The 57,671-nt window shown below is 55.0% G+C and carries 52 protein-coding genes (2 of these 52 only partly in view); 41 read left to right on the forward strand and 11 right to left on the reverse strand.

Annotated features, from left to right (window positions below):
• The 9 genes from BM235_RS19960 to BM235_RS20000 all read left to right on the forward strand — a co-directional run.
• Nucleotides 1–221, forward strand: partial view of an acetyl-CoA C-acetyltransferase gene (locus BM235_RS19960; RefSeq protein WP_090115986.1) — the end only. Its footprint begins 970 nt before the window's first position; only the last 221 of its 1,191 coding nucleotides appear in the window; its start codon lies beyond the left edge, outside the window; its stop codon occupies nt 219–221.
• A gap of 24 nt (nt 222–245) precedes the next feature.
• Nucleotides 246–962: a CoA transferase subunit A gene (locus tag BM235_RS19965; RefSeq protein WP_090115987.1), complete on the forward strand. Its 717-nt coding sequence runs from the start codon at nt 246–248 to the stop codon at nt 960–962.
• Entirely contained in the window at nt 959–1,621 is a 663-nt protein-coding gene (locus BM235_RS19970; protein WP_090115988.1) for a CoA transferase subunit B, read from the forward strand. The genes BM235_RS19965 and BM235_RS19970 overlap by 4 nt, the downstream gene beginning before the upstream one ends.
• A 15-nt stretch (nt 1,622–1,636) precedes the next feature.
• Entirely contained in the window at nt 1,637–2,413 is a 777-nt protein-coding gene (locus BM235_RS19975) for a 3-hydroxybutyrate dehydrogenase (RefSeq protein WP_090115989.1), read from the forward strand.
• Between the two features lie 121 nt (nt 2,414–2,534).
• On the forward strand, nt 2,535–5,636 hold the full coding sequence (locus BM235_RS19980) for an efflux RND transporter permease subunit (protein WP_090115990.1): 3,102 nt from the start codon (nt 2,535–2,537) through the stop codon (nt 5,634–5,636).
• A gap of 233 nt (nt 5,637–5,869) precedes the next feature.
• Nucleotides 5,870–6,415: an RNA polymerase sigma factor gene (locus BM235_RS19985; RefSeq protein ID WP_090115991.1), complete on the forward strand. Its 546-nt coding sequence runs from the start codon at nt 5,870–5,872 to the stop codon at nt 6,413–6,415.
• Entirely contained in the window at nt 6,415–6,903 is a 489-nt protein-coding gene (locus BM235_RS19990; RefSeq protein ID WP_090115992.1) for an anti-sigma factor family protein, read from the forward strand. The genes BM235_RS19985 and BM235_RS19990 overlap by 1 nt, the downstream gene beginning before the upstream one ends.
• Nucleotides 6,904–6,914: 11 nt before the next feature.
• Nucleotides 6,915–7,736: a hypothetical protein gene (locus tag BM235_RS19995; protein ID WP_090115993.1), complete on the forward strand. Its 822-nt coding sequence runs from the start codon at nt 6,915–6,917 to the stop codon at nt 7,734–7,736.
• 103 nt (nt 7,737–7,839) lie between these two features.
• Nucleotides 7,840–8,565, forward strand: a complete 726-nt coding sequence (locus BM235_RS20000) for a YheC/YheD family protein (RefSeq protein ID WP_090115994.1) — start codon at nt 7,840–7,842, stop codon at nt 8,563–8,565.
• Nucleotides 8,566–8,571: 6 nt separating this feature from the next.
• Here the strand turns inward: BM235_RS20000 and BM235_RS20005 are convergent, their stop codons facing one another.
• Nucleotides 8,572–9,777 carry a chromate transporter gene (locus BM235_RS20005; protein WP_090115995.1) on the reverse strand — a complete coding sequence of 402 codons (1,206 nt, stop codon included), beginning with the start codon at nt 9,775–9,777 and terminating at the stop codon, nt 8,572–8,574.
• Between the two features lie 199 nt (nt 9,778–9,976).
• Between BM235_RS20005 and BM235_RS20010 the strand changes: the two genes are divergently transcribed.
• On the forward strand, nt 9,977–10,777 hold the full coding sequence (locus BM235_RS20010; RefSeq protein WP_090115996.1) for a hypothetical protein: 801 nt from the start codon (nt 9,977–9,979) through the stop codon (nt 10,775–10,777).
• Nucleotides 10,778–10,835: 58 nt separating this feature from the next.
• On the opposite strand, the gene BM235_RS20015 is transcribed toward BM235_RS20010, so the two are convergent.
• Nucleotides 10,836–12,956, reverse strand: a complete 2,121-nt coding sequence (locus BM235_RS20015) for a heavy metal translocating P-type ATPase (RefSeq protein ID WP_090115997.1) — start codon at nt 12,954–12,956, stop codon at nt 10,836–10,838.
• A gap of 172 nt (nt 12,957–13,128) precedes the next feature.
• On the opposite strand from BM235_RS20015, the gene BM235_RS20020 reads away from it, so the two are divergent.
• Together BM235_RS20020 and BM235_RS20025 are read left to right on the forward strand one after the other, a co-directional pair.
• Nucleotides 13,129–13,494, forward strand: a complete 366-nt coding sequence (locus BM235_RS20020) for an ArsR/SmtB family transcription factor (RefSeq protein WP_090115998.1) — start codon at nt 13,129–13,131, stop codon at nt 13,492–13,494.
• A 150-nt stretch (nt 13,495–13,644) separates the two neighbouring features.
• A complete protein-coding gene (locus BM235_RS20025) occupies nt 13,645–15,585 on the forward strand; it encodes a hypothetical protein (protein WP_090115999.1) in 1,941 nt (646 codons plus the stop codon).
• A gap of 12 nt (nt 15,586–15,597) precedes the next feature.
• On the opposite strand, the gene BM235_RS20030 is transcribed toward BM235_RS20025, so the two are convergent.
• Nucleotides 15,598–16,476 (reverse strand): helix-turn-helix domain-containing protein, encoded by an 879-nt coding sequence (locus BM235_RS20030; RefSeq protein ID WP_090116000.1) that lies wholly within the window; start codon nt 16,474–16,476, stop codon nt 15,598–15,600.
• Nucleotides 16,477–16,616: 140 nt separating this feature from the next.
• Here BM235_RS20030 and BM235_RS20035 point away from each other — a divergent pair, with 140 nt between their 5' ends.
• The 3 genes from BM235_RS20035 (at nt 16,617) to BM235_RS20045 (ending at nt 18,867) form a co-directional block, all read left to right on the forward strand.
• Complete coding sequence (locus BM235_RS20035; protein ID WP_090116001.1) at nt 16,617–17,540, forward strand: phytanoyl-CoA dioxygenase family protein; 924 nt, start codon at nt 16,617–16,619, stop codon at nt 17,538–17,540.
• Nucleotides 17,541–17,676: 136 nt separating this feature from the next.
• The gene (locus tag BM235_RS20040; protein WP_090116002.1) at nt 17,677–18,168 is read left to right on the forward strand and encodes a GNAT family N-acetyltransferase; all 492 of its coding nucleotides are present in this window, start codon (nt 17,677–17,679) and stop codon (nt 18,166–18,168) included.
• An 81-nt stretch (nt 18,169–18,249) separates the two neighbouring features.
• Nucleotides 18,250–18,867 (forward strand): hypothetical protein, encoded by a 618-nt coding sequence (locus BM235_RS20045; protein ID WP_090116003.1) that lies wholly within the window; start codon nt 18,250–18,252, stop codon nt 18,865–18,867.
• 79 nt (nt 18,868–18,946) lie between these two features.
• Here BM235_RS20045 and BM235_RS20050 read toward each other — a convergent pair whose 3' ends face one another.
• Nucleotides 18,947–19,933 carry an aldo/keto reductase gene (locus tag BM235_RS20050; RefSeq protein WP_090116004.1) on the reverse strand — a complete coding sequence of 329 codons (987 nt, stop codon included), beginning with the start codon at nt 19,931–19,933 and terminating at the stop codon, nt 18,947–18,949.
• 182 nt (nt 19,934–20,115) lie between these two features.
• On the opposite strand from BM235_RS20050, the gene BM235_RS20055 reads away from it, so the two are divergent.
• On the forward strand, nt 20,116–21,093 hold the full coding sequence (locus tag BM235_RS20055; RefSeq protein ID WP_090116005.1) for an AraC family transcriptional regulator: 978 nt from the start codon (nt 20,116–20,118) through the stop codon (nt 21,091–21,093).
• 367 nt (nt 21,094–21,460) lie between these two features.
• Here the strand turns inward: BM235_RS20055 and BM235_RS32870 are convergent, their stop codons facing one another.
• Nucleotides 21,461–22,075: a collagen-like protein gene (locus BM235_RS32870; protein WP_304441414.1), complete on the reverse strand. Its 615-nt coding sequence runs from the start codon at nt 22,073–22,075 to the stop codon at nt 21,461–21,463.
• A 286-nt stretch (nt 22,076–22,361) separates the two neighbouring features.
• Between BM235_RS32870 and BM235_RS20070 the strand changes: the two genes are divergently transcribed.
• The gene (locus BM235_RS20070; protein ID WP_090116007.1) at nt 22,362–23,402 is read left to right on the forward strand and encodes a YheC/YheD family endospore coat-associated protein; all 1,041 of its coding nucleotides are present in this window, start codon (nt 22,362–22,364) and stop codon (nt 23,400–23,402) included.
• Between the two features lie 126 nt (nt 23,403–23,528).
• A complete protein-coding gene (locus tag BM235_RS20075; RefSeq protein ID WP_090116008.1) occupies nt 23,529–23,972 on the forward strand; it encodes a cell wall hydrolase in 444 nt (147 codons plus the stop codon).
• Here BM235_RS20075 and BM235_RS20080 read toward each other — a convergent pair.
• Nucleotides 23,969–24,583, reverse strand: coding sequence for a cupin domain-containing protein (locus BM235_RS20080; protein WP_090116009.1), 615 nt, complete (start codon nt 24,581–24,583; stop codon nt 23,969–23,971). The two genes, BM235_RS20075 and BM235_RS20080, sit on opposite strands and share 4 nt — an antisense overlap.
• Nucleotides 24,584–24,728: 145 nt before the next feature.
• Between BM235_RS20080 and BM235_RS20085 the strand changes: the two genes are divergently transcribed.
• The 10 genes from BM235_RS20085 to BM235_RS20130 all read left to right on the forward strand — a co-directional run bounded on the left by BM235_RS20085 (nt 24,729) and on the right by BM235_RS20130 (nt 34,578).
• Nucleotides 24,729–25,418 carry a L,D-transpeptidase family protein gene (locus BM235_RS20085; protein ID WP_090116010.1) on the forward strand — a complete coding sequence of 230 codons (690 nt, stop codon included), beginning with the start codon at nt 24,729–24,731 and terminating at the stop codon, nt 25,416–25,418.
• A 238-nt stretch (nt 25,419–25,656) separates the two neighbouring features.
• Nucleotides 25,657–26,340 carry a biuret amidohydrolase gene (locus BM235_RS20090; RefSeq protein ID WP_090116011.1) on the forward strand — a complete coding sequence of 228 codons (684 nt, stop codon included), beginning with the start codon at nt 25,657–25,659 and terminating at the stop codon, nt 26,338–26,340.
• 212 nt (nt 26,341–26,552) lie between these two features.
• A complete protein-coding gene (locus tag BM235_RS20095) occupies nt 26,553–27,443 on the forward strand; it encodes an ABC transporter substrate-binding protein (protein ID WP_255374488.1) in 891 nt (296 codons plus the stop codon).
• A gap of 14 nt (nt 27,444–27,457) precedes the next feature.
• Nucleotides 27,458–28,309 (forward strand): ABC transporter ATP-binding protein, encoded by an 852-nt coding sequence (locus BM235_RS20100; protein ID WP_090116013.1) that lies wholly within the window; start codon nt 27,458–27,460, stop codon nt 28,307–28,309.
• Nucleotides 28,306–29,058: an ABC transporter permease gene (locus BM235_RS20105; protein WP_090116014.1), complete on the forward strand. Its 753-nt coding sequence runs from the start codon at nt 28,306–28,308 to the stop codon at nt 29,056–29,058. Before BM235_RS20100 ends, BM235_RS20105 begins: the two co-directional genes overlap by 4 nt.
• Nucleotides 29,055–30,128 carry a cyanuric acid amidohydrolase gene (locus BM235_RS20110; RefSeq protein WP_090116015.1) on the forward strand — a complete coding sequence of 358 codons (1,074 nt, stop codon included), beginning with the start codon at nt 29,055–29,057 and terminating at the stop codon, nt 30,126–30,128. Before BM235_RS20105 ends, BM235_RS20110 begins: the two co-directional genes overlap by 4 nt.
• A gap of 57 nt (nt 30,129–30,185) precedes the next feature.
• Nucleotides 30,186–31,949, forward strand: a complete 1,764-nt coding sequence (atzF, locus tag BM235_RS20115; RefSeq protein ID WP_090116016.1) for an allophanate hydrolase — start codon at nt 30,186–30,188, stop codon at nt 31,947–31,949.
• 38 nt (nt 31,950–31,987) lie between these two features.
• Nucleotides 31,988–32,425, forward strand: coding sequence for a cupin domain-containing protein (locus BM235_RS20120; RefSeq protein WP_090116017.1), 438 nt, complete (start codon nt 31,988–31,990; stop codon nt 32,423–32,425).
• Nucleotides 32,422–34,041 carry a PucR family transcriptional regulator gene (locus BM235_RS20125; protein WP_090116018.1) on the forward strand — a complete coding sequence of 540 codons (1,620 nt, stop codon included), beginning with the start codon at nt 32,422–32,424 and terminating at the stop codon, nt 34,039–34,041. The genes BM235_RS20120 and BM235_RS20125 overlap by 4 nt, the downstream gene beginning before the upstream one ends.
• A gap of 213 nt (nt 34,042–34,254) precedes the next feature.
• Nucleotides 34,255–34,578 (forward strand): hypothetical protein, encoded by a 324-nt coding sequence (locus tag BM235_RS20130; RefSeq protein ID WP_090116019.1) that lies wholly within the window; start codon nt 34,255–34,257, stop codon nt 34,576–34,578.
• A 44-nt stretch (nt 34,579–34,622) separates the two neighbouring features.
• On the opposite strand, the gene BM235_RS20135 is transcribed toward BM235_RS20130, so the two are convergent.
• Entirely contained in the window at nt 34,623–35,984 is a 1,362-nt protein-coding gene (locus BM235_RS20135; RefSeq protein ID WP_090116020.1) for an MATE family efflux transporter, read from the reverse strand.
• Between the two features lie 352 nt (nt 35,985–36,336).
• On the opposite strand from BM235_RS20135, the gene BM235_RS20140 reads away from it, so the two are divergent.
• The 6 genes from BM235_RS20140 (at nt 36,337) to BM235_RS20165 (ending at nt 43,949) form a co-directional block, all read left to right on the forward strand.
• Nucleotides 36,337–38,775 (forward strand): fibronectin type III domain-containing protein, encoded by a 2,439-nt coding sequence (locus BM235_RS20140; RefSeq protein ID WP_143106710.1) that lies wholly within the window; start codon nt 36,337–36,339, stop codon nt 38,773–38,775.
• Nucleotides 38,776–38,958: 183 nt separating this feature from the next.
• A complete protein-coding gene (locus BM235_RS20145; RefSeq protein WP_090116022.1) occupies nt 38,959–39,870 on the forward strand; it encodes an SDR family NAD(P)-dependent oxidoreductase in 912 nt (303 codons plus the stop codon).
• Between the two features lie 38 nt (nt 39,871–39,908).
• Nucleotides 39,909–40,502 carry a TetR/AcrR family transcriptional regulator gene (locus BM235_RS20150; protein ID WP_090116023.1) on the forward strand — a complete coding sequence of 198 codons (594 nt, stop codon included), beginning with the start codon at nt 39,909–39,911 and terminating at the stop codon, nt 40,500–40,502.
• Between the two features lie 121 nt (nt 40,503–40,623).
• Nucleotides 40,624–40,959, forward strand: a complete 336-nt coding sequence (locus tag BM235_RS20155) for a YmaF family protein (protein ID WP_090116024.1) — start codon at nt 40,624–40,626, stop codon at nt 40,957–40,959.
• 168 nt (nt 40,960–41,127) lie between these two features.
• The gene (locus tag BM235_RS20160) at nt 41,128–42,726 is read left to right on the forward strand and encodes a spore germination protein (protein ID WP_090116025.1); all 1,599 of its coding nucleotides are present in this window, start codon (nt 41,128–41,130) and stop codon (nt 42,724–42,726) included.
• Nucleotides 42,723–43,949, forward strand: a complete 1,227-nt coding sequence (locus BM235_RS20165; RefSeq protein ID WP_158543824.1) for a Ger(x)C family spore germination protein — start codon at nt 42,723–42,725, stop codon at nt 43,947–43,949. Before BM235_RS20160 ends, BM235_RS20165 begins: the two co-directional genes overlap by 4 nt.
• A gap of 6 nt (nt 43,950–43,955) precedes the next feature.
• Here BM235_RS20165 and BM235_RS20170 read toward each other — a convergent pair whose 3' ends face one another.
• From BM235_RS20170 to BM235_RS20185, 4 genes are all read right to left on the reverse strand, one after another.
• Nucleotides 43,956–45,041 (reverse strand): GerAB/ArcD/ProY family transporter, encoded by a 1,086-nt coding sequence (locus BM235_RS20170; protein WP_090116027.1) that lies wholly within the window; start codon nt 45,039–45,041, stop codon nt 43,956–43,958.
• A gap of 100 nt (nt 45,042–45,141) precedes the next feature.
• Nucleotides 45,142–46,239 carry a GerAB/ArcD/ProY family transporter gene (locus tag BM235_RS20175; RefSeq protein ID WP_090116028.1) on the reverse strand — a complete coding sequence of 366 codons (1,098 nt, stop codon included), beginning with the start codon at nt 46,237–46,239 and terminating at the stop codon, nt 45,142–45,144.
• 46 nt (nt 46,240–46,285) lie between these two features.
• Nucleotides 46,286–47,512, reverse strand: a complete 1,227-nt coding sequence (locus BM235_RS20180; protein ID WP_158543825.1) for a Ger(x)C family spore germination protein — start codon at nt 47,510–47,512, stop codon at nt 46,286–46,288.
• Complete coding sequence (locus BM235_RS20185; RefSeq protein ID WP_255374489.1) at nt 47,509–49,008, reverse strand: spore germination protein; 1,500 nt, start codon at nt 49,006–49,008, stop codon at nt 47,509–47,511. The genes BM235_RS20180 and BM235_RS20185 overlap by 4 nt, the downstream gene beginning before the upstream one ends.
• 197 nt (nt 49,009–49,205) lie before the next feature.
• On the opposite strand from BM235_RS20185, the gene BM235_RS20190 reads away from it, so the two are divergent.
• From BM235_RS20190 to BM235_RS20220, 7 genes are all read left to right on the forward strand, one after another.
• Nucleotides 49,206–50,711 (forward strand): arabinosylfuranosidase ArfA, encoded by a 1,506-nt coding sequence (locus BM235_RS20190; RefSeq protein ID WP_090116031.1) that lies wholly within the window; start codon nt 49,206–49,208, stop codon nt 50,709–50,711.
• A 64-nt stretch (nt 50,712–50,775) separates the two neighbouring features.
• Nucleotides 50,776–51,987 carry a hypothetical protein gene (locus tag BM235_RS20195; RefSeq protein ID WP_090116032.1) on the forward strand — a complete coding sequence of 404 codons (1,212 nt, stop codon included), beginning with the start codon at nt 50,776–50,778 and terminating at the stop codon, nt 51,985–51,987.
• A 95-nt stretch (nt 51,988–52,082) separates the two neighbouring features.
• On the forward strand, nt 52,083–53,726 hold the full coding sequence (locus BM235_RS20200; RefSeq protein WP_090116033.1) for a response regulator transcription factor: 1,644 nt from the start codon (nt 52,083–52,085) through the stop codon (nt 53,724–53,726).
• Nucleotides 53,698–55,530: a cache domain-containing sensor histidine kinase gene (locus BM235_RS20205; protein ID WP_090116034.1), complete on the forward strand. Its 1,833-nt coding sequence runs from the start codon at nt 53,698–53,700 to the stop codon at nt 55,528–55,530. The genes BM235_RS20200 and BM235_RS20205 overlap by 29 nt, the downstream gene beginning before the upstream one ends.
• Before the next feature lie 149 nt (nt 55,531–55,679).
• Nucleotides 55,680–56,582, forward strand: a complete 903-nt coding sequence (locus BM235_RS20210; protein ID WP_090116035.1) for an ABC transporter permease subunit — start codon at nt 55,680–55,682, stop codon at nt 56,580–56,582.
• Entirely contained in the window at nt 56,579–57,478 is a 900-nt protein-coding gene (locus tag BM235_RS20215; RefSeq protein WP_090116036.1) for a carbohydrate ABC transporter permease, read from the forward strand. Before BM235_RS20210 ends, BM235_RS20215 begins: the two co-directional genes overlap by 4 nt.
• Nucleotides 57,479–57,555: 77 nt before the next feature.
• On the forward strand, nt 57,556–57,671 hold the beginning of the coding sequence (locus tag BM235_RS20220) for a type 2 periplasmic-binding domain-containing protein (protein ID WP_143106711.1). The gene runs 1,699 nt beyond the window's last position; the window shows 116 of its 1,815 coding nt (coding positions 1–116); its start codon is at nt 57,556–57,558; its stop codon lies off the right edge, out of view.

Raw genomic sequence — 57,671 nt, forward strand, 5'->3', positions numbered from 1 at the left:
CGCAAGTCATTCCGTTCATCCGGCACTTCGGACTGGACGAAGGGAAGGTCAACGTCAACGGAGGCGCGATCGCGCTCGGCCACCCGATCGGGGCGAGCGGGGCGAGAGTGCTGGTCACCTTGCTGCACGAGATGAATCGCCGCCAGTCCGCCTTCGGCTTGGCCGCGCTCTGCATCGGCGGCGGGCAAGGAATTGCGGCGATCGTAGAACGCTGCGGCTAGATTGGACAGAGGAGGCGAGTTGCATTGAAAATCATTCATTCATCGTTCACGGAAGCGGTTGGGAGCATACAAGACGGCGCATCGATCCTGGTCGGCGGCTTCGGGCTCGTAGGCATCCCGGAAAACCTGATCGTCGCGCTGTCCGAGACCGGCGTAAAGGATCTGACAATTATCTCCAACAACTGCGGCGTCGACGACTGGGGGCTCGGATTGCTGCTTCGCAACAAACAGATCAAAAAGATCGTCGCTTCCTATGTCGGCGAAAACAAGGAATTCGAACGTCAGGCGCTGGCCGGAGAGATCGAAGTCGAGCTGCTGCCGCAAGGCACGCTGGCCGAGAAGATCAGGGCGGGGGGCGCCGGCATTCCCGCCTTTTATACGCCGGCGGGCGTAGGAACGCCGTTAGAGGAAGGGAAAGAGTCGCGCGCGTTCGGCGGTAAAACGTATTTGCTCGAAACTTCGCTGACGGCGGATTTTGCGCTGATCCGCGCTTGCGAAGCGGACGTATACGGAAACCTCGTCTATAATAAAACCGCCAGAAACTTCAATCCGATCATGGCGACCGCGGGCCGCATCACGATCGCCGAGACCGAAAGGCTTGTGGAAGCCGGCAGGCTCGAAGCGGATCGGATCCATACGCCCGGCATTTTCGTTCAATCGCTGGCGATCGGCGAGCAGCGCAAGCGCATCGAGAAGCTGACGGTCGCCAAGCAACCTGAAATCGGAGGAGGGATACGATGACAGCAGGAACGGCGCGCGAACGCATTGCAGTAAAGGCCGAGAAAGAAATCGCGGACGGGTATTATGTCAATTTAGGCATCGGCATGCCTACCTTGGTGGCCAATTATATTCCGCAAAATAAGCGGGTATGGCTGCAATCCGAGAACGGTTTGCTCGGCATCGGCCCTTATCCCGAACCTTCGCAAGTCGATCCCGACTTGATCAACGCAGGCAAAGAAACCGTTACGGCCGTAACGGGCGCCGCTTATTTCGATAGCGCGGCTTCCTTCGCGATGATCCGCGGCGGCCATATCGACCTGGCCATCTTGGGCGGCATGGAGGTGTCCGCCTCGGGCGACCTGGCCAACTGGACGATACCGGGCAAGATGATCAAAGGCATGGGCGGCGCGATGGATCTCGTCCACGGCGCGAAGCGGATCGTGGTCGTGATGGAGCATGTGAGCAAGGACGGCAAGCCGAAAATCGTCGAGGCCTGTTCGCTGCCGCTGACGGGCAAATCGGTCGTCCACCGAATCATCACCGACCGGGCCGTCATCGACGTCACGCCCGAAGGATTATTGCTGGCGGAGACCGCAAACGGATTCTCTCCCGAAGAGGTTGCGGCATCGACCGGGGCTCGGCTTCGGATATCGGAGCATTTGCTTACCCATACGTATTAATAGGAGGAAAGCGCGATGGCCGAAAAGCGAGTAGTGTTGATCACGGGCGCGGCCCAAGGCATCGGCTTCGAGATCGGACGGCGATTCGCGGCAGCGGGCGCGACCGTCGTGCTGACGGACGTGAACGAAGCGTCCGCGCTCGGGTCTGCAGAGGGGCTCAGGCAGTCTGGGCACGATGTCCATGGCATGCGCCTGGACGTAACCAGCGAAGACGAGATCGAGTTGGCGGTGCGAATCGCAGAAGACCGGTGGGGCGGCATCGACGTGCTGATCAATAATGCGGGCATGCAGTTCGTCTCCCCGGTCGAATTCTTCCCGACGGCAACGTTCGAGCGCATGATCCGAATCATGCTCACGGCGCCTTTTATGCTCATCAAGCATGTCGTCCCCGGCATGCGGGCAAGAAGCTTCGGCAGAATCGTCAATATCGCTTCGATTAACGGCGTAGTCGGGTTTGCCGGCAAATCCGCTTATAACAGCGCCAAGCACGGCGTCATCGGCTTAACCAAAGCGGTGGCGCTCGAGACGGCGACGGACGGTATCACCGTCAACGCGCTGTGCCCCGGTTATGTCGACACGGCGCTCGTTCGCAATCAGCTCGCAGACCTCGCTGCGCTGCATGGCGTTACGGAAGAGGAAGCGTTGGCTAAGGTGATCTTGCCGCTCGTCCCGCAGCGAAGGCTGATCGACGTGAACGAGATCGCGGAGCTCGCGCTGTATCTGACCGGCGAAGCGGCGAGGGGGATCACGGGGCAAGCGCTGGTGATCGACGGGGGATACACGGCGCAATAAACTTATCGCGACGAGCGATATCCGGTCGCGCCCAAATTAATTTTAATATATTTTCGCGACCCGCGAACAATTCGGTTCAATGTCAAGTCCTTTGAGATATCCAACCGAAAGGGGCTTTAACATGAACCGAGTCCTACAATCCGTCATGCAAAGATCGGTCATCATCCTCGTTATCGTATTGCTGATCATCTCCTGGGGCGGCGTGGCTGCCTTCCATATGCAGCGGGATTATATGCCGGGCATCAACAATACGACGCTTATGGTCTCCTTGCGGGCCTCTTCCTATCAAGCGGATCAAATCCAGTCCGATATCGCCTCCAAGATCGACGACGCGTTAAAGGGCGTCGACGGCTTATCGAATATCGAGACGACGTCTTACGACGGCGGCTTGTTGATGAACCTGTACTTTCCAATGGACTACAACATGAAGAAAGCCGAGTCGGATACCAAACTGGCGCTGTCCTCGGCGGCATTGCCGGACGATGTCAAGGCGCCGTCGGTTACCCGATTGACGACGAGCACGTTCCCGATCCTGAGCTACAGCCTGACGGCCGCGAACGCAAAAGTCGACGACAATGCGCTGCGTTCAAACGTCCAGGCCAATATCGTCAATTCTTTAAAATCCGTGCCGGGCGTAGCGGCCGTGAATGCAACCGGCGCCGCGAACGACGGTTATGTCATCTACGTGCGCATGAAGGATCTCGCCAAAAACGGGCTGACGATCGACGACTTCAACGATTCGGTATCGAAGGGACTGCCGAATTGGTCGCAAGGCAACATCGCCAACGTTCGGGCGTCGATCCCGATCAGGATCGACAGCTGGGACCTGAGCGACCAAGCGTTAGCCAATCTCGCCATTCACAATAAGAACGGGAACTCCGTTCCGCTATCGGCTGTCGCGGATATCTCTCATTCGCTCACCGACGTGAAGACCGTCTCCCGGACGAACGGACAAGCGAGCGTGCTGATCGACGTGATCAAGACGCCGTCCGCCAACATTATCGACGTTGCCAAGCAAGTGAAGGAGCGCGCAGCCAGCCTGCCTGTCCTGAAGAGCGGCGATGTGTCGCTCGCGCTGACGCTGGACCGCGCCCATGACTTGAACGATTCGCTCAAGGGACTGCTGCGGGAAGGGCTTCTGGGCTGCTTGTTCTCGATGCTGTGCGTGCTCTTCTTTTTCCGCAACGTCCGTTCGACGCTCGTCATCGCTGTCTCCTTGCCGATCTCTTTGCTCGCGACGACGGCGATCCTGAGGTCGATGGGCATCACGCTCAACATTTTGACCGTCTCCGGACTCATCGTGGCCATGGGACGCATCGTGGACGACGCCATCGTTATTTTGGACAACATGTACCGTAAAACGCAGGAGCACAAAGGAAGACCGGCGCTTCAAGCGCTGGCTTCGGCAGTCGTGGAGATGCTGCCCGCCATCTTCGCCTCGACGGCGACAACGGTCGCGGTATATATCCCGATCGCGTTCGTCGGCGGCATCGTGGGCGCGTCGTACTCGGGTTTCGCCTGGTCCGTCGTCATCGCGATCGCGGTCTCCTTTTTCGTCGCGATGATCGTCCTGCCCGCGCTGGCCTTCATGGGCGGGAAAGGAATCGAATCGAAATCCGTCACGCTTGAGCCTATGATGAAGCCGATCCTTCTGGCAGCGCTGAAGCGCAAAAAGACGGTGGTCGGCATCACGCTGGCGCTTCTGATCCTTGCAGCCGCTGGCGGTTCGCAGCTTCCTTTCAGCCTGCTGCCGAGCGCGACGACCGGACAGGTCGCCGTGAAAGTGGAATTGCCGAAGGGCAGCACCTTGCCGCAAGTCGATGCAGAGGTGCAAAAGGTGGAGGATGTCCTGAGCCACGATTCGAATATCGCTTCGTACGCCGCCAAATTAGGATCCACGGGCACGCCGGAAGCGGACGACGTATTCGATCAAGGCGGCGGCTTCGTCCAGCAGCCGAACGTCGCGAATCTATCTCTTGCGCTGCATGACCAGCGCCATCTGAACGCCTATATCCAATCGCTCCAACATTCGCTAGACCCGGTCGCAGGCAGCTCGGTCATTACCGTTTCCAACCAAAACATCGCAGGCGACGACGCACAAATGAAAATTACGTTGTCCGGGGGCGATCAGCAGACGCTTGATCAAGCCGCGCAAACGATTCGGGAAAAACTTGCCGCCATCGACGGTCTTAGCGTGGACGGCAAGGCCGATCTGTCCAACGGCGCAGCCAAGTACGCGATCGCATTGAACGACGCTCAAATCGAGAAATACGGCGTGAACCCGGACGGTATCGATCAGGTCATAGCGCGCTATACAAGCAAAGGCAAGGACTTTACCGTACCATCATCCAAAGGCGCTATCCCGGTCGACGTCTATCTCGATCCGGTAGCGACCGGCGCATCCAAAGGAACCGAGAGCACGACCGACGTGCTTAAGTCGCTCGCCGCGGAGACGTTCGCGGGCAAGGACGGATCGCAGGTCCGGCTGGATCAGCTGGCGACGATCAAGGTGGATACCGTTCCTTCTACGATTCAGTCGCTCGACGGCCAACCTTTCTCGGTCGTCACGACCGAGATCGTAGGCAGCCCAATGAGCAGGGTCGCTAAGGAAGTGAAAAGTACGCTTGCGCATACCGAATTGCCGCAGGGGGTAATCTACTCTATGAACGGCATTTCTACGCAGGTGAACCAGATGATCGAAGAGATGATCATCGCCGTATCGGTGTCGATCCTGCTAGTGCTCCTCATCGTCAGCTTCGTATTCAAAGGCCTTAAAGCGCCGCTGGCCGTACTCGTTAGTATCCCGCTTGCCCTTACCGGCGTCGTGCTGGCGTTATATCTGATTCACGGCGAATGGAATCTGCCCGCGCTCGTCGGCGTGCTCATGCTGACCGGCATCGTCGTGACCAACGGCATTGTGCTGATCGATAAGATCGAGCGCAACCGCAAAGAAGGGATGGCGCTCCGGGAGGCGGTCCTGCAAGGCAGCTTGTCGCGGATTCGTCCGATCTTGATGACGGCCGGCACGACTGTCTTGACCCTGATCCCGCTGGCCGTCTCTCAGAGCGGAGACGCCGTCGTCTCCCGGACGCTCGGCATCGTCGTGATCGGGGGGATGATCACCTCGACCTTGAACAGTCTTCTGGTCATTCCGATCTTGTACGAATGGATGCAAGGCAAAAGAACGAAAGCGAATCTCGAAGCCCATGCGGCAGCCCATTAAGCCCCAAACCGGCTCGCGCCCCGAATAAGGCGGGGCACGTCCATGTTGTTCATAGAAAGGCAGGGACAGGCATGCTCTATATCACGCTCGACGGAACGACGCGCTTGCCCTTGCGGCGGTTCGCTGTTTATGCTTGTATGGGAGCGAAATTCGGGGATCGGCGGAGAAGCCGCGAGACTTCCGCAAGAACCCCGTTAGCGAGCGTATTCGAGTTCGGGAGGCGTTGATCTCGTGTGGATGAGCAACTTCACCGTCTGATTCGGGACGCCAAGCGCGGCGATCCGGACGTGTTCGCCGCGCTCGTGCGACGCTTCAAGGATCAAGTCTATCGCTATGCTTACGGTATGCTAGGGGATACAATGGAGGCAGAAGACGTTTCGCAGGAAGCCTTTGTCAAATGCTATGCATCGCTATCCCGGTTAGAAAGCGAATTCGCCTTCGCCTCTTGGCTCAATCGTATCGTATTTAATCTTTGCGCGGATCGCCTCAAAAAGCGGAACCGGGAAAAAACGTCCGCGGCTTCGGCTTCGGCGTTAGCCGGCATGGAGCAGAAGGAAGCTCGGGAGCAGTACCTGTCCCAGCAGCTAAAATGGTCGATCGATGAGGCGATGGCGCAATTGTCGCCCGACCACCGGCAGATCATCTTGCTCCATGACGCGCAAGGTTACCGTTACGAAGAGATCGCGCAATTGCTGGATATTCCCGTCGGGACCGTGAAGTCCCGTCTGAACGCAGCGAGACTCTCGCTCCGCCAAGTGATGAAAAGAGGTGAGCCCTAATGAACGAGCATCCGACCGAATCGTTGTCGGCCTACGTGGATCAGGAGCTGGACGCGGGGGAGCGGAATCGGATCGACGCGCATTTGCTTCATTGCGCGTCTTGCGCAAGCTTGGTGGACGAACTCATCGACATGCGCGCCGAGATCGCAGGCTTTTACGGCCAACTGGCCGCCCCGCCCGATCTGGAATTCAAGGTACTGGCGACTTTGGACGGCCGGCGAGCGAAGTCGGCCGGTACGTCAACCGGATTGACCGCCGTATCGCTCGTCGCGCTGGCGGCTTTAATCGTTCTGATCTCCATGTACGGGGCGACATTTTTCAAATTGTTCTCGATCGCCCTTCAATTTTCGTTGACGGCCGCTTACGTTTTGTCGAACGTCGCTTCCTCGATACCGGCCGTATGGGGAGCCGTCCTGCCGCTCAGCGCAGCGATCTTCGTATTCTCCGGCCTATCGCTGCGGCGCATTCTTCGAAGCACCGCGCCATGAAGGAGAGAACCATGCTGAAGCTTATACGAACGCTTGCGATTCTCATGTTGTTGTGCCTCGCGTCGGTCCCCAAGACGACGGAAGCGGCCAGCTTGTACGAGCATCAGAATACGACGGTCTCCGCTACGCAATCGGTGGAGGATGTCGTCGTCATTGGCGGAGACGCTTCCATCGCCGGTACCGTTCGCAATACCGTCGTGGTCGTAGGCGGCGACTTGCGCGTTCGCGCATCCGCCCATATCAAGGGCGCCGTCGTCATCTTCGGAGGCAACTTGATCATAGAGGAAGGGGCGGATGTCACGAACGACGTCGTGAACATCTCGTTCGACAGCGCGACGATGAATAGCCTGGTACTCGGCTCGGGGCTGATGATCGGGTACGGCGCGGTTAAACTTGCGGCGAGCCTGCTCATGCTCATTCTGCCGGTGCTGATCGTTCTGATCGGAAAAAGCAAAGCCGTCGCCTTGATCGACCGGTACCGGCAGACGCCACGGGGGAAGTTGTTCGCCGCCGGTTTTTTCACGGGACTCATGCTCGCCGCCATCAGCGTTCTCCTGCTGCTGTCGATCGTCGGCATCCCCTTTATCCTGTTCGTCGCCCTGCTTGCCTTGGCGGCGTTATCGATCGGACTGACGATTGTCAGCCAAACGCTTGGGGAACAGATACGCGGGACGGCGGACAAACCGGAATGGATGCGGGCAGGGGCCGGCGCGTTAATTATCGTCTCCGCGATGAACGTTCCGTTCGTCGGAGCCTGCATCTTCCTGGCGCTGCTGCTGTACTCGCTCGGCATCGCGATGTCCTGGACGGTATCGAAGCTTCGTCGCCGCTAGACGCCCGAAGATCCTCGGCTTACCGGTATATCAGGCCAACACGGCTAACTGGCAGCCGAATAGGATAGAGAGGACATCAGCTTAAACGGAGGGGATGCTCGCGATGGTAAGACGCATAACCAGCAAGTGGGCGAAAACGATTGCGCTGAGGCGCAATCCGAAGGTAGCTCGATTTTTGCCGGCCACCTCGAAAATGACGGCCGAAAGCTTGAAGCGGCTGCTTCATCGCTACGGGATGGTTTATGTGAAACCCGATCGCGGCTCCTTCGGCAAAGGCGTGATGCGCGTTGAGAAGATCGGAGAAGGCTACCGCTACCAGTCAGGACGCAAAATCGTCCGATACCGCCGGTACGAAGCCTTGTACGGAGCTTTGCGCCGGTTAACGCGAGGAAAAACGTATTTGGTTCAAAGAGGGATACATCTGCTTCGATACCGTGGCAACCGCTTCGATCTTCGCGTCATGTCGCAGTATTCGCCGAGCAAGCGGTGGGAAACGACCGGGATCATCGGCAGAGCGGCCGCCAAGGGAAAAATCGTCACCAATTATCACAACGGCGGCACTTTATATACAGCGGAAACGCTGCTACGGCCGCACGTTGCGAATTTGAACGCCAAACTGGGGGCGCTGGCTCGGCTTGGCGTTCAGACGGGTCGCTCGCTCAGAAAATCATTCCCGGGCATATCGGAGATCGGGCTTGATATCGCGATGGACAAAACGCTGAAGCCGTGGATCCTCGAGGTGAATACAAAGCCCGACCCTTATATTTTCCGCAAACATCCGGATCGGTCGATCTTCAAAAAGATTCGTCGGTATCAGTCGGCTTATTAACGAACTTCAATGAATCAGAATCCCGCCGGCGGCGCCGATCACGACAACCATCCAAGACGGCGCCTTCCAGAAAACGAGCAGCACGAACAAGAGGGATGCCAGCGCGAAATCGCGCGGCCCCATAATCGCGGTCGTCCAAAGCGGGTTGTACAGCGCGGCCAGCAAAATGCCGACGACCGCCGCGTTAATACCGATCAGCGCCCCTTGAACCCTAGCGCTTTTTCGGAGCGAAGTCCAGAAAGGCAGCGTTCCGACGACGAGCAGGAAAGCCGGCAAAAAGATAGCCAAGGTAGCGATCATCGCTCCCCATGCGCCCCTCGCCATCGCGCCCAGGTACGAAGCGAACGTAAACAGCGGGCCCGGAACGGCTTGCGCGGCGCCATAGCCTGCCAGGAAGTCCTCTTTGCCGACCCAGCCGGAAGGAACGACTTCGTGCTCCAACAGAGGCAAGACGACGTGTCCGCCGCCGAACACAAGGGAGCCTGACCGATAAAAGCTGTCGAATAAGGCAAGCCCGCCAGAAGGGTAGAGCCGTTGAAGCAGCGGTAAAACGATCAAGAGACCGAAAAACAAAATCAAACAAAAATAAGCGACGCCGCGACGGATCGGTATGTCGAGTACCGGCGCTTCCGCGGCGGTTTTTTTTCTGTACATCCATAAACCTGCAAGCGCGGCAGCCGCAATGATCAGCACTTGGCTGATGACGGACTGCCATAATAATGCTGCCGATGCCGCGAGAACGGCAACGGTGGCCCTTTTTTTGTCCGGCGTCAATTTCTGGCCCATGCCGAGGACGGCATGCGCGACGATAGCCACCGCGACGATCTTGAGACCATGAATCCAGCCCGCATGGCTGATATCCATGCCTTTCAATAAGAGCGCGAAACCGATCAAGGCGATCACGGAAGGGAGCGTAAAGCCGCACCAAGCAACGAATCCTCCTAGCAAACCTGCGCGAATGACGCCGATACCGATGCCTACCTGGCTGCTGGCTGGTCCGGGCAAAAACTGACAGAGCGCGACCAGGTCCGCGTAGCTTCTCTCATCCAGCCAGCGGCGCTTGCGTACATATTCGTTGTGAAAATACCCGAGGTGGGCGACCGGCCCTCCAAACGAAGTAAGTCCCAGCTTCGTCGATACGACGAGAACTTCGCGCAGCGCCCGCCGTTTCGACTTCGAATCCCGCGGTGACGCGAATTCATTCGAGTTCACTTGCCGTCATTCCTCCTCCAGCATGATTTATGCCGCAACCTTTGCAACGCTTTTTGCATCAAAACCATTGTCCATGATGACAGCGGTTTCCGTCTATAGACGAAATAGGAAGTGGTGATAAAAAAACAATTGACTATTTATAGGGTGGTGGGGTATTCTATGCGAAGTAGAGATTCGAGGAAGGGGAGTGAATTTTTGAATGAAAAGGAACATCATGCTTTTGCCCGCAAGCATTGTCGTCCTCGGCATAATGGCGTCTTGCGGAAACCAAGGCGAACACGGCAACCATGCGGCGAGCGAAGGACCGGCAGACAACTATAAGGCGGCCTTTACGTTCGGCGCTCAAGCCGCAAAAGCATCCGAAAGTTCGAATTTGACGATTCGCATCGCGGACGCGAAAGGCAAAGCGGTAAATGAATTCGAATTCAATCATGAAAAAAAGATGCATCTGATCGCGGTAAGCAAAGACTTATCCTACTTTAGCCATATCCACCCCGAATACGAGGGAGACGGCGCATTTACGATCGGGACATCGTTCCCGTACGGGGGAGCCTATAAACTCTTCGCGGACTTCGTCCCGCAAGCAGGGTCGAATACGGTCCTCGGCGAGTGGGTGAACGTGGAAGGGGAATCCAAGACGCCGGAGGCGATCCGCGCCGATACGAGTCTCATGAAAACGGTCGACGGCAAGGAAGTCGAGCTCGCGTTAAGCAGCGCCAAAGCCAACGAAGAGGTCATGCTTACGTTCAACATCGTCGATGCGAAGTCCAAAGAAGGAATCGGAAATCTGGAGCCTTATCTCGGCGCGGTCGGTCATGTCGTTATTTTATCGGCAGACGCGGAGCAATACCTTCACGTTCATCCGATGGACGAAGCGGCGACCGGCCCCAAGGCTGAGTTCATGACCACCTTCCCGAAGCAAGGCGTTTATAAAATATGGGGTCAATTTCAGCATCAAGGAAAAGTCTTCACTGTACCGTTTGTCGTTAACATCAATTGATAAGGTGCTACAACCAAGAAGCCTCTGACACGCGGCAGCATGCCAGAGGCTTCGGCGATTAAGATCTCTTTTCGATTAAGACCGTCAAGCTGACCAAGGTGACGAAGATCGTAGCGCCCATGTCGGATAGGATCGCGATCCACAGCGTCAGCCAGCCCGGGATCGTGAGCAGCAAGGCGATCAGCTTAAAGCCAAGCGCCACGCCGATATTGAATCGAATAATCCGATTAACCCGGCGCGCGATCCGGATCGCGGCCGGCAGCTTGCCGAGATGATCCTGCATGAGGACGACATCTGCGGTCTCGATGGCGCTGTCCGTTCCTTTGCCCATGGCGATGCCGAGCTGCGCGGAGGCCAGGGCAGGGGCGTCGTTGATGCCGTCGCCGATCATGCCGACCGTTCCGCTCGCGGCCAGTTGTTTGACCTTCGCGACTTTGTCTTCGGGAAGAAGGCTGCCGTAGTATTCGCTGACGCCGACCGCTCCGGCGACCTTCTCGGCGGTCTTCGGGTGATCTCCGGTCAGCATCACCGTACGCCGGATGCCGCTCCGATGCAGCTCGCCGATCACGTCCGCGCTTTCCGCTCGAATCTCGTCGGCGATGCCGAACATCCCAAGCACTTCGCTCTCGTCGGCTAACAGTACGAGCGTCAAGCCTTCATCCTTCAGAAGCTGAATGGCAGAGCGAACTTCCTCCATAAAGTTGATATGCGCGATGCTCTTCTCATTGCCCAACCAATAGCTGCGCCCTTCGTACGTCGCCGTAATCCCTTGGCCGGATAGGGTATGGATTTTGTCGGCATCTCCGACAGCCGCTCCGAGCCGGCCTATCTCCTTCATGACCGCTTTGGCCAGCGGATGAACGGACGTTTTCTCGATCGCGCCTGCGACGAGGAAGAAACGATCTTTATCGTAAACGACCGTTTTCTCCACGTGCGGTTCGCCTTTGGTCAGCGTCCCCGTCTTGTCGAAGGCGAGCGTATCCAGTTTCCCCAGCTGCTCGAGGAATACGCCGCCCTTAACCAGGATTCCGTTCCGCGCATTGCGGGCAATGCCGGAGACGATCGCGATCGGGGAGGACAGAATCAGCGCGCAAGGGCAGCCGACGATCAGAACCGCCAGTCCTTGATAAAGCCACTTTTGCCAATCCCCTCCGAATAGAAGAGGCGGGATGAGCAGAACGAGGAGGGCGACCAGGATAATTAACGGCGTATAATACTTGGAGAACTTGTTGATAAACAATTCCGTAGGCGTTTTGGTTTCCTGCGCTTCCTGCACCAAATGAAGGATTTTGGCCAGCGAGGAGTCCTCGTACGCTTTGCCGATACGGATTTGCAGCACGCCTTCGTTGTTGATGCTGCCGCCGAATACAGGCTCGCCCGCCGCTTTCTCCACGGGAAGGGATTCGCCGGTAATCGCCGCTTCGTTCACGGAGCTTTTGCCGCCGGCGACCGTACCGTCGGAAGGTATCTTCTCGCCGGGCCTGACGATCACGGTATCGCCTATCTCCAGGCTGGCGATCGGGACAATCTTCTCCAGGCCGTCTTCCAGCTTCACGGCTTCTTTGGGCGCAACCTGCAGCAAGGTCTCCATCGACTTGCGCGCCTTCTCCATGCCCAGTCCCTCGAGCAGCTCGTTCAGGCCGAACAGGATCGCGACGAGCGTCGCTTCTTTCCAATCGCCGATTGACGCCGCCCCGACGAGGGCGATCGTCATCAAGGCGTCGATATTGAACTTGAACTTCGCCAAATTCTTTAGCCCGCGCCAGAATGTCGAATAACCGCTTAACAGCGATGCCGCGACGTAAAGCGGGATGGAGGCGGCGGGCGGCAACCAAGCTTGCGTCGCCATCGTGCCTAGATACAGAAGGGCGGACACGCTCAGCAGCCCGATGATTCTTTTTGTGCTTCCGGACCCATGCGCATGGTTGTGATCATGGTCATGATCGTGGTTAAGATCGTGGAAATGCGCGTGACCGTCGCGATCCTTTTTCAGCGTCGCTCCGTCCGAACGCAAGATCCGTCTGACCTTTTCCAGATCGACTTTTTCATCGACGGTCAATTTGCCGGCATTATAGCTTAACTTCGCCGATTGCCCGTGTTCGAGCAGCCTGATCTCCTGCTCGAGCTCGCTCGTGCAGTTCGGACAGGTCAATCCATCCACCCGAAGCTCCAATGTCATCGTCAACCAGCTCCAATCCCAAATGGAACAGATGAGTATATGTTCATATGATATGTCGGTGAGCGGGAGATGTCAATGCGCGTCAGAATGGACGGTTAACCGTAATCTTTTCTAATTAAATGGCGGTCTGTTATAATGAATCATCGCATAAGGAAGAAAAGAGGTGCCTGGGATGCAGCAGCCGATCGCGGAAGACTGCGAAGTGACCTGCGGCGGTTCGGAAGCCGACCTGGTCCGAATCAAAGCGGAGATGATCGCCGAGCCGCTCATTCAAGATATTGCGGAATGGTTCAAAGTGCTTAGCGATCCGACCCGGGTTAAAATCATAAGCGCGTTGATGAGACGCGAGCTATGCGTTCACGATTTGTCTGAGCTGCTGGAGATGGGACAGTCCGCCGTGTCGCATCAGCTGAGATATCTGAGAAATATGCGAATGGTCAAGCGACGTAAAGTCGGAAAAACCGTTTATTACGCCCTGGACGATTCCCATATCGAGGAGATCATCCAGGTGACGTTAGAGCATTTGAAGCATAAGTAACGATAGGGCAAAGTCTGGAGCCTTAAAATAAGCATATGTGAGCATTAGACGGTAGCTTCCAAATAATAGGCTACCGTTTTCGTTATACTTTTCGATTATTCAGGGTAATAGTCTCTTGCGGAAACCACTTTCCTCAGGAGGCGAACTAAGATGGCTACCCGACTGCCAGCGCAAAAAGCGCAAAAAGAAACCGCTACGCCCGCACCTCAGAAAAATCTCCATCTGGTTCAATCTATGCCGACCGTCCCCAAACCGTTTGAAATCCGGGACTGGAGGGAAAAGGCGAAAGCGTTCGACCGGTTCGTGTTCGACTTCGACCGCAAAGGCGAATATCTTCCCGTCATCTGGCGGGACCGAACGCATTACAATATGAACGAGGATACGTTCGGTCTCATGTCCTACGTGGGCAAATCGGATCAAGGCAGCAACGGTTCGCAAGAAGCGATCACGGTCATGGCAGCCGTGCTCGGAGCCACGCTGGTCGGCATCGATAAGAGCGATCAGGAAGGCAGCAACTACGTGAAGATGCTGCAGACCTTTTTCCGGAAAGAAGAAGGCGTATTCGTCTGGTACCCGTCCATTCCGAGCGGCGATTCGTTTTGGTATGAGATCCAGGCTAATATTTTGTACGCCGTCCTATCCTACTTCTATCCGAACGAACCGGAGATGGAGGCGCTCGTTCGATCGTCGGCGGACCGTTGGGTCGAAGCGGTGAAGATCATGACCGACGAAGACGAGCGGCTCAACTTCAACTACACCTCGTTCGACTTCAAAAACATGGAGCCCATCGACAACGGCAAATGGAAGGAGCCGGATGCGGCTTCAGGGGTAGCCATGCTGATGTTTCTCGCTTATCTGCGTTTCGGCGACCAAGTTTATCTGGATACGGCAGACGCTTGTTTGGACTTCCTCGACGACCAAGAGGATAATCCGTACTACGAGCTTCTCATGTACTATTCGCCTTATCTAGCCGCCCGCATGGAAGCCGAACACGGGACAAGCCACGACATCACCAAATACATCAATTGGATCTTTGACGGCGGCGTGGAGACTCGGCCGGACTGGGGCATGTGCATCGAACGCTGGGGAAATTACGATATGCACGGCTTGGTTGGCAATTTAAAGGATTTCGGCGGCTATATTTTCGTCATGAACGGTTTTTTCCTGTTCAGCACGCTGGCGCCCTTCCTGAGATACGATTCGCGGTATGCGCGCGCGATCGGCAAGTGGATGCTGAACGTCGCCAATCAGTCCCGTTTGTTCTATGCGGACGGCCTGCCGGCAGACAAGCAGTCCGGCGCGGACTGGGACGGCGATCCAGAGCACGCGCTGCCCTATGAAGGCATGCGCAAAGAATATGAGGACAAGACGCCATATGCCAGCGGCGACGCCACCGTCATCGGCTGGGGTCCGCTCGATTTTTCGATCTACAGCGGCAGCCATGTCGGGTTCATGGGCGCGCTGATCGAGAAGACGAACGTCGAGGGGATTCTGAAGATCGATTGCCTGAAAACGGACTATTATCATAAAAAGGCGTACCCGACCTTCTTGTACTACAATCCGTTCGGCTCGGAAAAACAGGTCGAGATCAATGAGCTCGGCCAGAATTCGGTCGACCTCTACGACACGGTGAGCGGCCGATTCCTGGCGAAGTCGGCGACCGGCACGGCAACGTTCGTCGTGCCGGCCGAGGACGCGGTCATTCTGGTCGTCGCTCCCGCGGGAGGACGGCAGGAACGCAAAAACGGACAACTGTGGATCGATGGCGTATATGTCGCGCCGGCTCCCAAGGCTGCCGTCAACATGCGGGGGATCCGGGACCGTCAGAAGGTGAACAACGTCCTCAAGATCGACGTGGATGCCGGCGTACCTGCCGGGGAATCGATCAAACGATTCACTTTCAGATTCGGTAGCAAGGTATTGTACGAAGGCGATACGGTACCCGAGCCGCTCTACCTCGATACGCTTCTTTTCCACAACGGCTTTTACCATCTGCGGGTAGAGCTTGAAGCCTCGGGAGGCAGCTCCGACTTTTGCGAGATCGGCGTCATCGTCGAGAATCCGAGCAATCCGCTCTCGCAGCCGAACTGAATGCGATCGGCATTAAACTTTATACGTCACAAGCGCCGAACAAAACTGGGACAAGCTCGTCCCGGTTTTTTTCTTGAACATTTTCCCGAATGTGTGCACGTCCGCGTATCCGACCTCGCCGGCAATCTCGCTGATCGACAGGTTCGTCTGCAGCGCCAGTTCTCGCGCTTTCTGAATGCGCACCCAGGTCAAATACTGCATCGGGGTTATGCCGAATTGCCGCTTGAACTGAACGATGATATAGTTGCGGCTTAGCCCGGCGATTCGCTCAAGGTCGCCATGCTGGACGTTTTCGGCGTAATGGTCGCGGATGTAATTTTGCAGCAGCAGCAGCTTGGCTTTCGTTCGATCCTCCGCAGCGGAGCTGGCTTGCGTCCGGTTCAGCCCCGCCGCCGCCTCTCCAAGCACCTCGAGCAGCAGTCCTTGCGCTTGCAACTGCGCGGAAAGTTCCGGCTGCCGATACAGGTGAACGAGCCGATTCAGCTTTTTCTCGAGCTCCGTGCCCGCATAATTGCCGAGCAGGTGCGTCTCACCGAACAGCTGACGAATCGGGAATTCATTCGCTCCAAAATGGAATACGAAGGAAAGACACACGTACGGCTCTCCCTCCAAGGTAAGGATGGAGTGAGGCTCGCCGGGGCGGTGGAATAACAGGTCGCCTTTGACGGTCGCATACAGATGCCCATTGACCGGGTAATCCGCCCGGCCTTCAACGACATATTGCAGGACATACTGTCCCATCGTTCGATTGTGAATGGCCCACCCCGACGGTGCGTGAAACAAATGCGCCAGCGTGATGTAGGGGGGATAATGGTAGTCCGGTTGGTCCGAATTCGCATCGCCCGGCGGCGGACCGCCAGTCGCAGGTTGGTCTCGTTTCTCATCGCTCATCGAATTAGCCCCTTTTTCTCTATCGTACAGGAAAGTGATTTTGGCAACAAGATTCAATGTCCCGACCAAATACATCGGACGTCCGATTCGATAAACTCTTACTCGAGGACACAACAATCTCGAATCGAGGAGACGATACGATGAGCAAGTCGCAGACGGATATGCTATACGCGGACGCACGCACGCAAAGCTGCATCACGGAGGAACAAGCCCGATTTTTCCTGGATAACGGCTTCCTGGTCATCAAAGGCGCGCTTCAGGGAGACGAGCTGAAGATCGTTCAAGCCGAGATGGAAAAACAGGTGGCCAAAGGCGCCGCAGGCGTCCAGGACGACCCGGATTACATGTACGGCAAGGGCGGCAAAACCGGTCGCAACGTCCTGCGCCGGGTTGAGTACGTCATCGACAAGAGCGATCCGATGAAGGCGCTCCTCGGTCATCCTTTTATTTTGCGCTCGGTCGAGAAGCTGCAGGGCAGTAATTTTATCCCGACCTGGGACTCGATGGTCCTCAAAATGCCGGATGAAGGCATCATCGTGCCGTGGCATCGCGATGCGGAGGTACCTGCAGGCTGCACGGATCCCCGTCCGATCTTTAACGTCGACTTTTACCTGGATCCGGCGGACCTCGCGACATGCCTATGGGTCATTCCCGGCAGCAACAAATGGTCCAAGGAAGCATGCAGAGCGCGAATCGACAAGGACGGACCCGACCGGTTCAGCACCGAAGATGCGATTCCGGTACCGTTGGAGGCGGGCGACGCCATTTTCCACGACATCACGGTGCTGCACGGTTCGCCTGCGGGCGACGGCAATCCGCTGCGCCGCACGGTCTATTACGAGTTCCGTCCCGGCGAGATCGAATGGGACTACGGACCGCATACGCGCGAGTATCTCGGACTGAAGCAGCAGATGCTGCTCGCCTGCTTGGATCGCCGCGCAGCCGCATCTTACGCGCAAGGCGAAGAGCCTTTTGTCTATCGTCCGGACGGGGTACTCGCACTCGGCGAGCGGACGGCGTCGGACACGTTCCGTTATCCTCATTTACAATATTGGCGCGATTAATCCAACGTTTGCTCGTCTTCGAGGCCGGTGCGCTGCACCGGCTTTTTTACGTCGATTGATGCGATAGGACAGATTCGATAAAATGGATCGAGATTCATCGACCGATCGAATGATTCAGGAAACGAGGACGATTGAAATGATTAAATTGCGAAACGTACGCGCCTCAGATTTAGAACAGCTCGTACGGATTGAAAATGAAGGATTTTCACAAGCGGAAGCGGCCTCGAAAGAAGCCTTTGCGGAGAGAATCCGGCTGATCCCCGATACTTTTATCGTGGCGGAACGAGAAGGACAAATACTCGGCTATATCAACGGCCCGATCATCGGTCAGCCGTACATAACGGACGATCTATTCAAAGAGATCAAGACGAACCCGAAGAACGGAGGCTATCAAAGCGTACTCGGTCTGGCCGTATCCAAGGAAGCCAGAGGTCAGGGAATCGCGAAGCTTTTACTGAAGAAGTGGGAGGAGCTGGCGCAAGTAAACGAAAGGGAAGGCATCACGCTTACGTGCAAAGAAGATTTGGTAGCCTTTTACGAGAAACAGGGGTTCGTGAATCGCGGCAGATCCGAATCGCAGCATGGCGGCGTCGTCTGGTACGACTTGGTTAAGTTAAGAATTCATTAATAAAATCAATGTCGAATTTTAAGAATGAATTCGTATTGTCGGAGTCGGCAATGAATTTCGATTCCGAAAGAAGGTAGCGGCATGAAGCATAACCGAAAGCTATTCATACCTGCAGCCATCGCGCTTCTAGCCGGTCTTGCTATGATTTTGTACGCCTATTTCGGGGTTGCCCATCAAGGAACCGCGCACGGCGGACCGGCACCCGTCAAACTTCCTGCCGGCGCGAGTCGCGGAGAGCGGGGAAGCGAAGGCATTTTCAGGACGCTGGGTACGATCGCCGTCTGGTGCTCGGCCGTCAGCTATGCGTGGCTGCGACTGAAAAAGAAACGCAAATCGCCATCGTCGTTGGTGAAAAAGCTCGTTCCGCTGTTCAATCGGCTGCACCAACCGGCCGCCTATGCGGCATTGTTACTCATTGCTGCTCACGGTATTTATTTTCTGACGCAGTCCGTTATCAAGGACGATACGTACACAGGATTAGCGGCATTTGTATTGTTGCTGTCTTTGGCGGTTTACGGCTATTTGATCCGGCGACTTAAGAGCAAATATACGCGCAAAATCCATTTTGGGCTGGCAACCGCATTTGGCGCAGCCGCGTTCATTCATGCCGGAGGCTCCGCCATCCTCGCGGGATTAAGCATCGTCGTATTCTGGGGGCTTATTGAATTCGTAGAACGGAAGGCTTCTTCTCAATTCTAAAGAAGGGCTTTATACAATAAAACGCTTTGTTCGGTCAAATGCCGAACAAAGCGTTTTATTCATTGGCCTGCGTCGCATCTTATAGATTGACGCTGCTCATCGAGGCTTCCGGATATCGCATGCCGAAGGTTGTTCCGCGCGGCGCTGCGTCGTCGATCCGCGCAAGATCCGTTTTCGTAAGCTCGACCTCAAGCGCGCCCACGTTCTCTTCCAGGTATTTAATCCGCTTCGTGCCGGGAATCGGCACGATGTCGTCGCCTTGCGCCAACAGCCAGGCCAGCGCCAGCTGGGACGGTTCGCAGCCTTTCTCCGCGGCCAGCTCGGCGACCCGATCGACGAGGTCCAGATTGCGCCTGAAGTTGTCGCCCTGGAAGCGAGGAGAGAAGCGGCGGTAATCGTCCTCTGCCAGATCCTCGAATTTGCGAATCTGCCCGGTTAGAAATCCGCGGCCAAGCGGGCTGTAAGGCACGAAGCCGATGCCGAGCTTCCGGCATGCGATCAGGATATCGTCTTCGACGTCGCGGCTCCATAGCGAATATTCCGTCTGGAGCGCAGCGATCGGATGGACGGCAGCCGCCCGGCGAAGGGTGGCCGGCGCCGCTTCGGACATGCCGAGATACCGAACCTTGCCTTCGCGCACCAGCTCGGCCATCGCGCCGATCGTCTCTTCGATCGGCGTATTCGGATCGACGCGATGCTGATAGTAGAGATCGATGTAGTCGACGCCGAGACGGCGCAAGCTCGCTTCGCAGGCGGCTCTGACGTATTCCGGACGACCATTGATGCCGAGGTGCTTGCCGTCCTCGCTTCGCATGTTGCCGAACTTCGTCGCTACTACGACTTTGTCGCGTCGTCCCTTGAGCGCTCTGCCAAGTAGCTCTTCATTTTTGCCCACGCCGTACATATCCGCCGTATCCAGCAGATCGATGCCCAGTTCCAGCGCGCGGTCGATCGTGCGCAGGGACTCTTCGTCGTCCCTGCCGCCGTAGAAGTCGGACATGCCCATGCAGCCAAGTCCGAGCGCCGATACTTCAAGGCCGCTCTTTCCCAATCTTCTTCGCTTCATCTTCGTTTCCGCCTCTCCTGATCAAGTTCGTTCAAGCTACACCCTTATTATGCGACGATAGGCAGCGGATGAGGTAGCCGGATCGTACCAAGTTGTTGCCTAATCCTCCAATCGGGCGAATGGCGCCATCGTTCGGTGATATACTATCCTTAACCAATTAGACATGACACGGAGGGAAAAGGATGCCGCAATCGCAGGTCGCAGCTCCGCTGTCTCAAGCCGACCCTGAAGGGCCATCGCCGGGATACGATCAACCGATCGCCGACAAGCTCGCCAAGTTGGCCGGGCTGATCGAAAAACATACGGGCAGTGACGGCGTATTCCGAACGGCCGTTCCTTCGCTTCATTTGATCCGAACCTCGAAGTCGACGATGCCCGTCCATACGATTTACGAGCCCGCGGTCGTCATCGTCGCCAGAGGCACGAAGGTCGTGATGCTTGGCGGAGACAGCTATACATATGGTCCTTCGGCGCACTTCGTTGTTTCGGTCGACCTGCCGGTCACCTCGCGGCTGCTGCAGGCTTCCGCAGAGTCGCCGTACCTCTGCCTGCGGCTTGGACTGGACCCGGCCCAAGTGCTCGAAGTGATGAAAGGCGCGGAGCTGGAGGGAGAGGACGAAAGGGAGTCAAAGCGGGGCGCGTTCGTCGAACAGACAAGTCCCGCCCTGCTTGATGCTGCGGTCAGGCTCGTTCGATTGCTGGATTCGCCGCGCGAAATTTCATATTTGGCGCCGCTGGTCATCCGCGAAATGTACTTTAGATTATTAAGCGGAAGCCAAGGGGGCGCCTTCAGGCAAATTGCCCTGGCCGGAAGCGGCACAAGCCGGATCGCCGGCGTCATCGCCCGCATCAAGCGGGACTATGCCCAACCGCTTCATATCGGCGAGCTCGCGCGAATGGCCCATATGGGGCCGTCGTCGCTGCACCGCTACTTTAAGGAATTGACGGCGCTCAGCCCGCTGCAATACCAGAAACGGCTACGCCTTCAGGAGGCGCGCCGGCTGCTCCTGTCCGAATCCGTCGATGCCGCCGATGCCGCCTACCGCGTCGGTTACGAGAGCCCGTCGCAATTCAGCCGCGAATACGCGCGGCTGTTCGGTCTGCCGCCGATCAGCGACATCAAGAGGCTGCGGGAAGAAACGGAGCAGGGGATCGGCTGATCGTAAAACAGAATGATAGTTAGCGACATTAAGTATTGGGGCGTTTAAGGATGCCGTATTCTATCGCGAATATCAAATGCCCGATAACCGGCTGGCCGTCGAAGCAGCCGAATTATTGCGCGATCATGGAGACGAAAGTGGAGGGGCCAATGCGGCCCGCGACTTTTTGCGAAGCCGCGGGGTTCCGGAGGAATCCATCAGGTTGGTGTGGGATGCGGTAGCTCTGCACGTGCTCCATTCCAGATGGGAAGATTAAACGTATATTTCCAAATGGTTTAAACGAATAAGCTCCCCTCAAGATTCTTGTCGAATCGAAAGGGAAGCTTATTTTTATTCGATATATTTTCAAACGTTGATCCGTGAGGGATTAACCCAATCTCTCGATGAGAAGAGACGCGCTCGTGACAGGCGTGCCGCCGCCGATGCTCGCTTGCAAGGTCTGGGCGCCCATATTGTCGATCCGATTTAAAGTCAGCGTTCGGCCGGCTGTCAGCAAGGCTACGACTTGACCCGGATAGGGCTGGTTGCCCGCGCCCGAACCGTAATTGCTGCAGGGGACAAGTGCCGGCGGGGTCGGACCTGCGCCATCCGGGTCGAAGAACAAGCCGAAAGCGGAGTCGCCGGCCGTCGGGAATACTTCCCACGTGATGCGATAAAATCCGGTCGTTAAAATGTTAACGGTCGAAGGTGGCGTGAAGGAAACGTCCGCGGAAATGATCACCGAGTCGTTAAACGTAACGGCCCCGCCTTGCGCGCCAGGCGAGGGGGCGGCGGCGATCTCCTGATCGACCGAGCTGCAGAGAAAGGCGAACGAAGCCGGGGCTACGGGGCCCACGGGTCCGGTAGGGCCTTGCGGTCCGGCAGGCCCTTGCGGTCCGGTTGGACCTAGCGGTCCGGCAGGCCCTTGCGGTCCGGTTGGACCTAGCGGTCCGGCAGGCCCCTGCGGTCCTTGCGGCCCTTGCGCGCCTGTGGCCCCGGTCAATCCTTGCGCCCCTTGAGGACCTTGTGGTCCTTGGGGTCCTTGCGGCCCGGGAGGGCCTGGAGGACCTGGTAATTTACCCATGAGTTACGTGCACGCTCCTTTATGATGGATCGGACTGAAATAAACCTCATATCAGTGTCCGCAATTACCCTATTCCGTTCAAAATCGACGCGTGCTTATTCGAGACGCTTATTTTTGCGACGCTTTGTATTGTTGTCCATGCAATACAGGAGAGGCTCTCATACCTTAATCTTACGAACTTAGCGATTCTGGACGGAGGTCGACCATGACGATTAAAACAGGATTCGTAGGCATACTTGTTGCGAATCGCGCGCAAAGAAAACCCATTCTTAGCCAATATATGTCAAACAACGCGACAGGCGCAAAGTTATTTTCCTTCACGCCTTCGTCGATCGATTGGAAAAGCCGAACGATCGTCGGATTGCGGTGCGTCCGGGGCAGATGGATGACCGGGCGATTTCCTTTTCCCCAGGTCGTGTATAATCGCTGTTACCGCTCCGATCCTGATTTCATTCACAGACTGGGGTCGACGATCGGAGAAGATCGTTTATTTAATCACATTAATCAATTGAACAAGCTCGATGTCTTCAATAAACTGAATCGGTGGCTGTCGAACCATCTGCCGGAGACGGTTCCTTTTGAAGAATCGAACGTACTGAGCATGTTAGAGCGTCATAAGGAGATTTATTTAAAACCGCTTTACGGCTGCATGGGCAAAGGCGTGTACCGGGCGGAGATGAATCATGCGGGAGAAGTCCGCGCGGGACAGCATTATTTCGCGCCTAAAACGGTGACGAACGATTTACGGCTATTTAACGATCATATGAAAGAGTTGGTCGATTCGACGCCTTATATCGTGCAAAAGGGAATCCCGATTCGCCAAATCGACGGGCAGGTGTTCGATATCCGGGCGCTCGTCCAGAAGAACGAACAGGGGCTGTGGTCCGTCACCAACCTCGTAAGCCGGATCGCATACAGAGGCAGCTTTAATACGAGTATCTTCATAAAAACTTGCCTGACTCAAGACATTCTTAAGAAGCTTTATCCGCCTGAACAGGTCCGAAGGATCGTGACATCCATTTACGACGTCAGCCTTCGAACGGCGGAGATCATCGACATGGAGACCGATTATCGCCTTGGAGAATTCAGCGTCGACGTCGCGTTGGACGGCGATGCGCATCCCTGGATCATCGAACTGAACGGCAAGCCCCAGAAAACGCTATACAAGGGAATCCCGAATCGATCGATCGTTTATCAGCGTCCGCTGCAATACGCGAAGTATTTGAGCGAAAAGCCGTCTCGGTAATGCTCAGTATATGGGTAGATGCTTGGACGCGTGACGAAGCGCGCCAATGGAATATCGATGCCGACAGAGTCACATATCCGCTTCGCCTCCAATATGATGAGCCTAGAAAGCTAAAGAGGTGAGCTCATGGCAGTCGTAAAAGCCAGGCAACAGGATATCGACATGTTGGCAAGGCTGCTTCGCGCAGAAGCCGAGACCGAAGGCGAGACGGGCATGCTCCTCGTTGGAAACGTGGGCATCAACCGGATTCGAGCGAACTGCTCCGACTTTAAAGGAATCCGTACCATCCCCCAAATGATCAACCAACCGCATGCGTTCGAAGCGTTGCAGCATGGAATGTACTATCAAAGCGCAAGGGATCGGGAACGCCGTCTGGCGCAACGGGCGGTGAACGGGGAGCGGAGTTGGCCGGCCGAATTCTCGCTTTGGTATTTCCGCCCGGGTTCGTTCGAAAATCCCGGGCCCTGTCCGCCGACCTGGTATGATCAGCCGCTCGTAGGACGATGGAAGAAGCACTGCTTTTATCAACCGACCGTAGAAGAATGCGAAAATGTTTTTAATACGTTTTAAAATGGGATCGGCTGGACCGGATAAGACGGTGCTGCATGCGCTTGAATGCGAGGCTGCGCCTGCCGGACAGCCGATTTTCCGCAGTTTGCGGGCGGTCCGATCGTCGTTGTATCCGTGATCGGTGCGAGAGCGGCGGTGATTTGGGCTTCGTCCAGACAATAAGTATGGGCAAGTATATTTCTGGGCGCGAGTCGCAGAAAATCCGATACGGCGATGAATTCCGGCGTCGGAGCATCGAAGATCGCGATGATGTGCGTATGGTTCTCCGTAGCGATCTCCCAGTGGAACCAGCCCTGCGGTATGAGGGCCACCTGACCCGACCTGAGGGTGAAGTTGCGAACTTCTTTGGTAAACGGATTGAGAATCGAAACGACGGCTCCTCCCGAAACCAGATAGACAAGCTCTGAAGCGTTCTGATGGATGTGCGGCTCCACCACGTTGCCCGCGGACAAATAAATATCCAGCAGCGATGCATTGCCAAGCGTATTCAATTGTTGAACGCCGAGCGTATTGATAAAGTTGGCGCTGTCTTTGGTAAAAGTCCGGTTTTGGTTTACGTCGTACGCGAACTGCACGTTGGGAGAAGTAAAATCCATATACGAAACGGCCAAAAGATGTTTCCTCCTGTCTTCGCTAGAAGCGCATTTTTTCTCCTATTTTCACGATATGAGTCGAGAGCTCGCTATATACGTCAATTGTTCGAATGAAATCCAAGCATCTGGTCATGATAAGGGAAAATTAAACGGGGTATGGGAAATGAGCCGATACCGATCTAAGCTTTGGGGCAGTATCATCCTCTGCTTTTCGTTCCTAACCTTCGTGCCGATACATACGCATGCGAACCCGGCGCTTCCGATCGTCAAAGATACAGGCCTTATTACGATTGAGGTGTTCCCTCAGCGGCATCGGTTATTGGTTTACATGGACCATATTCCATACAAAAGCTTCCCGGTCGCGGTCGGTAATCCTTCTACGCCTACGCCCGTTGGAGAGTACATCGTTACCTATAAGGGGAAAAATTGGGGTCCTTCGTTCGGTTCGCGTTGGATCGGCTTGAACGTGCCCTGGGGCGTATACGGAATTCACGGCACCAACAAGCCGTTCTCCATCGGCCAACATGCCAGCCACGGCTGTATTCGAATGCGAAATCGGGATGTCGAGGAATTATACGAGATTATTCCCGTCGGGACAAAAGTGACCATATTCGGCCATGTGCTCGGAGAAGCGAGTCAAGAGCTGAGATCGATTAGCGAAGGGGACGTCGGCGCTGTCGTTCAGCTCGTTCAAAACCGATTGCAAAGCGCAGGTTATTTCAACGGACCCTGCGACGGCAGATTCAGGCATTCCACGACAAACGCGCTAAAAAAATTCCAGCGTCAAAACGGTCTCATCCCGAGTGGCGTCGTCACGCTGACCGTGTACGAAAAATTAGGTCTGTTGGAATAACGTCCGACGTGCCATTAAAGTCCGCGTAAATCGCGGGCTTTTTTTATTTCCCATCGGCAGTACTCAAGGAACGATATTTCATTAATCTATCATTCAATGTAATATATGAACGTTATCTCGGAAATTATACAAGTATAATGCAAATAATATTGGAATATTTACAAACCACCTGAAATTATTACGTGATATAATGTGACACATCACAAAGAAATGAGCGTTTCGGATAGGAGGACCTGACATGAACGTTGAAGCCAAACCCTATGCTTGGCCTTACGACGAGAGGATTGAGCCGAACAAAACGGCGCTTTTGATTATCGATATGCAAACCGATTTTTGCGGCAAAGGCGGCTACGTCGAGCAAATGGGCTACGATCTGTCGTTAACTGCAAGGGCGATCGGCCCCATCTCGCGGCTGCTTAAGCGAGTTCGGGAAATACCGGGCTTTACGGTCATCCACACGAGAGAGGGACACCGGCCCGATCTGTCCGATCTGCCGGCGAACAAGCGCTGGAGGAGCCGGCAAGCGGGAGCGGAGATCGGCTCCAGCGGGCCCATGGGACGAATCCTGGTGCGGGGAGAGCCGGGCTGGGAGATTATCCCCGAGCTAGCGCCGCTGCCGGGAGAACCGGTCGTCGACAAGCCGGGCAAAGGCAGCTTTTATGCCACGGACCTGGATTTGATCCTGAAGACGCAAGGGATCACGCACCTCGTCTTGACGGGAATCACGACCGATGTCTGCGTCCATACGACGATGCGGGAAGCGAACGATCGCGGCTATGAATGCCTGATCTTAGAGGATTGTACGGGAGCGACCGATCCTTCCAACCACGAAGCGGCGCTTCGCATGGTGCAGATGCAGGGCGGCGTATTCGGCAGCGTATCCGATTCGGGCAAATTGCTTAAAGCTTTGGAATCTTTATAAAAAGGAATATGGGGGAATCGCAAATGCGCAAAGTGAACGGGAAATGGATGTCCGTGGTTCTGTTATCTTCTATCGTTGCCATTGCCGGTTGCGGCAGCAATACAAATACCAATAGCGGTAACGTCAATCCGTCGCCAGCAAACGACGCGTCGGCGGCCACAACGACGGCGGCGGCTTCGGCCGCGACAAGCACGGACGCGGACGCTCAAAAATTGAAGAAAGTCGTCGTTCGTCTGAAATGGATCAATCAAGCGCAGTTTGCCGGCTTCTACATCGCCAAAGAGAAAGGGTATTACAAGGACGCCGGTCTCGACGTGGATATCCGCCCCGGCGGTTCGGACTTCCCCTCGGTGCAAATGGTGTCTTCGGGAAGCGAGGACTTCGGGGTCACGGGAGCCGACCAAATCTTGATGTCCCGCGAGAAGGGGGCGCCGGTCGTCGCCTTGTCCGTCATTTACCGTTCTACGCCGTTCGTGCTTTTCACGCTCAAAAGCTCCGGCATCACATCTATGAAGGATCTCGAAGGCCAAAAAGTCGGCGTCAAGCTCGGCGGCAACGAGGAGCTCACGTATCGGGCGATGGTCAACAAAGCTGGCGTTAAGGCCAAATCGATCAGCGAGATGCCCGTCAAATTCGATCTTAGCCCGCTGCTGACGGGGCAAGTCAAAGCTTGGCCGGGCTACGTGATCAACGAAGTCATCGCGGCTCAGGAGCAAGGAGAGGAAGTGAACGTCATTTATCCGAGCGACTACGGCATTAATTTCTACGCGGATACGCTGTTCACGACCGAGAAAATGATCCAGAAGGACCCCGAGACGGTCAAAGGCTTCGTCCAAGCGACGATGAAAGGGTGGGACTACGCGATCAACCATCCGGACGAAGCGGCGCAAGTGACGGTCCAATACGGCGATCAGCTCGATATCGCGCACGAGACGAAAATGATGAACGCCAGCATTCCGCTGCTCGAAGCGGATAAAGGCCCGCTTGGCACGATGGAAGAATCGGAATGGAGCACGCTGCAGGACAGCCTGATCGACGTTGGCTTCCTGAAGAAGAAGCAAGACCTGACCGCGGCCTTTACGAACGAATTCATTCAACCATAAAGGAGAGATAGCCGATGGCGGCCATACGTAGCCTAGCCGAGCCTGCCAGAGATCGCGCCGCAGGCCCCAACTCCAACTCCAACTCCAACTCCAATTCCAGTCCCAGCCTCCATACGAACGCCATTTCGATTCAGGACTGCTCCCTGACGTTCGGCAGCGTGCGCGTATTAAACCAAGTGTCTCTCGATATCCAGAGCGGTGAGTTCATGTCCATTCTCGGTCCGAGCGGCTGCGGGAAGTCGACGCTTCTCCGGCTCATCCTCGGCCTGCTCTCGCCGGATCGGGGGGGCGCCATCGTGCACCACGTGCCCCGGGAAGAGATCGGCATCGTCTTTCAGAAGCCGGTGCTCATGCCCTGGCAAACCGCGATCCAAAACATCGAACTGCCGCTCAGCATCGGACCCCAGCGCGCCAAGCAATCGAAAGCCGAGCGCCGCGAGAAAGCCGAGTGGTCGCTGGAGCTTGTGGGACTGACGGACTTCCGCAACCACTTTCCGCAGCAGCTGAGCGGGGGGATGCAGCAGCGGATCGCGATCGCCAGAGCGCTCGCGGCGAACCCGTCGATTCTATTAATGGACGAACCTTTCGGCGCGCTGGACGAATTCACGCGGGAGAAGCTCAACATCGAGCTTCTCCGCCTATGGGCCAACCCGGACACGGGGTTGAACACGGTCGTCATGGTCACGCACTCGATTCAAGAATCCGTGCTCATGTCGGACCGGATCGTGATGATGTCGCCGCGTCCGGCCAAGGTCCAAGACATCGTGCACGTGCCGCTGTCCCACCCGCGGGAGGCGGAGATGCAAGAGCATCCGGAATTTTTAAGCACGGTCAGGGAAATTCGAAAGCAGGTGAAGGCGCTATGACGACCAAATTCAAGGATATGCTGTACCCCGTCGCTTTCGCCGTCGGCCTGATCTTGATCTGGGAGGCCGTCGTCCGGCTGTTCGATATCCCGCTTTATCTGCTTCCGGCGCCCACGGACATCGCCCGAGTGATCGACGGCGAGCTGCTGCGCAATATGGGCGTGACCTTGTACGAAGCGGTGCTCGGCTTCCTGCTCGCGAACGTGCTGGGATTCCTGACGGCCATTCTGTTCGTCCATTCGCGGCCGGCGGAGAAGGGCATTTTCCCGCTGGCCATCGCGCTCAAGACGACGCCGGTCGTGGCGCTTGCGCCATTGCTCGTCATCTGGCTGGGAACCGGTTATTGGTCCAAAGTGGCCGCCTCCATGATCATTTGCTTTTTCCCCATACTCGTTAACAGCGTTAAAGGTTTGAAGGCTGTCGAGCACGAGGCATGGGAGCTGTTTTCGGCCTATAAAGGAACGAAGGCGGAGATCTTCTGGAAGCTGCGGCTGCCGACCAGCCTTCCCTATGTGCTGTCCGCCCTGAAAATCTCCAGCTCGCTCGCCATCGTGGGCGCCATCGTCGGCGAATTCGTCGGTTCGAACAAAGGTCTCGGGTATTTGGTGCTGTTGTCCTCCTATCATTTAGACACGCCGGTCATGTTCTCGGCGATCGCCGCGGCGGCGGTCGCGGGTCTGATCTTGTTCGGGATTATCGCATCGGTCGAAAAAAGAGTCATTTTCTGGCAAAAGGTGGATGAGGCATGAATATCTCGGTCGTCCGCGTTCCGGCAGCATCTCCGAGCGATACGGCGTCGCTGCGGGCGCATATAGAAGAAGGAACGATACGTCCGTCTCAGGTGATCGCAGTATTGGGAAAAACGGAAGGCAATGGCTGCGTCAACGATTTCACGAGAGGCTACGCGGTCCAGACGCTTCGCGGCTTTTTCGCCGGGCTGATCGGAGGAGAGGCCGCGGATCGCATTTCCTTTATCATGTCGGGCGGCACCGAGGGCGTGCTCGCGCCGCACTTCACGGTCATTAGCCGTTCGGAAGCCGCGGGCGAGCCGGCCGCCGACGGATCGAAGGCGCTTGCGGTCGGCGTCGCGCATACCCGGCGCTTCCTCCCGGAGGAGCTCGGGCGTTCTGCCCAGATCGACGAAGTATGTGCAGCCGTTGGCCGCGCCATGGCGGAGGCGCGTATCGAAGCGGCTTCCGACGTGCACTTCGTCCAGATCAAGTGCCCGCTGCTGACGGACGCGGATATGGCAGACGCCAGAGCTCGGGGAGCCGGCGTCGCGGTGGACGATACGTACAAGTCGATGGGCTATTCCCGCGGGGCTTCCGCGCTTGGCGCGGCCGTCGCGCTCGGCGAAATTAGTCGGGAAGACATCGGCGACGAAGACGTCTGCCAATCTTGGGGCAAATTCAGCGACGTTGCGTCCACGTCGGCGGGAAGCGAGCTCGCCTATTGCGAAGTGATCGTCTTCGGCAACTCGGCGCAGGCAAGCGGCGAGCTGTATATGAGCCACGGCGTCATGACCGACGCGATCGACGCGAAGCCGCTGCTCGCGATGTTGGCGGACAATCCTGGCGCGGAAGTCGTGCAGGTGCTCGCAAAAGCCGAAGCCGATCCGACGGGGATGATTCGCGGCCGCAGGCACACCATGTTGAACGATTCGGACATCAATCACACGCGTCATGCGCGGGCAGCAGTGGGGGCCGTGCTGGCATCGATCGTCGGCGATCCGATGATTTACGTCTCCGGCGGGGCCGAGCATCAGGGACCGGCGGGCGGTGGACCGGTCGCCGTCATTTTCCGGCGGACGAATTCATAGCGCTAAGGCCAAAAGAGCGGAGAATCAATAGCAAGCGACAAGGAGGAGAAGCCGACGATGACTGCCGCACAATTCCCCCTGCGAATAACCGCAGCCTGGCTGCGCGAACAATACGCGGCTTGGAAGCTTACGCCGAGAGACGTCGTGGCAGAGATCTGCCGCCGCGCCCGCGCCGACCGGGACATGAACATTTGGATCGTCCCTCCGGAGCCTGAGGCGCTCGAGCCTTATCTGAAAAGACTGGATACGTTGGACCAATCGGCGCCCCTGTGGGGAATTCCGTTTGCCATTAAGGATAATATCGACCTTGCGAACGTCCCTACGACGGCGGGATGTCCCGAGTATGCCTATACGCCGGACGTACACGCTTCCGTCGTAGAAAGATTAGTCGAAGCGGGAGCGATCCCGCTCGGCAAGACCAACCTGGATCAATTCGCGACCGGGCTGGTAGGGACGAGAAGCCCTTACGGCGAGACGCATAACGCGCTGAAGCCCGCGCTCATCAGCGGCGGCTCCAGCTCCGGTTCGGCCGTCGCCGTAGCGCGCGGACATGCCGCGTTCGCGCTCGGCACCGACACTGCGGGATCGGGGCGCGTACCCGCCGCGCTCAACGGTTTGATCGGCTTGAAGCCGAGCCTCGGGGCTTGGCCGACGAGAGGCGTCGTGCCGGCATGCCGGAGCCTGGATTGCGTCACGGCATTCGCGCACGAGCTCGATGACGCAATGCTGGTGGATCGCGTTGTACGGGGACCGGACGGTTCGGATCCATGGTCTCGCACGATCGTTCAGCGGTCGCCGGAGCTGCCGCGTCGCATTTTGCTGCCCGCCGGTGACTGGCCGTTTTTCGGTCCTTATGCTTCGCAGTACGAAGCGGCCTGGCGGCAAGCGGAAAAGAAGGCGGCACAGCTCGGCATCGAGGTACGGACGATCGATTACGCTTTGTTCGCGGAAGCCGCAGCCGTGCTTTATGACGGGCCTTGGGTCGCCGAACGTTGGGCGGCGTTGGGCGCGTTCGTTGAGACGCATCCCGGCGTTACGTTCCCCGTAACGGAGCAGGTGCTGCGCTCCGGTTCGGGCGATCGGCACGATGCAGCTGCGGTCTTTACGGCCATCCATCGGATCCAGGCATTGAAGCTTGAAGCGGCAAAGCTGCTCGAGCACGCCGTGCTCCTGCTGCCAACGGCCGGCGGAACTTGGTCCCGCGACGAGGTCAGGAACGACCCGATTCGAACGAATAGCGATATGGGGCGCTGTACGAATCACTGTAATCTGCTCGACCTGTGCGCCGTCGCGATTCCCGCGGGAGAAGCCGCACAGGACGTGCCGTTCGGCATTACGCTGTTCGCGGTGTCGGGCGAAGAAGGGATGCTGGCGAAGCTCGCCGATCGTTGGGCCGATCATGAAGAGAAGTCTCAGCGGAGCGCGATCGGATTGTCCGACGAACTGCAAACGATGACGCAGGTTGCCGTATGCGGGCTTCACATGAGAGGCTTCCCGCTTGAGCGGCAAATGAAGGACCATGGAGCCGCGTTCGTTCGAGAAGAGAAGACGGCTTCCAAATACAAGCTGTTCAAGCTGCCGACGTCCCCCGCGAAGCCGGGACTCATCAAGCAAGAGATAGGCGGCTCCGCCATCGAATTGGAAATTTGGGAGATGCCGCTGGACACGTTCGGCCGGTTCGCAGCGCTCATTCCGGCGCCGCTCGGGATCGGCAAGATCGAGCTGGCGGACGGCACCGAGGTGCCCGGGTTCGTATGTGAAGGATACGCATCCGCTAGCGCGGAGGATGTCACGGTTGCCGGAAGCTGGCGGAATGTTTGACCGATGAATAACAAGAAACCGTGAAGGAGCGCGTCTACATGATCAAAGCGGAGGAAACCAAAGTCGTCGTCGGAGCCGAAATGGAATGGGGCCTAATGCCCAACCATTGGCATTTGTATCACCGGGAGATCGTGAATGCCTCGCAAGCGGACGAACTCGGGGTACGCGTTAGTTCGGTGCTGTGGGAGAAAATCGGAGTGGGCGGCGCCGTTCTCCCGCACTACCACGACGTTGCGGAAATCATTCATATCACGTCCGGCCAGGTAAAGCTGCTGCGAGACGAGACATGGACGCTGTACAAAGCCGGAGATACCTTCCATGTGCCGGCCGGGGTCGTGCATTCCGTCGCTTGCGTCGGAGATTCGCCGAGCGAGCAGATCAGCATTTTCCTGCCCGTAGAAGCCGAAGTGCCTAGCAATTCATACTTTAATACGCATCTCGTCGAAGACGTATACACCGACAAGCTCGGCCGATGATTAACGACACGTTGGCCTTTACCTGCCGCGATCTGCTGCTGATTCCGAATCTGCAAGGCGCTATCGTACTCGCGGGTCACAAAGGGATGGATCGGGCGGTCAATCGGGTCAACGTCATGGAAGTGCCGGACGTGATCGATTGGGTGCGGCCCGGCGAGTTTCTCGTGACCAGCGGCTTTCCTTTTCGCGACGATCCGGATCGGATCGCCGGTATGATCCCCCAGCTCGCGGAGCGGGGCGTGGCGGCGCTCGGCATTAAAACGAAAAGATATATCGAGGAAATTCCGCTTGCCGTGCTGGAGATGGCGAATCAATACGACATTCCGCTCATCGAACTGCCGCTTCCGACTTCCTTCTCCGACGTCGTTCGCGAGGTCATGGAGCGGGTGCTGGTCCAGGAAGCGAGGCAGCTGTCGCTGCTTCAGTTCAGATATCAGAAGCTATCGAAAAAGCTGCTGCATGGCGGGGGGATCGAGGACTTCCTGGGGGAGCTGGACGAGACGCTGCTGAACCCCGTCGTCTTGATGGACGGCTCCAACCAGCTTTACTTTTCGCCGATGGCCAAGGCGCTGTTTCCCGGGGCCGAGGATTCGCAAGAGTGGTCTCGGCTTTGCCACGACATCGAGCTGGGCGTCAGCTTTATGACGGTCCGCGATCGGCGCATCCGGGTGTACATCTCGAACGAGGACGGCAAGGACAACGAATGCAGCATGCTGCTGCTCGAATGGAACCGGGAGCTGGATGACGCGGACAAGCTGACGCTGGACCGCATCGGCGTGCTGGTCAGCCTGGAATTGGCCAATCTTCACGCAAGGCGCGAGGTCGAATCCAAGTACGTCGACCAGTTTTTGCAGGACTGGCTGACCGGACGCATCGTCACCCGGCAGGACATTCAAGCGAGAGCGGATGCTTGCGGATGCCGTATCGCCCGCGACGGCGCGTACAGCGCGATTTACCTCAAATTGCCCGACAAGCACGCGAACCCGAAGCTGCTGTCCAAGGCGATCAAGCAATTCAGGCGTTTCAGTACGGAGCGCGAAGGCATCTGGGGAACGCAGCTCGACGGACATATGGTGCTCCTCGTCTCGCACGAGACGAACGATCATTTGAACCAACAGCTGGAGAAATGTCTTTATCGACTGTCGCAGCTACTGGGACTGGAATCCAAGGCGGATGTTTCGTTTTGCGTCGGCGACCCCGTCGACGCAGCCGACGAGGTTAGACGCAGCTGCGAGCAAGCGCGCAAAATCCATTTGATCAGCTCCATATGCGGCGTTCGCGACGCCCATATCCGATACAACCAGCTCGGCGTCTATCAGCTGCTTTATTTGCTGCCCGAGTCCGAGCAGGTCAAGGAATTCCTCGACCGCATCGTCAAGCCGATCGTGGAATACGACGGCAAGCACAACACGCAGCTGCTCAAAACGTTCCAGTGCTACCTGCAGCACAACGAAAACGGCAAGCTGACGGCAGAGGCGCTTTTCTCGCACTACAACACGGTCGCTTACCGTATCGAGCGCGTATACGAACTGCTCGGGCTCGACCCGGAAAAGGTGAACGACCGGCTGCAACTGCAGCTGGCCGTCAAGCTGTACGAGATGAGGCAGGCGCGCTAGCTCGATAACTTTAATATGAAGGAATAGAGAATCCGACCGGACGTCGGGTTCTGCGGAATTGCCGTAAAAGGAGCGCGAACTTAATCGAAAAGCCATGCGGGGAATGGACCGCATGGCTTTTCGATTTGCAACGACCGCTATCCGCAACGAAAGAATTTTGAATACGTCTAAATAGGAGAACGCGCGAATTGGCGGATGGAAAGGAGTCATGGGATGGTAAAAACGCTGAACGGCTTGGCCGTATTTCTAATCATTGCCGGGATTATTTCGGGCATCGTCCAAGGACTAAGCGGCTTCGACGGATTTCGTTGGGGACCGGCTTTTTTGATGTGGATCGGCGGATTTATAGCCGGAATTTTATTTTTAGCGATCGCCGTCATTCTGGACTACGTCGAAGACACGAATGACCGGATCCGGCACCTGGAGTTCGAGCTGATACAAAAAAACGCATCGCCCGCTTTACCGTCTAAATTGGGCAACTCCAGAGCCAACCTGAGCAATCTGAGCGGGTTCAAGCTTGGAAGTCGGGAGGAATAAACAAAGAGAACGGCACCTTAGCGTGCCGTCCTCTTTGTATTCATTCAGTGCGAAACCATGGTCGCGGCAGGCGTTTTCCCCGACTTGACGCGGGCCTTGCTCCAGTCCAGCTTGACGTACCGCCAGCCATTGGCCGCCGCAGACAACACCATGTTGCTGCAGAGCGCGATCCAAGCGCCGACTTGCCCGTAATCCAGCACGACCGTCAGCAGCAGCGTACAAGGGATGAAGATGATCCAGTTCAAGACGAATGCCACGCGGGACAGATAAGTCGTGTCGCCGATGCCGCGTAGTCCTCCGCCGAAAATAATGCCCGTCGTATTGAATAATTGGATGAATGCAGCCAGATGAATGAGCGGAATGACGGCCATGTACACCGCCCGTTCCGGCGTATACAGCTTCGCGATCGGAAGGGCGAAGATGAACATCAGGATGGAGATGAGCACCATCAGCAGAACGCCGAGCACGACCGTCATCAGCCCGAAGCGCTTCGCCTCCGCGTGCTGTCCTTTTCCGATTTCTTGTCCGGTGCCGATCGTTGCCGCCGCCCCGAAGCCGTTCGAAGGCATGAATCCGAACGACAGGATGTTCAAGGCGATCTCGTTCGCCGCAATGGCAACCGTCCCAAGGCGCGAGATGCAAATGGTGAACACGAGCATTCCAAGGCTGTAGGACAATTCCATCATGCTGAGCTTCGCGCTCTCGAAGATCATCAGCTTGACCTGCTTCTGTTCGAACCGTTCGACGGTGCGAGTGAGCAGGGTAGCGTTCAGGTAGCCGTAATACACCCACAGACACATGCCAAGCGTGACGAACTCGGCAATCAATACGCTCCACGCGGCGCCCTGCAGTCCTAGGTCCGGGAATCCATATTTGCCGTAAGCCAGCACATACGTGAGCACGACGACAAGGCCGCTGTTAATGAGCGCGATCGTCATCGGCGTCTTGGTATCGCCGATGGCGCGAAGGTAAGCGAAGAACGCGCCGCTGAATATGCCGAATATCAGCGCGATCATCCGGAGCATGACGTAATCGGCGCCAAGCGAGACGATCTCGTCGTTCAGTCCCATCGCTCTTAAAATGAGCTCAGGCGCGAGCAGGCTGCCTACCAGCAAAATGACCGCGAGCGCGCCGGTGAGAACCAGCGCGATTTGCATCCGCTGGTTGGCGAGGCGCATTTCGCCGGAGCCGTAGTTTTGAGCGACCAGATAATTGATCGCGTTCTGTATGCCGGCGCACAGCGCCCACATGTTGTAGATCAAAATGTTCGTCACGCCGACGACCGCGATCGCGGCCGCGCCCAGCTTCCCGACGATCATCAGAACGAGCAAGCCCGTAAAGGTCATCGACGAGAACGTAGCGATCGATGGTAACGCCAGGTGTAAAATCCGTTTCGCCAGCTGCAATTCTTTATGCCTCCCGCATGTTGTCGTCTCGTTGCATTCAAATCCGGATCAAACGGACATAAGCCCTATTATAAACGGGTGTTCATACAGATTCATAGCGGGATTTGCAACCTATTTTCATGTTTTGACAACTTATTTTTAAATAGCTGGATATTGTTTTAAATAAAAGACAGTGAGGTATAAATATGGAAATTATAGCGTGGCTATCGTCGATCGGCGTCCAGCTGCCGGAGGCGGAGTTTGGTATTATGCGATCCTGCAAAAGCGGTAATCAAATATGGTTCATTGGAGTAATTCCACAATTCCCTGATTATGGTATGTTTATTAAAAACGTCCATGGGAGTGAGTTGAAATGAACCGGCGATTTACACGATTCGTTTGCGGATTTCTATTGCTGACGTTGTTGTTGCCCTTTCAGATTGCAGCAGCTGAAGACGCTTCCGGGGTAAATGCACAAGAAAGCAGCATTTCAGTAACGGTGAAGGAACTAAAGACCGATCAGGCCGCCACGAAGGTAAAGATCACTGCAGCCGTTGCTTCCTTGTATGAACTTGAACAGGTTCAAGCGTCTACGAGCGGTCGCGAAGTACCATTGACACGCGCCTGCGCCAGCTGCGATTGGACAGGAGAAATGCCGCTGAACGGTCTGGCAAAAGGCACGCATACGCTTATCGTTACGGCAACGGACATTTATGACGGCACAGGAACCGGAACTGGAACCTTTGAATACGATGAACCGCCGGTCGTGACGCGATTAGAGCCGGCCAGCAATCACGCCGTAATTCGCGATCACCGCCTGCACGTAATCGCCGAAGCCGAAGACGATCTCGCACAGCCTTCATTTATGGTACAGATCGGAGAGGATCTCCGATATCCGGATATCATCGAGAGCGACCAAGGCGAAGGCAAATTCGACCGCGAATATGACGTTACGAAGTATGAAGGCGACACGCTGAACATTCAATATTCGATTTCGGACGGCAGCCTGCCGGACGGGGATTACAATCGCCGGGTTACCGTAAATCGTACCGTTCATATCGAATCCAGTCCTGAATTGACGGAGGTAGAGCGAGAACCGGATGCGCAGATCTTGGATGCCGACGAATCTCGTCTATTGATGATACGCAGCGGCGCGTTGATCATCAAGGATCGCTTGGCGGGTACCGAAACTGAACTGTTAAAAGGAATTACGACGGACAGATCCAATGGGTTTAAACTGACGCCTGTTGGCGCCGCCTTCCTCATCGACACGGGTTGGTACGAAATGAAGCTATTTTGGTGGAACGGAGCGACCCTCGCGTCTATCCCGGTGGAGTCCGGATCGGTTTGGCAGGCCAGTGGGAATGATGTAGCGATTTCAAACTTCGGGACGCTTCATTGGATCGATACCCAAACCGGGACGACCCGCGATATTCCATATCCTTACGATTTGAACTTCGATCTGGAACCGAGCGGCACGCTCCTGCTGGAACCGACTGGCACAGGCGCGTCGAGCGATCAAATTAAACGCTACGATCCGCGTACGGGCACCACGTCTACCGTATTTGAATATGCAGGGGCACCACGGGGGCCGGTATCCGACGGAGCGGCTATTTTATTCACGCTAGAAGACGGCAGCCTGATGAAGTACTTGGATGGAACGGTGACCGAAGTCGTTCACGGAACGACGCCGGAACGGCTGCTGCCGCACGAAGGCTACGAAGTAAAGGATGGCTGGATCGCCTACCAGAAGGCGAATGCGAGTCAAGTACCGCAGCTTTATCTGCAGTCCCCCGGCGGTTCGGTGAAGCAGGCATCCTACTTTAATACAGGTACTACGATTCGGTCGCTGGATGCCTCGGGTACCATGGTCATTGCAAATGCGGGAAAGCTGTACCAATATAGCCAAGGCACGGACAAGCCGACGCCGATCGCCGGCGGCGCAGGCATTGTGAGATGGATTGACCATCAGCTTCATTATTTGTTGGGCGAAACGATCTTTACGGTGAAGGCTCAAGCGCCAAGCGACACCGAAGCGCCAACGTGGCCGCAGGGCGACGTGTTGACGTTTTCCCAAGCGACTTTTAACGGCGTAAAACTGAACTGGCAGCCGGCTGCGGACGAAGAGGGTGTAGTCAAGTATTTGCTGTATCAAAACAACAAGTTGCTATCTACCCTAGAAGGGTCGGTGAACAGCTATGAAGCGCAGGGGTTGTCGCCAAAGACTTCTTACCTCTTTTCTTTGGTCGCCGTCGATGCAGCCGGCAACCATAGCTTAGAGAAGAACGTGACGGTCACCACCGTTAAACCGACACCAAAGCCAGAAACGCTTCTGTATCGCTTTAACGGAACGATACTTGACTTTGACCAAAATCATATCGTTTGGAAACAAACCGGCGATCACGTGTTGTGGCTGTTTAACCGTATCGATAAGAGCCAAGTCAAGGTTTACGATGCCGCTGGGGCGGATCGAACGATCATCAATGCCGCGTTATCCGTCGAAGGCATTGTTTATACGTTGGAGAGCAGCGGTTCCGCCATGACATACCTTTGGAAAAACGGTACGGTTATCGAGCAACCGGAAGGGCAGACGCAGTACGAAACAAGAGGGATACCGGAAGGCATGTTCATGTATACGCTTTATGGCACCACATACCTCTACACCCGCGAAGGAGAACTCATTTACACCTTCAGCGGCCCGGGGAAGCTGGAATACCGTGAGCAATCCTACATCGGTCCGGGAGAGAATCCATACCGGATTGACGCCTGGTATCGCGTATACGGAGGTTCCTTGTACATCGTTCGAATGTAAGGAAGCAGCATTGTAGGTGAATAAATCGCCAGCATTAAAACGGTCCCGCGAGCATTCGCTCACGGGGTCGTTTTTTATGAAAAGTGCTAAATATATTAAATGCTCCCGTTGACAAATGAATGAATCGTTCATACAATGTTAATAAGTGAACGGTTCATTCATCTAAATGAGGGGGAACTACAAATGAGCGGAATTCAACAAGCCGAAGGTCAAAACGTAAAAGGAAAATATATCGTCATTACAGGTGCCACGAGCGGGATCGGATTGGCGGCTGCGCAAGCGTTAGCCGCGAGAGGGGCGAACTTAGGCCTCGTAGCGCGCAATGTCGCCAAAGGTAACGAGGTTGCGGCAAACCTGCGGGCTGCCTCAGGCAATCGGATTACGGTAGACGTCTTCATCGCCGACATGTCCTCTCAGCGATCCATTCGCCATGCTGCAAACGAGATGTCGGCGAAGTGTCCGAGGATCGATATGCTGATCAATAACGCGGGCGCCATGTTCGTGGACCGCAAGCTGACGGAGGAGGGTCTGGAGATGACCTGGGCGGTCAACCATATCGCGCCTTTCTTGTTAACGACACTGCTCCTTGATAAACTGATGTTAAGCGAAGATGCCCGCGTCATAACGACGTCGTCCCACGGACATAAGATGGCCAGAAAAGGCATCGGATACGACGATTTGAACGGCCGGCGTCGTTTTGGGTTTTGGGGCAAAATGACGGGCGGCCCGAACTTCCGGTACGGCGAGACGAAGCTGGCCAACATTTTGTTCACTGCCGAGCTTGCGAAACGTTTGCAGGGCACGAACGTTGCCGCGTATTGTTTCGATCCGGGACTCGTCGACACGAATTTCAATGCGGACAACGGATGGCTCGCCCGGATGACGATGGCCGTCATGAAGCGATTTGCCCAAACTCCCGAGAAGGGCGCGGAGACGCTCGTATGGCTGGCGGATACGGACGCCAAGAATCTGGAGAGCGGGCGTTATTATGCCGGCAAACAGACAAGGACGCCGTCGGTTCAAGCAAGCGACAACGAAGCGGCGAAGAAGCTGTGGGATGTGAGCGCGGAGCAAATCCTCGTCTCTCGGGCTTAAACCGCGAAGCGACGCGCGAAAAGGAAGAAGGATAAACGATGCCTAGAATAGCAAGAGCGCAAGCCGAACAAGCGATCGACGAACGCAAAGAACAGATCAAAAAGGCGGCTCTTAAAATATTTGCCGAGAAAGGGCTCTCCGGCACGAAGATGAGCATGATCGCGGAGGAAGCCGGCATCAGCCAAGGATTATCGTACCGCTATTTCGAATCGAAAGACGAGATTTTCGCGCTGCTCGTGGAAGAGGCGATCGAGGAATCCCGGAACGCCATCCAGGATATCGGAAAGCTGCCGGGCTCGCCTATTGAGCAATTAAGGTCGTTCACGCTTCATTTGTTGGATGAAGACCATAAGCAATATTTCCTGCTCGTTCAACAAGCGCTCACGTCCGAAGGCGTGCCGAGCAAGGCGAGAGAAGCGATCGAGCGATATTCTCCCCAGGATACGATCGAGCAGATTATTCCGATCTTCGTGCGAGGACAGCAGGAAGGACAATTCGCAGAAGGCGATCCCTACAAGCGATTGATATTATTCCTCTCGGTGGTTAACGGTCTCATGCTTCAAGATGCGAAAGCGATGGGCATGGATTGGACGCAGGAAGTGGACCGTCTGCTGAACATCTTGACGAAATAGAAGAGCAAGCCGGTCTGTGATTGAACTTCCAACAACTAGTCGATAGACCTAACACAACGTCTACCGATCCTTAATAAACTACCCTTGAAGTGATTTGACTCCAAGGGGAGGATATTGTCGGATGAAAAAAAAGGCGTCAAGAAAGCGGCAGACGCACGTTCATGAGTTCGAGGGAAGCACGAAGCTGGCGGAGGAAGGCGCGGACAGACATAATCATCGATTTGCAGGCGTAACAGGGCCTGTGATCCGGAGCGGTAATAGCCATATTCATGAAATCGATTTATCGCATACAGACTTTTTAGACCATTTTCATAATCTCAAAAAAATCAAAACGGGTCCCGCCATTCCTGTCGGCAACGGCAAGCACGTTCACTTCGTCACCGGAATGACGACGCAGAATGATGAGCATAGACACCAATTCAATTTTGCCACATTAATCGATAGACCGCTTGTTTAATCCGTTTAAAATGGCCGGCCAGCGTTTTTGAGCCACTGAAAAGCCCATAGAGAAAAAAGGTACAGCCACTCAAGAAGGTTGAGGAGACTGTACCTTTTTTTATTTTATTTTTGGGTCCGCTGGATATACTACACAACTGAACCGGCGGTCAGTCTATCCGAGGAGGAGATGTTTTTGCGGATCAAGCGTCGAAGCCAATCGATTCGCGACAAGCGCGCGAACCCGATCGACACGACCCATCTTCCTTCCGAACCCCATGCGGAATTAAGCACGGAACTTTCCGTAAACGAGAAAGCGCTGAGGGAAGCTTTTCAAGGATGCTCCGATATCGTATTCCGTCCGTTCCATACCAACCCCAAATTATTGCTGATTTATACCGATGGACTGGTCGATACCAAAACGTTGGAACAAGTCGTGCTGAAGCCGCTCCTGTACGATGGACATTCAGCCGGGTCCGCGTCGAACGGCATTCCGATATCGGGGGAGATCATTCAAGAGCAATTGATTGCCGTCTCGCAAATCCAAACGGTATCTACGATTAACAACGTCATCGACGGCATTCTTAAAGCGAATATCGGCCTGTTGATCGACGGGGAACATAGGGCTATCGTCGCGGAACTGAAAGGCTTCGAAAGACGCGCGGTCGAAGAACCGGAAGCCGAAGTGTCCGTCCGGGGACCGAGGGACGGATTCACGGAAACGTTGCGCATCAATACGAGCTTGATCCGAAGGCGAATCCGCAGCCCCAAGCTGAAAATGGAATCGATCACGCTGGGCCGAGTGTCTCGAACCGACATCGCGATCGTATATATCGAAGGGATCGTGTCTCGAACGGTCTTGGACGAAGTCCGAAAAAGAATCGGCCGAATCCAGATGGACGGCGTACTGGAATCGGGCTTTATCGAAGAATTCATTGAAGATGCGCCCTGGTCGCCATTTCCGCAGATTCAAAATACCGAGCGTCCCGATGTCGTATGCGCCAGCCTGCTTGAAGGAAAAGTCGCGATCATGATCGATAACACGCCCTTCGTGTTGATCGCCCCGATGACTTTTTGGACCGGCCTGCAGGCAGTGGAGGATTACTATGAACGATCCATTTATACGACGTTCGTTCGATTCGTTCGCTACTCCTTGTTTAATATCGCCCTCATGCTGCCTTCCTTGTATGTCGCGCTGTCTACCTTTCATCAACAACTGATCCCTACGAACTTGCTCATCAGCATCGCGAACTCCAGGGAAGGCGTCCCGTTTCCGACTTTTGTCGAGGCGTTGCTCATGGAGTTTATGTTCGAAGGGCTCCGCGAAGCCGGCCTTCGCATGCCCAGGGCTGTCGGTTCGGCCGTCAGCATCGTGGGAGCGCTCGTCATCGGGCAGTCCGCCGTGCAAGCAGGCATCGTATCCGCGCCGGTCGTTATTGTCGTAGCGATGACCGGGATCGCGTCGTTTGCCATTCCGCGTTACAATTTCGGGACCGCGTATCGGCTTCTTCGGTTCCCGATGTTGATCCTGGCGGGCATGTTCGGTCTATACGGCATCGTAAGCGGCGTATTTCTCATGATTATACATCTCAACGGTATGCGCTCGTTTGGCGTTCCGTATATGAGTCCGATGGTCTCGCCGGTGCCGCACACGATCAAGGATATATTTTTACGTGCGCCCCGATGGATGATGACGATGCGTCCCGCGTTCAATGCCGGCTCCAATGCAAAGCGAATTCCCGAAGGCCAGCGGCCAAGTCCGAAGCGAGAGGAGGAGGAGGGGCAATGAGCAAGAATGCTACGGCTTGCCTCTGCTTAATGATCTCGATCTTCTTTATATCGGGCTGTTGGGACAGTTCGGAAGTCAACGATATTGCCATCGAGCTGGCTTGGGGAATCGATGATGCCCCGAATCAAAAGATTAGGATTAGCGCGCAAGCCATCGTTCCGTCGAAAATCAGCGGCGGACAGAGCGACGTTTCAAGCCAAGCTAGCAAAGGAAAACCGTATTTTGTCCTTGCAAGCGACGGCATGAATACGCTTGATGCCGTGCAGCGAATGCAAACCAAGCTCTCAAGGGAAATGTTCCGAGGTCATCGGCGGGTCATCGTAATCGGAGAATCCATGGCCAGACGAGGAGTCAAGGAAATCTTCGATACCTACAGCCGGGATCCGAATCTCAAGCTGCGAACCGACATCTTTATCGTCAAGGGCGACACCGCTCAAAACTTTCTGAAAGTATCGTATCCGTTAGAGAACATTCCCGGAATCGGCGTATTGGGGGAATACGACCAGATCGGGACGGCTTCCAGAGAAATGGGGCTGCTGAACTTCTTGCTCGCCGCGTCAAGCGACAGCGCATGTCCGGCATTGCCTGTCGTCGCCATCGGCATGGACCCTGACGTTCCGGATGAACAACAAGGACAAGCCCAATCCCAAGCGGATCGAGAGGGGTTCCGAATCGTAGGCACCGCTATTTTTAACAAGGAATTAAAGATGGTTGGATATATCGATATGGAAAAAGCACGAGCCATGAGGTGGGTATCCGGCAATCTGAGGAAAATGACGGTGTCCGAAACGCTGCCGCAAGGAAAGGGCAACGTCAGCATGGACGTCATCAAAACCAAAAGCAAAATCAATTCCGCTTATCAAGGCGGGCGGTTAAAAATCCTTGTCACGTTAACGGGACAAGGCGCGATTCGCGAGAACAACACGAATCTGGATCTAACGAAAACCAACAATATTTCCTATTTGGAAAAGGCTTTAAACAGGCATGCCGAAGAAGTCGCGCTGAAGACGATTACCGACGTGCAGAAGGAATACGGAACGGACGTTTTCGGCTTCAGCGATGCGATCCGCCGGAAGGATCTGGCCTTGTGGAAGTCCATGGAAGACGATTGGAAAGAGGAGTTTCAAAGGTCCGAGGTTACCGTGAAGGCTAACATGACGGTTCGGCGGATCGGCGTTACCGGGCCGTCGCTGCAATTGAACCCTAATGAGATCAAGAAATAAAAAGGGTTATTTTCTTAATCGGCGCAACAATGACACGATAAGCAGGATCCCGGGCACAACCAGCAGCATGGGCACCCAAATATAGGGGACGAGTATTTCAAAGTGGTGGCGATAAATATGCTCTGCGATATTTTTGGACATCGTCAGCCCAAGGATTAACGCGATGGCGCATGCCGGGATGACAAGGACGCGGTAACTTTTCATTCTCGTTATTTGTTGAATTCCCGTTACGGCTGCGAGCATGAGAACGACGCATTTCAAAAGCGCCGTCATTAAAAAATATAGGACGCCGAACATCTGCAGGTTTTCAATGAAGTGTCCGACGCTTATTACGCTTAGTAAGGTGTAAAGCGGGTACAAGAAACCTGAAAAGAGGGTTCCGAACGCCATAATCGCCAGCACGTCGAAGCAGGTAATCATGACGCCGGACAGTATCGTGGCTAGAAGGGTGATCCTCATTACCTTTTCCGGCTGTTTGGTCTGCGTCCAGAACATGGCGAAGACGAGCGTTTCCCCGAACGATTGCGTGATGCCGGCCGGAAAAACGGCCTTCTGGATGGGCATCCAACCTTTTTCAAAAGACGGCTGCAAATAATGGATATGTAAAACGTCCGAACCAAAAAGGAGAATAACCTCCAAACCAAACAAGATGAGTACGATGGGAAGGAAGATTTCTCCCAATCGAGATACGCTTTCTATACCGCCGAATGCGCAGTAAGCCATGATAATGGCAAATAGACCGGCGGTTAAAATATACGGCGTATCCGATAACAAGGCTGTCGCGACCATATCCCGGACGTCCGCAATAATCCGTCCGCTTACGTAAATAAACATTAGCGGGTACATAAACGAAATTGGCGTTCCGATCCAGCGTCCGAATTGGACGGGAAACCATTGGACGAGCGTTAACCCCGGATTCAGCTTCATTAAGGCAATATAGATCAAGATGATGAATACGCCTACGCCGGTGGAAATGAGCTCGCCGATCCAAGCATCCCGTCCGGCCGAGCTGCCGAAGCCGAAAATGATGGTCGTGCCTAATTGGTAAATGAAAGTGATCGCGAACAGCTGATAGTTCGAAATAAAGAGCAACTCCCGAAGTCGTAATGAGGATAGCTTTTTTAGTTTTCCAGATTATGCCTGACTTATTCAAAAGTAAACGCGATCCATAGCCTGTAGCAGACAAGGCGTGTCAGCCTCGGCCGGAGCTTTTTTTGCCGCCATCGATCTTCATGACCATGAACAAGAGGAGCGGAAGGGCGATTTGAAAAATCGTGAACCAGGACGTAACGACCTTCCCCATCCAGATGTGATGCGTATAGTTGGGCGACAAGAAGGAAATGCCGAAAATCGCCGCGCCGAGCACAAAGACGCCTTTGCGGTAACCGATCCCCGTCAATTGGCTGAAACCAGTCGCGGCGCCGATATAAAAAGCCGCCAACTTGACGCCGAGGCCGAGGTAGAGCACGAATACGAACAGGATATCCATGCGCTCGAACACTTGGGAGAATTCGATTAACTGAACGCTTTCCAACAAAGGAAAGGTAACTTTCTCCGCGATGGATTGCCCGAGCACGAATAGGATCAGCTCGTTCATAGCGATCAGAAAAATGGAAACGCCCCCGTACGTAAGGTAAACGGATCGCGTGAATCCCGGAGCTCGCGAGCGCACGAGCGGAAAAAAAACGAGGAACAGGATCGTTTGACCGAAAGGAAAGGAAACCAGGCTGGGGAAGGCGGCTTTGAAAATCGGCTGCCAGCCGTTTTCGAGCACGGGAAGCAAACTTACCGCATGAATCAGATGTTGGCCGGCCAACATCACCACAAGCAGCAGATAGCCGACGACGACAAACGGAAACAGGACAAGCGAACAAAGAAACAGCACGCGCGCGCCATACCGTGCGGTATTGGCCACGACGACGATCGTGATCAAGGCGATAACGAACAAAGGCGTATCGTTAAGCAAAATCTGCGACGTCAATTCAACCAGATCCCGCAAATTGCGAGAGGATTCATAAGCGAAATAGCCGACGAACGACCATCCGATCGCCGTGCCGATCCATTTGCCCAAATAAGCGCGACATAACGCGAACAGATCGCGTTCGGGATCTAGCCGGTGCATAGCCAAGTAGACCGAGAGCAAAAAGAATCCGACGAGGGAAGCTATCGTCATCGCGATCCAGGCATCTTGTTTGGCTTCGGCGGCAAGGAGAAAAAGCGTCGTGCTGCCGATCTCGTATAGGGCAAGACAGGCGATCAAACCCGCCGGGTTTTTCGTTTGATTGTCCATAACCCCCGTAGCTCCCTTCGAAACGCGATGCCGCCCGGCTGATCGGTCAAGGCAGCTCCTCGCTCACCGTATCGTTCAGCATGCCCATGTTTTCAAGCGTCGCTTGGACCTGAATGTTTAACTCTACTTGCTCGAGCTGCCGATCCCAGTCTTGCTTTGCCTTTTGCCATGCTTTCGGGTATTTCCGATGAATTTTGTCAGCGAATCCCGCCAGATCGGCATGCATACGCTGAGCTGCACTCCAGCCCAAGCGAATGTCGTCCATGATGGCTTTTTCGATCTGCTTTTCCATGGCCGAGACCATGGCGGGATCCGCTAGGCTTCTCGTGCAAGTGGACTCGTTCAAAGCGCCTTTCGTTTTGACCCTTACGTACATTTGATACGCTTCTCCAGACCTGACGGGCACGACCCGCGTTTTCGAAGCCCGTACCTGATAGGTGGCATGTTCCTTTTCGGACTTCGCGCCCGGGCAGGGGAATACGATCATCGTTTTTTTGATCCGATTGTTCAACCAGTCCAGGCCGTAGCTCTCTTCCTGATCGATCCAACCGACCAGCCTGGCTCCTTTGAATACGGCAAGTCGCAGCAGACGGAGCTTTGTCGGTACGATGGTCGTTTTAAATGCATCGACCCCCTCCAGATCCTTCTCGTTTCCGCCGTCCACGCGGCGTATGCCGATTTCCGGCACCAGGATCGCGTTCGAATCCGAGTAGATGCTCCTGGCCACGTCGAATATTTTCACGGCCGGCGTCAGTCCGGATGTTTTTTGATCGGTCTCCATGATGGATGCGATCGCCCTGCCCGGCAGCCTTTCCGGCGGAACGAGCTGCCGCAAGATCTTGGATGCTTCTCCGTCGGTGACGGTCAACAATACGGTTTCTCTCGAGTCGAAGCTTCGCAAAAATAAATCGAGAACCTCCGATATCCCTTGCTGCGCCGCCTCCTTGCCCAACACGAGAACGTCGGTGTGAGAGAAGTAAAGCTGCCGGGTAAACTCCAGGTTCGCGCGGCTCGCCGCTTCCCGGATCGTGCTGCCGCGCGAAGTAAAGACGTGTACGGACGACTGGGAGCTGCTCGCCGCTCCGCCGCCGCCCGCGCCGGACCACATCGCGGACGGTACGATCACTTGATAGGTCACGACCCATTCATTGTCCGACCGATCGATCGCCGTGGCGGCGGTGATGCCCAGTTCATTCAGTTCTCTGCGGTCCCAGCAGCCTGCGAGCAAGCAGCAAGCCATCGTCGCGCAGAGCATGAGCCGCCATCGCTTCATTTGCGAGTCCCCTCCCGCTTGGGACCTCGGCGAGGCTGTCGCCGCGGATTGCGGCTTCCGATCACGGCCGGCCGCTCTGTGAGGGTACGCCAAGGCAAGCGATAGAACAAATCCTTGAAATTCATCCATTTCAAAGGCGCAATCGGCAAAAGATAAGGAACGCCGAACGAACGGAGCGCCACGAGATGAAGGAGGAGCGGGATCATCCCCGCGAGAACCCCGAATAAGCCGAACGAGCCCGCAAGCACCATTAGCAAGAAACGCATCAGACGAATGGCCGCCGACATCCCGAGTGCCGGTATGACGAAGCTCGCGATAGCGGTAAAGGAGACGATGATGACCATCGCGCCGGACACCAATCCTGCCTGTACCGCGGCTTGGCCGAGCACCAAGGCGCCGACGATCGAGATCGCCGGACCGATGACCCTGGGCATGCGGATCCCGGCCTCGCGGATGACTTCGAAGGTCAGTTCCATGAGCAATGCCTCCAGCAGAGCGGGCAGGGGCACGCCTTCGCGCTGCGCGGCCAGGCTGATGAGCATCGTCGTCGGGATCATCTCTTGTTGGAAGGTCGTCACTGCGATATACAGGGAAGGAAGGAGCAGGCTGACGAAAAAAGCGATGAACCGGATCATTCGAACGAACGAAGCAATATCGTGCCGTTGATAATAGTCTTCGCTCGACAAAAAAAACTTGAAAAAGGTGACGGGCAGAATCAAGGCAAACGGCGTACCGTCGACCAGAATGGCGGCATGTCCTTCAAGCAGATGGCCTGCGACGGTGTCCGGCCGTTCTGTGTTCTGTATAGTCGGAAACGGCGTCCAGGAAGTGTCCTGAATAAATTCTTCGATATAACCGCTCTCCAGGATACCGTCGATGTCGATCGCGTCCAGACGGCGGCCGAGCTCTTCCAGAATGACCGGCTGCACGATGCCTTCTATATAAAAGACCGCGATTTTCGTTCTGGTGTATCGGCCGAGGACGCGGTTCTCGATCCGCAAGTCGGGCGTTCGGAGTCTTCTTCGAACGAGCGATACATTGTCCGCCAAATTTTCCGTAAAGCCGTCTTTAGGACCCCGAACGACCGTCTGCGAAGACGGTTCCTCGACGGCGCGGGAGGGACCGCCGGGAATCGCGACAGAGAGTTCGAACGTAAGTTCATTTCCGACAATGACGGCTTCCCCGTTCAATATCGCATGAACGAGGGCCTCTTCGGATTCCGGGGCCGTCAACGATCCGACGGGAATGCGCGAGGTCAGCGACCTCGCGAGGTCCTGCGTCATGCCGGCGCCTTCGCGAGCTTCCGCAACGACGGCTTCCAGCAAAAACGCGAGCAAATTTTTATCCACTAATCCGTCGATATAGCAGACGGCATATTGGCAGCGATCTTTCGGGCCTTCCTGAATGAGCCTGACGATAAAGTCCGAACTTCCCCCAAACCGGTGGCGAAGCCTTTCCACGATGGCAGGCTCGGCGGGCCTTTCCGATACGTTCAACTGTCGTCCATCCTTTCCGGGCATCGTCCCTCGATCTTAGATACGTTGCCCATCTATACCGGAAATATCCAGTCCTGGCGTCACTGCGAGGATAGAGAGGGAAAGTTATTGACGGTGCATGCGAAATCACATATATTATCATTGAATTGGTCAGACAACTTACCTAATATCCATTTGTATTGGAGAATCCGTCGCGCATGAATAAAGCTGAATTGATCGTAGACAAACAATTCGTCATCGGCAACGTGGACCCCAGGCTGTACGGCTCGTTCATCGAACACGTCGGCCGGGCGGTCTACGGCGGCATCTATGAGCCTGGCCATCCGGAGGCGAACGCACAAGGCTTCCGAAAAGACGTCATGGCATTGGTGCAAGAGCTGGGCGTCCCCATCATCCGGTATCCCGGCGGCAACTTCGTATCCGGCTACGAATGGGAGGACGGCGTCGGTCCCGTCGCGGCGCGCAAGCGGAGGCTCGACTTGGCTTGGGGCGCTTTAGAGACGAACGAAGTCGGGACGAACGAGTTCGCGGCTTGGGCGCGAACGGTCGGCGCCGAGGTCATGATGGCCGTGAACCTGGGCACCCGCGGACCGGCGGATGCGCGCAATTTGATCGAATACTGCAACCACCCGGGCGGTACGTACTGGAGCGATCTGCGCAGAGCCCATGGACAGGAAGCGCCCCACAAATTCAAGACTTGGTGTCTGGGCAACGAGATGGATGGTCCTTGGCAGATCGGGCACAAGACGGCCGACGAATACGGGCGTACGGCGCTCGAAACGGCGAAGCTCATGAAATGGGTCGACCCCTCGATCGAGCTGGTCGCCTGCGGCAGCTCCATGCGCGACATGCCGACTTTCGGCGAGTGGGAAGCGACCGTGCTGGACCATACGTACGAACAGGTCGACTACTTGTCGCTTCATACGTACTACGGCAACCGCAAGGACGATACGGCAAGCTTCGTCGCGAAAACGCTGGAGATGGACGATTACATTCATTCCGTCATCGCCGTCTGCGATTACATGAAGGCCAAGAAACGCAGCAAGAAGCAGATGATGCTATCCTTCGACGAATGGAACGTCTGGTATCACAGCGCGGACGCCGACCGGCAGCTCGAGCGTTGGACGATCGCGCCGCCGCAGATCGAGGATATTTATACGTTGGAAGACGCGATCGTGGTCGGTTGCATGATCATCTCGCTGTTGAAGCGCGCAGACCGCATTCGGATGGCCTGCATCGCCCAGCTGGTGAACGTAATCGCCCCGATCATGACCGCGAACGGCGGGATCGCATGGCGGCAGACGATTTTTTATCCGTATCTGCATGCATCGCTGTACGGCCGAGGCGTCTCGCTGAAGCCGATCATTCGAAGTCCCAAGTACGATTGCAAGCAGTTTACGGACGTTCCTTGCTTGGAGTCGGCCGCCGTCTACGACGAGGAGGCGGAGCAGCTTGCGATTTTCGCGGTAAATCGGGACTTGGCGGAGGCGTTTGAAGTCGAAGCGGATCTCCGGCAATTCGCCGGCTACAGGATCGTCGAGCATCTGGCGCTGACCCATCCGGATCCGAAAGCAAGGAATACGGCGAGCGAGCCGTTCAACGTAACGCCGCATACCGAGAGCGGCGCCGAGCTGCGGGACGGCTGCCTCCGGATAAGACTGCCCAAGCTCTCGTGGAATGTCATTCGGTTGAAAAAAACGTAACGCCAGTTCGCAACGTAAATCGCGACCGGTTGCTGGCGGCGCGAAGTGGAGGCGATGAGCATAGATGAGCGTCCAGTACGAGCTCGTGGAGAAGGTCGTTAAAGCCGGCGGCACCGTCGGCGTGAACTGCGATTATACGGACATCAAGGCTGCGCTCGACGACATCGCGGACAACTCGGCCGGGAAGCGGTACGTGCTGCGGATATTGAACGGCACCTACGATGTCTCGAACGACGGAAACCTGTATCTTGGCCTGAAAAATTACGTGGACCTCATTGGACAATCACGGGGCGGCGTGCGGATCGTGAAGCGGGACGATGACTACAGCGACGCGAAAAACGTGTTCGACACGGCCTATTACGGACAACGGATCGAATACGCGTCGCTTCGGAACCTGACCCTCATCGGCTATAACTTGAAGGCGCCCGTGCACATCGACGACGAATATTTGCAAGGCACGATCGAGCTCGTCGACTGCACGTTGATCAACGAAAACACGCCGGACATGGGCAACTATCGGAACGGTCTCGCTTGCGGCCTTCGGCAGGGCCAGCGGGTCGTTGCCAGAGGCGTCCATTCCAACGGCATGCTATGGATGCATAACGGCTTCGAGGCGTATGCCGGAGAGGGCTGCCGCTTCGAGCTTTACAACTGCATCAGTCCGTTCATCGTGATCGGCGAGCTGATCACCTACGGCAACGATACCATTGTCATCGAGGGCTGCCGGGCTGAATTTCTCCGCTATCTTTATATCAAAGGCGTTGCGGTGCAGCAGCTGCGTCCGTATGTCCAATCCAGTTTTTCGTTCGAACTCCGGGGCAATTCGATCGATTACGTCGAAGCCGTAACGACGATGGACCTCGGCTACACGTCGGTTCCCACCGCGTTCGATGAGCTTTGCGAGGGAAAGTGGTCCATCAGCGATCCTTCTATCCATCAGTTCGTTCGGAATACCGGGGCGGCAGATATCGTTAGAGGGAGCCTAGTATCGCGAAATGGAGACGGCGTGAAGCGATGGGCTTCAGGCGAACGGCTGTACGGCATGGCATTGGACGTCATCCTGCCCGTCGACTACGGGATCGTCCAGGACCGCGGCATCGTGTTTATTCCCGTTCATCCGGATACGGAGATCGCCGAGGACGAGCCGGTCGAGCTGGACGCGTCGGGCCGGGCCGTTCGACATGGCCGCGGCGAGAAAATCGGCGTGGCCCAAGGTCGGTATGCGCACGGCGACCGTCCGTTGAAGGTCAAGCTAACGAAATCGCAACTATCATAATCATTCTATTACCTAGTAAGAAAGAGCCGATTCTATACCGAATAGGCTCTTTCTATTTGCATCCATTTGCATCCTGTATAGATGAGGTGTGAGCCATGATCAAGGTCATCATCGTAGAAGACGAGATGCTGGTGCGAATCGGCCTGAAAAACTCGATCGAATGGGCGAAATTAGGCATGGAGGTCATCGCCGACTTCTCCAATGGGCAGGCTGCATGGGATTTCTATGAGCAAGTAAGGCCCGATCTCATTCTGACCGATATCCGAATGCCGAACATGGACGGGATGGAGCTGATCTCCCGCATCAGAGAGAACGATGGCCAGACCAAGATCATCATTCTGACGGCTTATGAGGAATTCGATTGGGTTCATAAGGCGATCCGGTTCGGCGTGACCGATTATATCCTCAAGTTCAAGATGTCCATCGACGAGATGGAGAAGGTCTTGCAAAAAGTGCAGGCCGAATTGAAAACGAAGAGCTTCCGATCGCCGTCGGAGCCGCAGCACGATCAGCTGAATGCCATCAACCTCAAGGAAAACGCAATGAAGGACTATCTGTCTTACGGGCGCTATTCGGATGCGGAATTCGCCGCGATAACGAAAGAGCTGCGCTTCCGTCTTCAGCCGGAGCGGCTTCTATTGTGCGTGATGGCCATCGACAACTTCAAGCAGATGGAAAGCAAATTCAAAGACAGCCACGGGAATTTGATCCGATTCAGCATCCTGAATATGATGAGCGAGCTGCTGGCCGGCTACAATCGGGGAGAAGTCATCTACGAGCGTGACGAGAAATATATCTTGACGTTCAGCTTCCAGGATGTCGTCAGCGAGTCGAACATTTATCAACAGCTGCAGGACATCCTGTCGCATATCAGCAGCGTCATTAAAACTTACCTGAACGCGTCCGTCACCTTCGGAATCAGTTCGATCAACAACGGCTATTCCGCGCTGAAGCCCATGTACGCGGAATGCCTCCGCATGTTGGATCTTAGATTCGTTCTCGGCAACGTTTCCTATATCCGATCGGATGTAATGGGCGCGGAACGCATTTCGAAAAACGTAGCCATGAAACTCGACAAGACGATTCGCGAATGGGAGCCGTTTAACGACCGGTACTTCAAGGAAATCGAGGCCGGCATCCAGTCGCTCGGCCAGCTTGAGCGCATCTCCAAGCAGGACATCCAGGTGATGATGATTCGCTGGATTCACTGGCCGACCGTTAATCTCAATAGCTACGCCGACGACATCTCCGGCATGGCGCTCGACTACGCCGGACGGATTCATCAGAGCCTGACTTTGGACGAGAACATCGCGATTTTCACGCGTTACCTCCATGAAGTTCAACATTTTCATGAGAAAAAGAGAGCGATCAGCAAAGAAATCGCCGAGGCGATCAAATACATTCAAGCCCATTACGATCAAGATCTCTCCCTCCAGCAGCTGGCCGACCAAGTGAAGATGAATCCGAGTTACTTAAGCAGGCTGTTCAAGAAGCATTTGCAGACGAGCTTCATTGAATATCTGAATGCTTACCGGATCGATATGGCCAAAAACCTGTTGATGAACACGCATCTCAAATCCTACGAGATCGCCGCGAAGACCGGTTATAAGGATGACAGCTACTTCAGCCGGATTTTCAAAAGGGTAACCGGCATGAGGCCGCACGAGTTCAGGAAGCAATGGTTCGTGGACAACAGGGAGGAAAAAGAGGATGACGCGGATGATGAGATTGTTCAATAGGGCAAACCGATATTCCTTGGCGAACCAATTGGTCGTCTCGTTCCTCATCATCTTTCTGCTCATCTTTACGATCAGCTCGCTGTTTGCCTATTTCGGCATTCTGAATGTGTTGAAAAAAAACGCGGTAGATACGAATCAACAGCGATTTAAGCAAAACGACTATAATCTATCGGTGTTTGTCAACGAGGTGGATCAGGTCTCCAGGCAGCTTTTTTTAGAGGCCGAGCTGCAAAATTTGATCAATTTCAAGAGCATGACCGAGATGAACAGCGTCCTGCAGGTTTCGGCGGCATTCCAATATTTTACCGAAGCGCTATCGGACAATAAATTTATCGACTCGATCAGCTATTTTGGCGATAACGGCTTTATGATTCGAACGACCGCGCAAAGAAACGATATTTTATACGATTCGAACAGTAAGGTGAACGAATTTTATCAGAATCAAGTCTATGGCAAGATGAAGTCGGCTGGGCAGACGTTAGTCTGGTTCGGCGGATTTACCGATCAAGATTTCAATATCGCTGACTCGACGCCGATATCGTCCAAAGCGACGACGCCGATACACTATATTACCGCCGCGCGCAGCTTTTACTCGAATAACCATTCGGCTACGCTTGTCATCAATATGGATATGAAGTACTTCAACGATATCTACAACCATGCCAACGATATTGAGAATAATGACTTGTATCTGGTCGATGGATCAGGGCGAATCGTGTCCCATGGGGACGAAGAGAAGATCGGGCAAGCGGGGGCGGTCCCCGAACAAGTCTTTCATCCCGCGCACGCAAGCGATAAGTTCGCCAGCGAAGAACGCAACGGCAAACAAATCATGTCCTACCGCATCAACGAGATGGGTTGGATCCTCGTTAACGAAATTCCTGTAAGCCTTTTCATACGCGATATTTTGACCTTGCGGCTCATCGTCGTGACGATGTTTATTTTCAGCTTGGCATCGGCGGCCGTTCTCTCGAGATACTGGATACGCAGAATAACGAAGCCGTTAAACAGCTTAACGACCGTCGTGAGAAGAATGGGGCAAGGCAATCTGGGATTAACGTTGGATCTGGATTTAAAAAACGAACTCGGCATTCTCATCGCGCAATTCAATAAAATGTCCAAAAACATCCAAGACCTGATCGAACAAAAGGAATCGATTCAGGAAGAGAAGCGGACGATCGAGATCGGGGCGTTGCAGTCGCAGATCAATCCCCATTTCTTCTACAACACGCTGAATACGATCAAATGGATGGCCATCATGGTCAAAGCGGACAATATCGTGGAAAGCATCACGACCTTGGGCGATTATTTGCAACCGATGTTTAAGCAAGGCATGCTCTGCACGATCCGGGAAGAGATCGATTATATCGAAAACTATATCAAGATTATGAATTATCGCATGGCAGGCGGGGTGAAACTCCATTTTCAGATCGCCCCCGAAGTGACGGAATATCCCATTTTGCGATTTCTGCTGCAGCCCTTGGTCGAAAATGCGATTACGCATGGGCTAAAAAACCAAAACGGAGGAGTCATAACCATTACCGCTTCGGAACAAAAAAATGAAATCGTCTGGCGCATCTCCGATAATGGCGAAGGCATGTCCGAAGACAAGCTGCAAGAGATTAGGGAATCGCTTCATAGAAGCAACAGCGAACCATCGGGCGAAAAGAAGGGGATCGGCCTGTACAATACGAACCGCAGAATCCAGCTTCACTTCGGCGATCGTCATGCCATCAAAATACAGAGCGAGCTGAATGCGGGGACAGAACTGCAGTTCACGATACCAAAAGTGCAAAAAACGTAAAGAAAATACAACTTTTTCTGGGGCCGGGAACGGATTCATTTTAGGCGCTCAGGTTTGTTGTGTATTTCACTAGAAAGTCCATTTTTCCGCTTGAAAGCCTTTTCTATAATGAATACACAGACCAAATACCAGCCAAGGAGAATAAAGCGATGCTATCCAAAAAGAATAGAATCGGGTGGAAATACTTCCTCATCGCCATGCCGTTTATGATTTACGTCATCGCTTTTTACTTCGTGCCGTTATTCGGTTGGATCTATTCCTTTTACAACTACAACCCGGCACTCAGCTTCTCGCAGCTTAAGTTCGTAGGTTTCGATAACTTTATGAAGATGTACAACGAACGAAGCGAAATTTACCGGGTTCTCAAGAACACGTTGGCGATGAGCTTCCTTTTAATCCTCGTCACCCCGTTGCCGTTGATCGCAGCCATTATGATGAATGAAATCAGGCATAACAAGTATAAGCGATTTATTCAAACGGTGACTACGCTGCCTAATTTTATAAGCTGGATCGTCGTGTTCGCCCTCGCGTTCGCCGTTTTTTCAAGCGATGGCCTTTACTATACGTTGTTGAAAAACTTGCATCTCGACGTGCCTGTTATCGGCCTGCTCGGCAACAACGGCGCGGCCTGGTTTTTCCAGGCGGGGCTGTACGTCTGGAAGACGATCGGATGGACGATGATCATCTACATGGCCGCGATCGCAGGAATTGACAGCGAGCAATACGAGGCGGCTCGCATCGACGGTGCCGGCAAATTCGGCTTAATGCGCCACATCACGATTCCGGGTCTCGCGCCAACGTTTTTTGTCCTCCTGCTGCTGCAGATCAGCAACTTGCTCAACAACGGCTTCGATCAATATTTTGTTTTCTACAACTCGCTTGTCGCGGATAAATTGGACGTGCTCGACTTTTACATTTACAAAGTCGGCTGGGCCGTCAGCGACTATTCCTATGCGACGGTGTTGGGGATGGTGAAGTCGTTGCTCGGTATTGCGCTGTTGTTCTCCGTCAATTACCTCTCCAAGAAAACGAAGGGAGAGTCGATCCTATGAACGCCAAGCAACGAGGCTCGCTGGCCGAACGCGCATTCGATCTATTCAACTACGTTTTCATGGCTTTGTTCTCCTTTATCTGCGTCTATCCGTTTTACTACGTGTTTATTTATTCGATCAGCGAACCGAGACTGGCGCAGAAGGGCGTTTATTTTTGGCCGGGCAGCCTGAATTTTGACGCTTATGTCAAAGTGTTCAGCTTAAATACGATCCCGCACGCCTTCCTCGTTTCGGTAGAGAAAACATTGATATTCACCGTATTGTGCGTCTATTTTTCGGCGATGCTTTCCTATCTCTTTACCAAACACCAGATGCCTTTTCGCAGATTGATGTACCGCATCGTGATCTCGTCGATGTATCTGAATTCGGGTCTGATTCCCTGGTACATCACGATGAAAACGTATGGACTTCGCAATTCCTTCCTGCTTTATGTCATTCCCGGCATCATTAACGCCTTTTATATCATCCTGATCAAAACCTATATCGAGCAGCTGCCCTCGTCGCTTGAAGAGTCGGCGCAATTAGACGGCGCGGGTTTTATGACCATCTTCAACAAAATCATCTTCCCCTTGTCCAAACCGATCGTGGCTACGGTCGCCGTATATGCCTCGGTAGGCTGCTGGAATAGCTGGATCGATAATTACTTGCTGGTCGAGAAAGCAAACCTGCAGACGATTCAAGTCATCTTGTACGGATACCTGAACGAAGCGCAGAGCATGACCCAGGATCTAGCGAGCATGGCGGCGCACGCAGGCGCTGGGAGGCAGCTCCAGTTTTCGCCGGAGACGATCAAGATGAGCATCACCGTCATCTCGGTGCTTCCGATCATTCTCGTCTATCCGTTCCTGCAAAAGAACTTTATCAAGGGCATCATGCTCGGCGCCGTCAAAGGCTAATACGGATATGATGGTTTTTCTAAAAAACCATGTATCAATAGATAAAAGCGAAAGTCAATCACTAGGGAGGTTATTCGATGTCAGGGATGAAAAAGAAATCGAGTCTGCTTGCGATGGTCGTCAGTACGTCCCTTCTTGTCATGACAGCTTGTTCAGGCAATAACGCAACGAACAATGCTTCATCCGCACCCGC

Origin of the sequence: Cohnella sp. OV330 (assembly GCF_900112065.1) — a bacterium.
Classification (GTDB): Bacteria; Bacillota; Bacilli; order Paenibacillales; family Paenibacillaceae; genus Cohnella.

Excerpts from the sequence above, each read along its gene's own strand:
- BM235_RS20040 (WP_090116002.1), top strand. The coding sequence starts at position 17,677 with ATGATTAAATTGCGAAACGTACGCGCCTCAGATTTAGAACAGCTCGTA.
- BM235_RS19995 (WP_090115993.1), top strand. The coding sequence starts at position 6,915 with ATGCTGAAGCTTATACGAACGCTTGCGATTCTCATGTTGTTGTGCCTC.
- BM235_RS19975 (WP_090115989.1), top strand. The coding sequence starts at position 1,637 with ATGGCCGAAAAGCGAGTAGTGTTGATCACGGGCGCGGCCCAAGGCATC.
- BM235_RS20025 (WP_090115999.1), top strand. The coding sequence starts at position 13,645 with ATGGCTACCCGACTGCCAGCGCAAAAAGCGCAAAAAGAAACCGCTACG.
- BM235_RS20130 (WP_090116019.1), top strand. The coding sequence starts at position 34,255 with ATGGTAAAAACGCTGAACGGCTTGGCCGTATTTCTAATCATTGCCGGG.
- BM235_RS20125 (WP_090116018.1), top strand. The coding sequence starts at position 32,422 with ATGATTAACGACACGTTGGCCTTTACCTGCCGCGATCTGCTGCTGATT.
- BM235_RS20100 (WP_090116013.1), top strand. The coding sequence starts at position 27,458 with ATGGCGGCCATACGTAGCCTAGCCGAGCCTGCCAGAGATCGCGCCGCA.
- BM235_RS20070 (WP_090116007.1), top strand. The coding sequence starts at position 22,362 with ATGACGATTAAAACAGGATTCGTAGGCATACTTGTTGCGAATCGCGCG.
- BM235_RS20075 (WP_090116008.1), top strand. The coding sequence starts at position 23,529 with ATGGCAGTCGTAAAAGCCAGGCAACAGGATATCGACATGTTGGCAAGG.
- BM235_RS20030 (WP_090116000.1), bottom strand. The coding sequence starts at position 16,476 with ATGAGCGATGAGAAACGAGACCAACCTGCGACTGGCGGTCCGCCGCCG.
- BM235_RS19980 (WP_090115990.1), top strand. The coding sequence starts at position 2,535 with ATGAACCGAGTCCTACAATCCGTCATGCAAAGATCGGTCATCATCCTC.
- BM235_RS20195 (WP_090116032.1), top strand. The coding sequence starts at position 50,776 with ATGAGCGTCCAGTACGAGCTCGTGGAGAAGGTCGTTAAAGCCGGCGGC.
- BM235_RS20120 (WP_090116017.1), top strand. The coding sequence starts at position 31,988 with ATGATCAAAGCGGAGGAAACCAAAGTCGTCGTCGGAGCCGAAATGGAA.
- BM235_RS20010 (WP_090115996.1), top strand. The coding sequence starts at position 9,977 with ATGAAAAGGAACATCATGCTTTTGCCCGCAAGCATTGTCGTCCTCGGC.
- BM235_RS20035 (WP_090116001.1), top strand. The coding sequence starts at position 16,617 with ATGAGCAAGTCGCAGACGGATATGCTATACGCGGACGCACGCACGCAA.
- BM235_RS20210 (WP_090116035.1), top strand. The coding sequence starts at position 55,680 with ATGCTATCCAAAAAGAATAGAATCGGGTGGAAATACTTCCTCATCGCC.
- BM235_RS20015 (WP_090115997.1), bottom strand. The coding sequence starts at position 12,956 with ATGACATTGGAGCTTCGGGTGGATGGATTGACCTGTCCGAACTGCACG.
- BM235_RS20085 (WP_090116010.1), top strand. The coding sequence starts at position 24,729 with ATGAGCCGATACCGATCTAAGCTTTGGGGCAGTATCATCCTCTGCTTT.
- BM235_RS20175 (WP_090116028.1), bottom strand. The coding sequence starts at position 46,239 with ATGGACAATCAAACGAAAAACCCGGCGGGTTTGATCGCCTGTCTTGCC.
- BM235_RS20160 (WP_090116025.1), top strand. The coding sequence starts at position 41,128 with ATGTTTTTGCGGATCAAGCGTCGAAGCCAATCGATTCGCGACAAGCGC.
- BM235_RS20020 (WP_090115998.1), top strand. The coding sequence starts at position 13,129 with ATGCAGCAGCCGATCGCGGAAGACTGCGAAGTGACCTGCGGCGGTTCG.
- BM235_RS20045 (WP_090116003.1), top strand. The coding sequence starts at position 18,250 with ATGAAGCATAACCGAAAGCTATTCATACCTGCAGCCATCGCGCTTCTA.
- BM235_RS20165 (WP_158543824.1), top strand. The coding sequence starts at position 42,723 with ATGAGCAAGAATGCTACGGCTTGCCTCTGCTTAATGATCTCGATCTTC.
- BM235_RS20190 (WP_090116031.1), top strand. The coding sequence starts at position 49,206 with ATGAATAAAGCTGAATTGATCGTAGACAAACAATTCGTCATCGGCAAC.
- atzF (WP_090116016.1), top strand. The coding sequence starts at position 30,186 with ATGACTGCCGCACAATTCCCCCTGCGAATAACCGCAGCCTGGCTGCGC.
- BM235_RS19990 (WP_090115992.1), top strand. The coding sequence starts at position 6,415 with ATGAACGAGCATCCGACCGAATCGTTGTCGGCCTACGTGGATCAGGAG.
- BM235_RS20145 (WP_090116022.1), top strand. The coding sequence starts at position 38,959 with ATGAGCGGAATTCAACAAGCCGAAGGTCAAAACGTAAAAGGAAAATAT.
- BM235_RS19970 (WP_090115988.1), top strand. The coding sequence starts at position 959 with ATGACAGCAGGAACGGCGCGCGAACGCATTGCAGTAAAGGCCGAGAAA.
- BM235_RS20155 (WP_090116024.1), top strand. The coding sequence starts at position 40,624 with ATGAAAAAAAAGGCGTCAAGAAAGCGGCAGACGCACGTTCATGAGTTC.
- BM235_RS20110 (WP_090116015.1), top strand. The coding sequence starts at position 29,055 with ATGAATATCTCGGTCGTCCGCGTTCCGGCAGCATCTCCGAGCGATACG.
- BM235_RS20215 (WP_090116036.1), top strand. The coding sequence starts at position 56,579 with ATGAACGCCAAGCAACGAGGCTCGCTGGCCGAACGCGCATTCGATCTA.
- BM235_RS20205 (WP_090116034.1), top strand. The coding sequence starts at position 53,698 with ATGACGCGGATGATGAGATTGTTCAATAGGGCAAACCGATATTCCTTG.
- BM235_RS20090 (WP_090116011.1), top strand. The coding sequence starts at position 25,657 with ATGAACGTTGAAGCCAAACCCTATGCTTGGCCTTACGACGAGAGGATT.
- BM235_RS20140 (WP_143106710.1), top strand. The coding sequence starts at position 36,337 with ATGAACCGGCGATTTACACGATTCGTTTGCGGATTTCTATTGCTGACG.
- BM235_RS20200 (WP_090116033.1), top strand. The coding sequence starts at position 52,083 with ATGATCAAGGTCATCATCGTAGAAGACGAGATGCTGGTGCGAATCGGC.
- BM235_RS20050 (WP_090116004.1), bottom strand. The coding sequence starts at position 19,933 with ATGAAGCGAAGAAGATTGGGAAAGAGCGGCCTTGAAGTATCGGCGCTC.
- BM235_RS20000 (WP_090115994.1), top strand. The coding sequence starts at position 7,840 with ATGGTAAGACGCATAACCAGCAAGTGGGCGAAAACGATTGCGCTGAGG.
- BM235_RS20055 (WP_090116005.1), top strand. The coding sequence starts at position 20,116 with ATGCCGCAATCGCAGGTCGCAGCTCCGCTGTCTCAAGCCGACCCTGAA.
- BM235_RS20105 (WP_090116014.1), top strand. The coding sequence starts at position 28,306 with ATGACGACCAAATTCAAGGATATGCTGTACCCCGTCGCTTTCGCCGTC.
- BM235_RS20180 (WP_158543825.1), bottom strand. The coding sequence starts at position 47,512 with ATGAAGCGATGGCGGCTCATGCTCTGCGCGACGATGGCTTGCTGCTTG.
- BM235_RS20150 (WP_090116023.1), top strand. The coding sequence starts at position 39,909 with ATGCCTAGAATAGCAAGAGCGCAAGCCGAACAAGCGATCGACGAACGC.